This is a genomic window from Ralstonia psammae (genome assembly GCF_958405935.1).
Lineage (GTDB): Bacteria > Pseudomonadota > Gammaproteobacteria > Burkholderiales > Burkholderiaceae > Ralstonia > Ralstonia psammae.
Genome location: NZ_CATZBU010000019.1, coordinates 1 through 50,975, shown reverse-complemented (window position 1 = coordinate 50,975; position 50,975 = coordinate 1). Strand labels below are relative to the sequence as shown.

General features: G+C 58.5%; 31 protein-coding genes and 4 pseudogenes. 19 read left to right on the top strand and 16 right to left on the bottom strand.

Translation table 11 applies throughout. From position 1 onward, the window contains the following. Positions 1-678: 678 nt before the first annotated feature. Together R2N16_RS23590 and R2N16_RS23585 are read left to right on the top strand one after the other, a co-directional pair. The gene (locus R2N16_RS23590; protein ID WP_316669158.1) at positions 679-1,323 is read left to right on the top strand and encodes a lytic transglycosylase domain-containing protein; all 645 of its coding nucleotides are present in this window, start codon (positions 679-681) and stop codon (positions 1,321-1,323) included. A gap of 210 nt (positions 1,324-1,533) precedes the next feature. Next, positions 1,534-2,469 carry an NAD(P)/FAD-dependent oxidoreductase gene (locus tag R2N16_RS23585; RefSeq protein WP_316669156.1) on the top strand — a complete coding sequence of 312 codons (936 nt, stop codon included), beginning with the start codon at positions 1,534-1,536 and terminating at the stop codon, positions 2,467-2,469. Between the two features lie 118 nt (positions 2,470-2,587). Here the strand turns inward: R2N16_RS23585 and R2N16_RS25565 are convergent, their stop codons facing one another. Further along, positions 2,588-3,370, bottom strand: a complete 783-nt coding sequence (locus tag R2N16_RS25565; protein WP_428984158.1) for a TrbC/VirB2 family protein — start codon at positions 3,368-3,370, stop codon at positions 2,588-2,590. A 183-nt stretch (positions 3,371-3,553) separates the two neighbouring features. Beyond that, the gene (locus R2N16_RS23580) at positions 3,554-5,398 is read right to left on the bottom strand and encodes a type IV secretory system conjugative DNA transfer family protein (RefSeq protein ID WP_316669154.1); all 1,845 of its coding nucleotides are present in this window, start codon (positions 5,396-5,398) and stop codon (positions 3,554-3,556) included. A 249-nt stretch (positions 5,399-5,647) separates the two neighbouring features. Here R2N16_RS23580 and R2N16_RS23575 point away from each other — a divergent pair, with 249 nt between their 5' ends. From R2N16_RS23575 to R2N16_RS23565, 3 genes are all read left to right on the top strand, one after another. Continuing rightward, a complete protein-coding gene (locus tag R2N16_RS23575) occupies positions 5,648-6,919 on the top strand; it encodes a hypothetical protein (RefSeq protein WP_316669152.1) in 1,272 nt (423 codons plus the stop codon). Between the two features lie 511 nt (positions 6,920-7,430). Then, entirely contained in the window at positions 7,431-8,588 is a 1,158-nt protein-coding gene (locus tag R2N16_RS23570; protein WP_316669151.1) for an MFS transporter, read from the top strand. 174 nt (positions 8,589-8,762) lie between these two features. Further along, complete coding sequence (locus R2N16_RS23565; RefSeq protein WP_316669148.1) at positions 8,763-11,204, top strand: hypothetical protein; 2,442 nt, start codon at positions 8,763-8,765, stop codon at positions 11,202-11,204. 35 nt (positions 11,205-11,239) lie between these two features. Here R2N16_RS23565 and R2N16_RS23560 read toward each other — a convergent pair whose 3' ends face one another. Continuing rightward, on the bottom strand, positions 11,240-12,880 hold the full coding sequence (locus R2N16_RS23560; protein ID WP_316669146.1) for a hypothetical protein: 1,641 nt from the start codon (positions 12,878-12,880) through the stop codon (positions 11,240-11,242). Positions 12,881-13,480: 600 nt separating this feature from the next. On the opposite strand from R2N16_RS23560, the pseudogene R2N16_RS25560 reads away from it, so the two are divergent. Further along, a pseudogene (locus R2N16_RS25560) lies at positions 13,481-13,591 on the top strand (ATP-binding protein); the annotation flags it as partial. 179 nt (positions 13,592-13,770) lie between these two features. Here R2N16_RS25560 and R2N16_RS23550 read toward each other — a convergent pair. Next, complete coding sequence (locus tag R2N16_RS23550; RefSeq protein ID WP_316669144.1) at positions 13,771-14,364, bottom strand: helix-turn-helix domain-containing protein; 594 nt, start codon at positions 14,362-14,364, stop codon at positions 13,771-13,773. Between the two features lie 726 nt (positions 14,365-15,090). Between R2N16_RS23550 and R2N16_RS23545 the strand changes: the two genes are divergently transcribed. From R2N16_RS23545 to R2N16_RS23525, 5 genes are all read left to right on the top strand, one after another. Continuing rightward, on the top strand, positions 15,091-17,583 hold the full coding sequence (locus R2N16_RS23545) for a response regulator (RefSeq protein WP_316669143.1): 2,493 nt from the start codon (positions 15,091-15,093) through the stop codon (positions 17,581-17,583). A gap of 142 nt (positions 17,584-17,725) precedes the next feature. Beyond that, entirely contained in the window at positions 17,726-17,929 is a 204-nt protein-coding gene (locus tag R2N16_RS23540; RefSeq protein WP_316669141.1) for a hypothetical protein, read from the top strand. Beyond that, the gene (locus tag R2N16_RS23535; protein WP_428984159.1) at positions 17,896-18,366 is read left to right on the top strand and encodes an N-acyl amino acid synthase FeeM domain-containing protein; all 471 of its coding nucleotides are present in this window, start codon (positions 17,896-17,898) and stop codon (positions 18,364-18,366) included. Before R2N16_RS23540 ends, R2N16_RS23535 begins: the two co-directional genes overlap by 34 nt. 24 nt (positions 18,367-18,390) lie before the next feature. Then, positions 18,391-19,047 carry an iron-containing redox enzyme family protein gene (locus tag R2N16_RS23530; RefSeq protein WP_316669137.1) on the top strand — a complete coding sequence of 219 codons (657 nt, stop codon included), beginning with the start codon at positions 18,391-18,393 and terminating at the stop codon, positions 19,045-19,047. 241 nt (positions 19,048-19,288) lie between these two features. Further along, positions 19,289-20,011 carry an OmpW/AlkL family protein gene (locus tag R2N16_RS23525; protein ID WP_316669135.1) on the top strand — a complete coding sequence of 241 codons (723 nt, stop codon included), beginning with the start codon at positions 19,289-19,291 and terminating at the stop codon, positions 20,009-20,011. Positions 20,012-20,340: 329 nt separating this feature from the next. On the opposite strand, the gene R2N16_RS23520 is transcribed toward R2N16_RS23525, so the two are convergent. Together R2N16_RS23520 and R2N16_RS23515 are read right to left on the bottom strand one after the other, a co-directional pair. Then, positions 20,341-20,598, bottom strand: coding sequence for a DUF6429 family protein (locus R2N16_RS23520; protein ID WP_316669165.1), 258 nt, complete (start codon positions 20,596-20,598; stop codon positions 20,341-20,343). A 5-nt stretch (positions 20,599-20,603) separates the two neighbouring features. Continuing rightward, positions 20,604-21,689, bottom strand: coding sequence for an IS630 family transposase (locus tag R2N16_RS23515; protein WP_316669134.1), 1,086 nt, complete (start codon positions 21,687-21,689; stop codon positions 20,604-20,606). A gap of 93 nt (positions 21,690-21,782) precedes the next feature. Here R2N16_RS23515 and R2N16_RS23510 point away from each other — a divergent pair, with 93 nt between their 5' ends. Then, entirely contained in the window at positions 21,783-22,451 is a 669-nt protein-coding gene (locus R2N16_RS23510; protein ID WP_316669132.1) for a hypothetical protein, read from the top strand. A 1,991-nt stretch (positions 22,452-24,442) separates the two neighbouring features. Here the strand turns inward: R2N16_RS23510 and R2N16_RS23505 are convergent. Then, entirely contained in the window at positions 24,443-26,032 is a 1,590-nt protein-coding gene (locus R2N16_RS23505) for a hypothetical protein (RefSeq protein WP_316669130.1), read from the bottom strand. Between the two features lie 1,496 nt (positions 26,033-27,528). Here R2N16_RS23505 and R2N16_RS23500 point away from each other — a divergent pair. Together R2N16_RS23500 and R2N16_RS23495 are read left to right on the top strand one after the other, a co-directional pair. After that, positions 27,529-28,251: pseudogene (locus tag R2N16_RS23500) on the top strand (DUF2968 domain-containing protein); the annotation flags it as partial. A gap of 311 nt (positions 28,252-28,562) precedes the next feature. Continuing rightward, a protein-coding gene (locus R2N16_RS23495) for an IS3 family transposase (RefSeq protein ID WP_316669163.1) occupies positions 28,563-29,773 on the top strand; the annotation gives its coding sequence in 2 pieces (ribosomal slippage) (positions 28,563-28,887 and positions 28,887-29,773; 1,212 coding nt in all). Positions 29,774-30,727: 954 nt separating this feature from the next. Here R2N16_RS23495 and R2N16_RS23490 read toward each other — a convergent pair. Further along, a complete protein-coding gene (locus tag R2N16_RS23490) occupies positions 30,728-31,378 on the bottom strand; it encodes a transposase (RefSeq protein WP_316669128.1) in 651 nt (216 codons plus the stop codon). Positions 31,379-31,953: 575 nt separating this feature from the next. Then, a complete protein-coding gene (locus R2N16_RS23485; protein ID WP_316669126.1) occupies positions 31,954-33,543 on the bottom strand; it encodes a tetratricopeptide repeat protein in 1,590 nt (529 codons plus the stop codon). 600 nt (positions 33,544-34,143) lie between these two features. Between R2N16_RS23485 and R2N16_RS23480 the strand changes: the two genes are divergently transcribed. Beyond that, positions 34,144-34,464, top strand: a complete 321-nt coding sequence (locus R2N16_RS23480; RefSeq protein WP_316669125.1) for a TrbM/KikA/MpfK family conjugal transfer protein — start codon at positions 34,144-34,146, stop codon at positions 34,462-34,464. Between the two features lie 42 nt (positions 34,465-34,506). On the opposite strand, the pseudogene R2N16_RS23475 reads toward R2N16_RS23480, so the two are convergent. Beyond that, a pseudogene (locus R2N16_RS23475) lies at positions 34,507-34,560 on the bottom strand (hypothetical protein); the annotation flags it as partial. 345 nt (positions 34,561-34,905) lie between these two features. On the opposite strand from R2N16_RS23475, the gene R2N16_RS23470 reads away from it, so the two are divergent. Continuing rightward, positions 34,906-39,012 carry a hypothetical protein gene (locus R2N16_RS23470; protein WP_316669123.1) on the top strand — a complete coding sequence of 1,369 codons (4,107 nt, stop codon included), beginning with the start codon at positions 34,906-34,908 and terminating at the stop codon, positions 39,010-39,012. Positions 39,013-39,103: 91 nt separating this feature from the next. Continuing rightward, a complete protein-coding gene (locus R2N16_RS23465) occupies positions 39,104-39,331 on the top strand; it encodes a hypothetical protein (protein ID WP_316669121.1) in 228 nt (75 codons plus the stop codon). 179 nt (positions 39,332-39,510) lie between these two features. On the opposite strand, the gene R2N16_RS23460 is transcribed toward R2N16_RS23465, so the two are convergent. The 4 genes from R2N16_RS23460 to R2N16_RS23445 all read right to left on the bottom strand — a co-directional run bounded on the left by R2N16_RS23460 (position 39,511) and on the right by R2N16_RS23445 (position 43,669). Next, positions 39,511-40,329 carry a tetratricopeptide repeat protein gene (locus tag R2N16_RS23460; RefSeq protein WP_316669119.1) on the bottom strand — a complete coding sequence of 273 codons (819 nt, stop codon included), beginning with the start codon at positions 40,327-40,329 and terminating at the stop codon, positions 39,511-39,513. 250 nt (positions 40,330-40,579) lie between these two features. Next, complete coding sequence (locus R2N16_RS23455) at positions 40,580-41,770, bottom strand: ankyrin repeat domain-containing protein (RefSeq protein WP_316669117.1); 1,191 nt, start codon at positions 41,768-41,770, stop codon at positions 40,580-40,582. A gap of 188 nt (positions 41,771-41,958) precedes the next feature. Then, positions 41,959-42,240, bottom strand: a complete 282-nt coding sequence (locus R2N16_RS23450; protein ID WP_316669115.1) for a hypothetical protein — start codon at positions 42,238-42,240, stop codon at positions 41,959-41,961. A 151-nt stretch (positions 42,241-42,391) separates the two neighbouring features. Further along, on the bottom strand, positions 42,392-43,669 hold the full coding sequence (locus R2N16_RS23445) for an ankyrin repeat domain-containing protein (protein ID WP_316669114.1): 1,278 nt from the start codon (positions 43,667-43,669) through the stop codon (positions 42,392-42,394). 2,815 nt (positions 43,670-46,484) lie between these two features. On the opposite strand from R2N16_RS23445, the pseudogene R2N16_RS23440 reads away from it, so the two are divergent. Further along, positions 46,485-47,619 (top strand): annotated as a pseudogene (locus R2N16_RS23440) (IS110 family RNA-guided transposase). Positions 47,620-49,361: 1,742 nt separating this feature from the next. Here R2N16_RS23440 and R2N16_RS23435 read toward each other — a convergent pair. Both R2N16_RS23435 and R2N16_RS23430 read right to left on the bottom strand, forming a co-directional pair. Next, a complete protein-coding gene (locus R2N16_RS23435) occupies positions 49,362-50,351 on the bottom strand; it encodes an ankyrin repeat domain-containing protein (RefSeq protein ID WP_316669112.1) in 990 nt (329 codons plus the stop codon). A gap of 205 nt (positions 50,352-50,556) precedes the next feature. After that, positions 50,557-50,853, bottom strand: a complete 297-nt coding sequence (locus tag R2N16_RS23430) for a type II toxin-antitoxin system RelE/ParE family toxin (protein ID WP_316669162.1) — start codon at positions 50,851-50,853, stop codon at positions 50,557-50,559. A gap of 31 nt (positions 50,854-50,884) precedes the next feature. Here R2N16_RS23430 and R2N16_RS23425 point away from each other — a divergent pair. Then, positions 50,885-50,975, top strand: a 91-nt coding sequence (locus R2N16_RS23425) for a transposase (protein WP_240433225.1), incomplete at its 3' end; no start/stop codon positions are given.

The window sequence follows — 50,975 nt, the reverse complement described above, 5'->3', positions numbered from 1 at the left end:
TCCACGTAATGACTAGGCTTACTGATAGTCACAAGACTACTCGCTATTTAAGAGAGTCCTCGTGTCCGGAGATTCAGGGGGCTGCTCCACGAGCCGCACACTGCCGCAATACACGCGCCTTAACGCCAGAGCCGGGCAAATTCATAGTCATTGCACTGATCCGCGCAGCAACTACAGAGTCGCTCCCTTCTTCTTTTGGAAAATTCGCCCGCCATGGTCGACCGGCAGCAACGCTCACTGGCGTAACGGTTCTGTATGCTCAGCAGCGTAACAATCAAGCACGGAACACTTCTACTGTTACTACGAGACCCAGTATGAGTAGCACGACCAAAAAAGGCATTGCAGGCGCAGTGATAGGTGCTGTGGTCTGCAGCATCTTTTTGCCTGGAGTCGGTACTCTTGTGGGAGCCGGCATCGGCACCGCGTTGGCTTTAGGCATTTCGTCGCTTTCAAAGAAAGCACGAAAAGATTCATCCGCCGCGCCAAAGCAACATCCACCAAGCCCTGCCTCGCAGCAATCGCCACAAGCGACACCGGCAACCCCAATAAGGTCCGACGAGATGTCCTCGCAGGCGACTAGGCTTCCAGTCCGAGCGGATGCCAGCCAAGCTGGGCCTGTCCTCCACCAGCAGCAATAAACAATCTCCGCTCCCGCCGACAACAAGGTGGAGGATTGATATGTGGGACTTCATACAGCTTGCTCAACAATGCGCGCCAACGGTCGACAGGTATACGATGGCGGCGGTGGTCCGCGTGGAATCGAGCTTTAATCCCTGGGCCATCGGGGTAGTGAAAGGACGCCTTGCACGGCAGCCTCGGTCTCTTCCAGAGGCAATTGCCACGGCCCAGGCGCTGGAAGCACAAGGCTACCGCTATAGCGTGGGGCTCGCCCAGATCGAGCGATCCAATCTCGTCCGTTATGGACTTACGCTCGAGAATGCTTTTGACCCTTGCACCAACTTGGCGGTCGGTTCGCAGATCCTCACACATTGCTTCGAGCGAGCCAAACGTCGTGAGCCCGACACGCAAATCGCGCTTCGCGGCGCAATCTCCTGCTACTACAGCGGACAGCCCAACGAATCTTCCGCCCCCAACTATGTGCGCAAGGTGGCTGACGCTGCCGCACAAGCACGAGTTACTCCCATACCTGTTGTACCAGAGATTGCGCCAAGATCTGAGCGCCCGCCCGTCCCTGCTCGCCCTGAAGTTCATGAGGGCAATGTCACGCCGCCGGGGCGCGCCGCCAATGCGCCAGCGCCTTCCACTTCGCCAGCAACACAATCCCCCTCACCTAACGCCACCAATGACGCCCACGTCTTCTAGCGTCAAAGAAAAACGCGACCTTCAGCTTGTTGCTGTCGTGAGGTGCCACCAGGCGTGTAGCAAAGGGCGTTGAAACGCCTTACCGCACCGACGATTTGTTGCCTTGTAACACCTTTCCAGGCCAACGTCGGCAATACATCTCGTTGCCGCACTAACCGTTCCGATAAAGATTCATGACGCTCTTCGCCCGAAGCGTGCAGGAGGTAATCCGTGTCTACCTTTGATGCAGTCATCGTCGGCGGTGGTCCCGCCGGCGCGTCATGCGCATTGTGGCTCAAACTTCTCGGGTTCCAACCTTGCATTGTCGAACGCCGCGCGATCCTAGGTGGTCTTCAGAACGAAAGCCCATACCCCAACGTTTGGATTGCATCGTCCATCGGGTATCGTGGCCAGCAAGTGGCACGCGCCATACACGAAAATGTCCACTCTCACGATATAGCAAGCTGCCTGAACACAACGGTGCAATCCATCATTCCGCGTGATGGAGGCTTTCTTGTGAACACAGGCAGTGCAGCAACGCGCGAAGTTCTTTTCGCCCCGTATCTCGTAATCGCCTCCGGCGTACGCCCGGCTGATGGGGGGCTCCGTGCAGGCCCGAAGCTATTAATAGGTCCTGGCAAGCAAATCGACATGACGGACTGGCACAACAAATCCGTCGCCATATTGGGCGGCGGGGACAGCGCCTTCGAAAACTACGAATTCATCCGCGCCAAAGGTGCGTCGAATATTCGCATTTACGCAAGAACGATCAAAGCCCGACGTGAATTTCTCCAATGCGTCCCAGTGCAAAACGTGCGGGTCGGACCCTATGTAGTCGATCCTGACACAATGACAGTCGCCGGCCAGCGCTACGATGCCGTTGTTGCGCTATATGGTTGGACGCCGTCGTTGGAATTCATTGGCAATCTTGAATTCACCCGCACTTCCGGCGGGTTCATTGCCACCGATCACCGTACCGCCGAGACATCTATACAAAATGTATTCACTATTGGGGAGGTCGCTCATCGAATGCACCCATGTTGCGTAACATCGATGGCCGACGGCGTCGTTGCGGCCAAAGAAATTCAGAAGCGAATCGAAGCCGCAGGTAAAGGAGACTACTTGGCGCCTGCCGGCTCCGCGACCGGCCTCGCCGCAAGGCGGTGACCCTAACAGCAAGAAGGTGTTAGAGACGACCTCACCGTCTCCATTGGGGATGGGACGGCGGCGATCGCGCAGATCCCAACGGACTGGCTCGGAGGCGCAAAGAGTTCCGCCACGATCGTCAATCTGCGGCCCCGCAGGCATGCGCCCCAATCGCTACCGCCCTCACGCACGTGGTCACAGCTGCAAGACTGCGAGCCGATACTCGACCAACTATCTGCGGCTCGCGACTTAGCCAAGCCTCGGTTCGCATCTCGTCCACCAAGGCAAGTGTGGGAGCACTGCCGTCCGCGATACGTACCGTCAACGGCTGCCCCGGAGAATCGGTAGGAGCAGAAACAATGGGCACGAGAAGAACCCTTCCTCGACGATTCACCGTTGCACTTGATATGACGAGGGAGATCCGCGCTGCTTCAGCAGCATCGGATGCTTCGCGAAGACCTCTATCGAACCGCACGATATCGCCTCTCTCCAGCATCCTCGCGATATACGGCGTGGCTGGCACGGCAGGGGCGGCTGCCACACTCCGTCCGTCGCTTGTCCCGTACAAAAGCCATACCGCAAGACTCGGCGCCGCACCAACAAACAGAGCACCAATGACAAGCGTGGCAACATCGGCCCAGCGTGCGTGCTGAAATAGGATTCGGTAACCGGCCCAACTAATCGCTAAGGCCACCACGACCACGCCTGCAGTCTGCAGCACGTGAAATACTCTCTCTAAAGTCTCCGCAAACTGTGTAAACGCCTCGCCACCGCTCGCCCAACTCATGCTTGCTGTCATAGCGAGACTGCCCGCAACCTGTAGTCGCAGCAGTGCATCGACTTGTCGCCGCTTGCATGATTCACGCTTACCGCTACAACTTCCCGTATCCCGTACAAATGATCTGCCCACTTTACGCCTCATGCGAACTCGAATACGCCGCTGCGTGCCAATGTGCGATGGCAGAATCCTCTCACCACGCTTTGCGTACCAAAGCACCTTGCCTTTCCCCGCCAAGCGTCGGATCACGCCCGAGTAACACTCGGACGGCCCTACGGTTGCTTCAGAAGACCCTCAGTCGAACAATCCGGCACTCCGGCGTGATTATTAGAGACTCAAGCCGCCCCCTGCGGATGGAGTCTCGATGGATCTTTCCGCCGTTGTGGAGTTCACCGGCGCATCGCCCGATGCCTCCTGGGAGTCACCCGACTGTTTATCTGGAAGCTGGTATTGGCTCATAAGCCGACGGCCTACCTCGATGAGTGCAGCATGCTTTGCCAAGTCCAAGGAAGCAATCTGGGGCGGTTGCCTCAATCGGCGTCGAAAAACGGCATCCGCGTAGTAGCGAATTTTCGTGGCCAATACTGGTTTGCAGTTCTCGAGCAGCACAATCTCTTTATCCTGCCCAAGCTCCTTCAACTCCTGCGGAAGCATCAAAGCTCGTTTCTCGTCGGCCACGGTGTCGCTAGGCGACCCACCTTTCTGGAAGCCGAAGCCGACGGGACGGCTTAACGACCGCTTCTTCTCGGAAACATAGCCGAGCATCTCAGAATAATCGTTCGCGTCGCGTTGTTCTTTGGGGGTAAAAATGACCTGCAATGCGTGATTGGACAGGATCGTTCGCGCATCTTGCTCGCCATAAACTGCTGTCAGTTGAGCGACCGACTGAATGATTGGCATCAGGCGCAAGTTGTACCCAGCCATGAAGCCGACCGCCTTTGCAATAATGGTAACCTTCCCCATGGACGTAAATTCATCCATTACGAGCAGGCATTGGTGCCGCAATTCTGGGTTTCCTGCTGGCAATTCCCGCATGTTCAGGTTAAGCAACTGCGAAAAAAACATGTTCAGGATCATGGCGGCTTCCGGTAGATCGTCCGGGGTGACGCCGATGTAAATGCTCATGCGACGGCGACGTACGTCGGTCAGCAGAAAATCGCTCTCACTGGTTGCCGCATCGAAGATTGGGTTAGCCCAATTGGTCAACGCTGCATTGAATGTCGAGACAATACTCGCGTACGTAATCTCGGCATTGTCCAGTACCCGATACAACGCGTCCACACAGGTAGCGGACAACGGCCGACCCTCCGCCCAACGGCCCTGGATAACGGCATTCAAGTGAATGCTGAGCTTGCGGCCATAGCCTGAAGCCTGGCGCATAACCTCCCCCATTGTGCGCGGCAATTCGGGCGACTCGCAAACGAGTAGGGCAAGCCCCAAAAACAAGTTGCGTGCAGCCTCATACCAAAACGCATCCTTGCCAGAACCGTCCTTCCCTTCAGGTGGGAACAGAATCGTGCCAATGGCAAGAATATCGCGCACGCGTAGATGGGGATCATCGCTGATGTAAGTTAGTGGGTTGTAGCGATGGGTGCGTCCGTCACGAGCAAATGGATTGAACAAATAGACTTCCTGTCCGTGCTCGGCACGGAACCCTGCGGTTAGTTTGAAGTTTTCGTGCTTGATGTCCAGCACTACCACCGAGTCGGAAAAATTAAGCAAATTCGGCACGACGATACCCACCCCTTTCCCAGAACGGGTCGGGGCCGCCACGATTACGAATTGCTGCCCGTCAAACAAGAGGTAGCGACGTCCGTATCGTCCCACGATGATGCCGCGATGCGAAAATAGGCCTGCACGCGCAATTTCTCCCGCGCGCGCGAAGCGCGCATCCCCATACAGAGACCGCTGATTCCGCGCTGCCATGCTGAGGCCCAGCAATGCCACTACGAGCACCAATCCCGCCTGTGCTAGCGCACGTTCCAGGGGCCCGCCATACCGCGGATCATCGTGGTACCAATACCAGTGCCCAACAAACGTCTGTAGAGACAGCTCCTTGAGTGACGCGTGCTGCTCGACAAGATAGATGGCTCCCGCAAGGTATGCCAGCGCAACTAAACCGACGAGCACCATGCCGACGGCACCAACGGCAATCAACACAGCTCTGCCCATGGATCAATTCCCCTCGGCTCCCTCGTCAGCTCTCGAGCGCAGTTGCAGTCGAAACAATCGTGGGTCCCGAGAAAAAAAGAAGACTGGGCACCCATTCCCGCCTATTCAAATTCGACCAACTGGATTTTTTCCATACGGATCGCAACTCTGCCCAACTCGTCAAACTAGATGGCTCATCAATGTGCAGGGCTCTGATGCGTGGGCCTTTCATTCGATTGAAATACAGCGAAGACATGATCGCTGGTCAAGATGAAAAATTTTGCCCAGCCCGCACAAACGCTCAACGCCGCGATCGGTCGCCATGTTGGCGATTTGGACACAGTATTGCGTGCCCACTTGGATGAGCAGACCTATGCAGGTCTCACTGAAGAGCGGCGCAAACAGTTGCAGGGACAACTCGACAACGCCATTGCTGAAAGCACCAGCGCATTTGCTGACCTGGGTTATAACGCGGATACCATTGATCACCTTTCTCGCAAGGCGTGGCGCGCTGATCTCGGTACGGCAGCACTCAAAGCAACTTTTACGAATGCCGCATCTTCTGGTGTTGTCGGCTTACTTGTACTTGCGGCGACCATTCCGCTTGGCCTAGTTCTTCCGTCTCTGGCACTCATTGGTGTCGCGCTCGCGCTCACATTGGTCGGATCGTATCGATACGGAGTGCACGCATGGGCTGCTGGCCTCAAACTGGAATCCCAGTTCGACGAAACCACACGACCTGACGGTAGCAAACGTGAGCGGTTCTCCGCGTGTCCGACACCCGCAGCGCTTGCCACCAAGTTACGGCATGCTGGCAAGACAGAAGCCGTGCGCAGTGGCATACGGCTGGCGACTGCGTTACCCGGGCAAGTCGCTTCTGCCATGCTCAGCCTATTCGCCGCTGCGCCATTGCTAATGACCGGCGTGGGAGTGGCTACGGGATTCGCGTCCGTAGCTGTGGGGCCGTTTTCTAACGGGTTAGCCGCGGCCGTCAACCAGCATTTACGCGGCCGTCAGCGAAGTATGGCGCCGCTACTTGGTATCAGCGTGGACCGTAAGACAGGCCATATCCAGTTTGACCCTACGGTTGCCCAGATCAACGTCGAGCGGCTTGCTTGCCCCGCCACTCAACGCAGTTGGAGGTCAATTTCTCGTCTTGCCGGTTGCTATCGCAGCGGCTTCAAGGCAGCGCTTCGAGCAGAGAGGCAAGTAGGCCCGCAAACGCCGGAAAAGCGTACGGAGTTACTGATGGGCTCTCCTGTTGCGACCAAAGGAATCCAGTCCTCTCTCGACTCATTGAACGCGATGGCCCACACCACTGGCTTCGCTCTCCCTTTCTTCAATGTCTTCGCAGCGGTAACCGCCATCGTCGGAGGGGGGGTGCTCCATGCAGCCAAGCGCCCTATCTCCGATCACCTAGCTGCGCGCTCAAGAAAAAACGAGACGACTATTGATGGCATCGTTGCCCCGCGCTCAGCGACGGACAACAGCCCGCCATCGATCCGCATGCCAACTCCTACTGGACTACGGCGAACACCATAGCGCTCTTTCGCGACGCATTGAGCCGAGTCAACAAACTCTCGACTCGCCAGCGCTCCAAATCTCCCGCGGCCCATTCCGGTTCCTGTTCAGCACCCGTCAAGCATCCGTAGGTAGCACGTGGGTTGAATACGAGTATTCACGTAAGGCAGCTCGTATAGCGATCCGTTGCCGCGGAATCTGCCGATTCCCCGAAATACCGTAGTTGACCAACCACGAACTGGGCCACGCACACAGGGACAGATCATTTCCGCGGCGGGTGCCCATAACTGCTTCGGCGAATCACAGTGCTTGTCGGCATGTTCCCCACGCTGCCCACTGAGGTAGTCCATATGCAGAGCGACACGAATAGACATCGCTGGGCACGATGAAGCAGGTACACAAACCGAGAGCCGTTCCTTCCGTCTCACTGCCCCGCGAGGAGGAGCTGGTAACCGTCGACTTTTCAGGATCTGGTTCGGACTCCAGCATTCCGCTAGCGGCCTCTGGCAGCACACTGCATTCAACAGCGATCTTGCTGATCGGCTACGTGATTTTCACTACAGGCAACGGTCTCCTTTGCCTATTGATTTCACTGCGTCTTACGCAGCAACCAGCATCACAGATGTCACCGATGCTCGCTGGTGTTGTGCAATCCGCGTACTACGTTGGATTTGCATTGGGCGCACTCTCTGGTGGCTCATTGGTTACGCACATCGGTCATCAACGCGCATGCATCGCGTTCGCCGCCATCCCTGCATGCTGTGCACTCGCCTTCCCAATCTGGGATGCCGCCTGGCTCTGGGGCGCCCTGCGTGTGGTCACAGGTTTCTGCCTGATGGGTACATGCACGGCAGTCGAAAGTTGGCTACATCACGTAGCAAGCAACGCCCAGCGATGCCGCATGTTCTCAACCTACATGATACTCAACTATCTTGGGCTAGGGGCGGGCCAGTTTCTCGCTGTATTGGGGAACCCTTCAAGTTTCGAACTCTTCTGCATTGTCAGCATGCTTTTCACCGCGTCATTGCTGCCAGTCGCGCTGGCGAACGTCACATACGCACACCTCGGCACGCACGATGCCCACAACAGGGAATACCACTCACACTGCAGACGCGGGATCGCTGGGCTGGTGACCGTCTATCGCGGAGCTCCGCTTGGCCTGGTCGCCTGCCTCGCAGTTGGTCTGCTCAATGGTGCATTTTGCTCGATGCAGCCCGTGTTCATGCGGCATCTCAACTACTCTGTGGCAGATGTTTCCCGCTTCATGGGATTCTCACTGCTTGTCGCTCTGGTACCGCAATGGCCAGTGGCGCGGCTTGCTGACAAATACGACCGTCGCAAGGTCCTGCTATGCCTTGCTATGCTCGCGAGTTCCCTGGGCCTACTGCTGTCCCGCGTGCAAGGTAGCGCGTTAATTCAAGCGTGCGGCTATCTTTACGTCGCTTCGGCATTTTCGATGTACGGCGTGATTGTGTCGTACGTGAACGACCATACTCCCGCTAGTCAGCGCGTCGCGGTCAGCGCCGGTCTATTGCTGATTTTCTCACTTGGAGCAAGCGGTGGGTCAACACTTGCTTCCGCAGCAATGGCTATAGCAGGCCCTGGCAGTCTTTATTCTGTCTTAGCGTTGATTGCCGGCGGGCTCGCTACATGGACGCTTTGCTGCTTGATCTGGGAAAAGTACCGATAGAGCGACCTCTTCGCCGACCGGGCTTGTTTCCAAATGTAGTTGCCCTGCAAGACCGATGCAACGCCCCGACGACGTAGACCATCGGTATATCGCGCATCAATAGACTCAATAGCAGGTAGTGGAGTCACTAAGGCACTTCCCGAGCAATTCGCTTTCCGCAAGAAGGACGGGGCAATGCCGCGTAAAACGGATACGGTCTACCAAGAACCGATCACTGCAGCGCTGCTGAAGTCGCGCAAGCACAGCGACGTCGGTTTGTCGTTTCCGTACGGTGATAGCGGCTGGACAGTCACGTCAGACGATTCCGTCGACACGACCACTACTCCCCCCGTCAGATACAAAAGCGGCTTTTTAGCCAACAAACAGACCGGCAATCCAAACGTCGACGCGATCGCCAACGTCATTCGCAGCGAAGTCGGCAACATCGATGTTTTCTTGCGCTCGCAAGGCGAGAAGCCGGAGGAATACACGCAGGAGCAACTGCAAGAGTTAAACGGTCAGCTCGACAACGCGGTCCTTGACTGCGCGCGTGGCTTTGCAGAGGAAGGCTGGTCGGCCGACGACGTTAAGAAATACGCCGACAAGGCGTGGCGCGCAGACCTTGGCACCACATTCTTTCAGAAAACGTTCAGCAACGCGGTCGCTTATCTGCCGATGAGCAGCGCCATGTTGGGCGTTAGCTTTCTGCTCACCCCGATCCTCGGCCCTCTCCCGACCATGCTCGTCGGGCTGGGCGTTGGGTTGTATACGGCCTATAAGTGGTCCGTACACGCGCTCAACGCGGCCGGCAAGGTCGATGCGGAGGTCAACGATGAAAAGCAAGGCCGCGGGCGGTTTTGGAGCGTATGTCCATCCAAGGGGCTATGGCAAGCAATTGGCAAGGAGACCTTAGCTGATTTGGCCTTCCGTACCGTACCACGGGGGGGGGCGAAGGCGGTGGGCGGCGGCGTCAAGGTAGGGCTGCAAGCGGCCGGGGCAGCGCCCGGATTCACGGCGTTGTTTGGCGGCCTCATTCTTCCCGCAGTTTCTGCGTTTATCGGCCCACCTACCAATGGCGCGATGCAAGTTGCCAGCAAGATGCTGCACGGCCGGAACGGCGAGCGGTCCGCCGCACCGTTGTTTGGCATCAAGCTGGAAAAGAAGAAAGACGATAGCGGAAAGACAAAGGCGATAATCTACGTCGACCACGACGCGCGCAAGCGCAATGTTGGCCGGCTCGCGAAGTCGAGCGGACGTCGGTTTTTCAGTATGGCGAAGAAAATGCGGCGGGAATATCGGCGGTCGTTCGGCGATGCCTACCGTGCAGAAAAGAAAGCGGGAATGAAGGGTAAGTGGCGAGAGTGGATTTTCGGGTCCAACGTTCTTCCAGGAGGTACGCTCGGGGATGTCGTCTCCTTGGCCAGCGATGCAATCGGCGGTATCGCCAGCAATGCGGTAGGCACCTTTGGGAACGTCGCGACGAGCTTAGCCACAGGGCCGGGGAATGTGCTTACACGCAAGGAAGTCGCCGACCGCTACAAAGAACGCGTCAATAAATCAAAGCGCATCAAGGCGTCTAAGAAAGTCGCCAAGCAAGCCCCGGCGGCCACCGTCAATACTCCGCGCGATGCGACTGTGACGGCGCACCCTGAGCATGGCCTCAGTCCGAGCCCGGTGCGGATCGTGGCGGACCGGCCAATTTCACGGCCCGACCATCAAGAGCTCGGGGCGCGGCCCTCCCCAGCAATGCGACGACTGCAGGCAATTGCCGCGGCATCGATCAGCGATGCCGCACCGACACAACGGCATGTGCCCGCGGTTTACCCCAATGTGCCGTTGGCGCCGCCGCATTTAGTGTCCCCATCCACCGAACACGTCGTCGAGTCGCAGACGGTCATACCGCGACCGGCGGTTCAATCGGCTTCGGATCCTGCTACAAACCCGTCGGCTGTCGCCGCAACCGTGGCTTCGCCGTCGATTGTCGAGACAGGGTGGCGCACGCCAGTGGACCCACAGGATCGGCTGCCTTCGAATTCGAGTCTTGGCGCACTGCCGATCAGCACGCCGCGCGAGGTACCCGCACAATGGATCGAACCTGAAAACCAGATTTCGGCGTCACAGCCCGCGGCATCTACGGTCCGGTCTCGACATGCGTTTGAGGTTTCAGTCGCGAACGGAGTCGAGCAAGCCGTAACGGCGCCGACCGCAACAAATAATGCGGAGCTTGCTCAGAATAACGTTGCACCCGCCGCTGTGTCGGCAGCGTCGCAGGAGACCGCCCGTGAAAATCGCGACGCATTTCCATCACCGCGTGCGCTGGAGGCCCGTGCGCGCGCTGAAAACAAAAGCGACTTAAACGCCTCCGTCTCGAATCACGGAGAGGAGTCTCATGCCGTAGATACAACAACATCTGATACCGCTGGGAACGACGCGCTTCCCAAGCTACGACCAGATGAGCGCACGGGAAACTCTATCGCCAGGAGGCCGCGCTGCGAATCTCAAGGGCGCGCTCATAACGGAGCGCCTGCATCCGTGACTTCGCACACAACGGTGCAGTCAACGCCACCTAATACGCCTCGAGGCGAACATCGCATCGCCATGCCAGTGGCTGCGGGAATCTCGCTTTCAATGAACTAACTCCTGTGACCTTCGTCACCCCGGCCAAGGCGCCACTATCGGTACGGTGTACGGCTTACATTCGTCGGTGGCACCCGGCCGCTCGGGCGATAAAGTGACGGCGATGGCGTAGCGGTGACTTCCTTGATCGACCGCCCTTGCAACGCACTCACGACCGCCTTCTTGGTTACCCCTGCCTTGGCAAAAAAGGAAGGTGGATTTTCGACGATCGTTGTCGTCAAGCAATGACAAAACTGCCCGGTAACAATCTCGCGCTGGTCTCGAATGTCGTCGCAGATCCTTTTGAACTCGGCGTCGTTCAGCTGTTTGTCAATACGCTCGGTCATGTCGTCTGATATCTTCACGGCATCCGGCGTTCGCCGCTTTGCCACCTTTTCCAACAAGTCCCTCCTCGACTCGCCGGGCGCCGTCACCTGCAACGAGTCCCACTGTCGATCCACGCACGCCAATAGATGCTCCTGCCATATTGCGCGCACACCGCCTGCGCTCGCCAAGGCGTCTATGAGCAGGTCTGGTCGCTCCCCGCGAAGCACCCCAGCACAATCGACCGCCAAACAATTGATGAAGGAGTCGTGATCGTGCAGTGAGCAGGCTCGATGTGCGTGATTTCCGGAGGGCACCAGTGACTCGTTCGGTAGCACCGCGTACAGTCGGTTAGCCAATTCTCTCGGCAACAACGCGCCAACGGCAGCGGTGACCCGATGCAAATACTCCACTTGCGAGCCCCGCGAGACCGGAGTCTGCGCCGGTCCCATCTCTCGCTCGAACGTCCCGATACGCTCGTGAACCCTGCTGGCAAGCAAGTGCGCTGCAGAGAGGCTGCTCCCGGCAAGCGCAGCACGCTTCAGGTGTGAGAATTCGGTCGCCCCTCGTGCCAGGGCCTCGTAAAGCGGAACGGCGTTCAGCGCAATGAATGCGTTATAAGCGGCATTATTGCCGCATGTTCCTCGTTCCTGCGGGTCGACCGATTTCAATGTCATGTTAAGTGCTTCGGGCGACTCTTGGAGCTTCAAGACGACATCCGCCACGCTGCCCGGTCGACGTTGCGGCCCGCACCACTTCCACATAGCTAACCGTGCTTCGTTGGGGTCAGTGTAACGGTATGGCATTGAAAAGCCATTGAGCGCATTGGCGAGGAATTCCGCGCCAGGCTCGCCGTCAACGTTGTCCCATACGTCTATCATGTGTAACTCGACGCACTCAGCGAACGCAAGAACTCTCGCTGCGGCGCCCGCCAAGCACCCCGCTTGCGCACGATCTCCCCCAGGTCGCCCGACGTCGAAACAACTCGCACGCCAGCCATCGCCATATCGCGCGTGCTTCTTTATCAGCATTTCGATCGTTTCGAAAGCCGCGGGCACTGGATAAGCGAGATAGGCCTCGATAGCGAAATCAAGGGGACTGACTTTCAGACCGCCGCTATACGCCGCGGTCTTATTAGGGTCGGCCCCATTTTCTAATAACACGCTGATCAACGGGTTCGCAACATCAACTGGTTTCGGGATGGCAACGAATAACGGTGTCGCCGGGAAATCAAAGCCGTTGTGTACAGCCGTCGCGTTTAGGAGCGGGCGAACGTCTTGACCTGGGTGTGTGCGACGCCAGTCGTCGATCCAGCGGCACACCGCGTCTGCGTTCTGATCCGCCTCTTCGATGAGATCATGTAATCGTGGCATAGGCGGTCCTTTTGTGCGCACTCGCAGCGCTCTGGAAAAAACGATCAATTCTGTTACCCCGAGCCCCCTAACGCATAAGGTACGGATTCCAATACTCCGGCAGAATATCCGGGGCTATCCGCTTTACGGAATTTATCCGCTGGTCAACAGCTCGCGCTTTCTGCAAGGTAGGCGCAGAGGTAACTACGCCCCATTTCCCATCCCAGATCGTAAGACGTACCCCGCCTACGATCATAAAGTCCGAGCGCGCCGGGGAATTGGGTATCTTTCGTCAGGGCGAGGGGACGTACGCGGACGTTCAGCGTTATGCAACAACTTGGAGATAGCGCACAATCTCGGTGCAAGATCGCCAACCGCATCTTTATGTGCATACTTTTTAGTGCCGATGTAAAAATGACCCACAATGAACCGCGGTGCCCCATGCGTTTAATCGTCGATCACGTTCAGGCTTGTGGCACAACTCCACCGGCTTCTGGCCTGCGCCAGCTCCCTCCAGAACGTCAATAATTTTCTCTTCGGCGAATCGCTTCTTCATAACCGCCCCTCTCTTGGGAACGGTCTCTACATCGTCAGCAGCAGGCCAATCCCAGGGCAGGCTACACCAATCTCATTATCACCACAAACCTGAGCTTTAGCGAATGGTCTAGCGTCTTCGGAGATGTAAAGATGACCATTTCGCCATTGGACCGACTCAAGTACTACTGCCATATTTGTTGAAACCGTTTCAAGCGTAGGACCACCCGGCCGAAGAAGAAGAGACGCACCGCAAACAATCCATCAAAGGGATGCATAGAATGCTTTTTAGACTCATTCTTCGATGCGAATCCCGGATCATAATTCCATGCAAATCAATAACCGCCAAGTTCATTTACTTTATTTACAGCATATCGCTATAGAATCCGCTGCAGATTATCTGAAATGCGATTAAATCTTGTAAACTTATTTTTCATTAAGAGAACCGCCCAGAACAGGCCCAGCCTCAGCCGGTCGCTGATCTTTCTCGGCTCAATCCAACCAGGAGGCTCTACGAGCTCGACTTCAACAACGCGATTCCATGGAAATTCATCGGCGGAGTTTATTCTGAATGTCACAGCGGCGCCTAGCCCAAAGGCACAAGCGATAGCGTCAACCACCTCCATCGGTTGAGGTAACAGACGTTCAGCCTCGATTTCCCTTACGTCAGCTTCAACGCAGCCTGCGTGCAGGGCTAGTTCATTCGGCGTCCACCCGCGCTGCTCTCGCAGAGTACGGACCTGCGAAGCGAAACGGGCGTAGGCCTCTCCTTCCAGATAGGCACTGCGATGACCTCCGTTCTTCATCGGTTGGGTCAACCAAGTGTCATCAAGATCGAACTCGTCCTCTCTCTGCCTCTTGTCTCTAATTTCTTGGGCACGCAATGTGGCCTTGCCCTGCCACCGACTATGATTTGCAGTTGGTGAAAACCTCAGCGAATCGCGATCGCTGAATGCAACGTTCAGTGCCAAACGGTGATTTAGTGAGGAACCATCGCCAATATTTTTTTCGGCGAGGACATGTGGCTCTCAATTTGAGATTCAATGGGCGCGCGGTCAAAGGTAAACCACCCGCTTGGTCAAGGCATATCTAGCACTGCTGCTCTAACGGATTCTGTACAAAATCAGCTCATCGACTAAACGGACAACCTTGTCACACACTCAACCAATGCGCCGCCGCGATGCCACACCAAATCCAAAGGCCGTTGCGGAATCCCGAGTTGGTCATTGCAGCGACAGACGCCGCACCAAAATCGATCTTCTGTCGATTGCCACAACTGCCGACGGCACTAACACATACCGTGCGCAAACGTTCTGATCCTGAAAGGGCTGACGCACACCCGAAAACCTTTCAGATTATTTTCATATTTCGATTTATTTGCGCAACTATCAATCCCAATGAGCATAATGGGAATTTTCCAACGGAATTGTGTAGGGGAATTGCGCGACGGCCATACAGATCTACGAATTCACCCGATGAGATGATGGCGCAATTTCGTCTATTTCTCGCCTTTTTGTTTTTCGGCCAATTGCAATCGCGCGCCAATCAGCACGCATCAATCGTGATCGACTAACTAACGGTTTTGTGCCGAAGGTGAGGTCTCGCACCTTGAGTTGCTAAGCAGCGCATGGAATGCCAACGCATTTCGTGAAGTCGAGGGAAACCCACTACCGAAAGGTTCTCCTATCTCAAGCGCCATGAACTACCTGCAACTGCTCAGTAGTCACTACCGCGATTACCACAGCCATGGCCGCAATACACTCAAGTACGCAGGCGTGGTAGGCGCGATCGGCTATCCGTTGTTCTATCTGGTCTATACGGAAATTCTGCCGCAGCGCTATGAGAGCCTCCCGGTCCGCTTGGTTGCGACCGTTTTATGTGTGCTATTGGCCTTGCGGGACCGCTGGCCAAGCCACCTCCAGCGCTGGTACTTGACGTACTCCTACTGCGTGCTGCTCTACTGCCTGCCGTTCTTCCACGTCTTCATGTCCCTGAAGAATCACGGCAACCTCGTCCTTATAGCCGACAGCTTCATGGCTGTGTTCCTACTGGTACTACTGACGGACTGGCGCAACACGGTGGTGATGCTGCTCATCGGTGCAGGACTTGGGGTGCTGCTGTACATCTGCACCACTAGACAACCTGCCCTGCCGCGGGACTATGTGGCGCGCTTGCCCACCTTTGTGCTGATCGTGGTCGGCGGGAGCCTGTTCAAATTCTCTGAGAAGCAACTACAAACCGAGAAGCTGCGCGTCGCGACCTCCTTGGCTGGCTCGATCGCACACGAAATGCGCAATCCACTCAACCAGGTTCAGCTTGGGTTGGACGCGATGTGCAACGTGTTGCCAACTGCGACGGCGACGCATACGGAACAGACTTTGAGCACAGAACAGATCGATCGTCTCCACTTTCACCTGACTAGAGGCCAGACAGCGATCCATAGCGGCCTTCAAGTAATCTCGATGATCCTGAACGAGGTCCACTCCAAGGTGCCCGATGCCAACCGTGCCGCGTACCTCTGGGCGGCGAGCATCGTGGAAAAGGCGCTGGCGGACTATAGCTATGAGAACGCCCAGGAGCGCCAGAAGATCGGCGTGGAGATCATCAACGACTTTGTATTCAAGGGCGAAGAGACGCTGGTCGTCTTCGTGCTGTTCAACCTGATCAAGAATGCCCTCTACTATTTCAAAACGCATCCAGAGGCCAGGCTGACACTGACCGTAGACCAGTCCCTGATTCGGGTCAGGGACACCGGCCCAGGCATTCCCAAGGCGATGCTGGCTCGGGTGTTTGAGCCATTTCTGAGCATCGGGAAGATCGGTGGTACGGGCTTGGGTCTAGCGTACTGCCGACGCACGATGCGAGCACTTGGAGGCGAGATTCGCTGTCACTCTGCTTACGGCGAATACACCGAATTCATTTTGTCGTTTCCCTCGGTTTCCCAGGCTGAACTCGACGTACATCGTCAAACCATCTGGCAGCGGGCCATGCTCGCCATGGTCGACAAGCGCATCCTGGTTGCCGATGACCTTCCCGTTGAACGTCGCATGTTGCGTCAAAAGCTCAACGGGCTGCCGGCGCACGTGGATGAGGCAGAAAGCGGCCTGCAGGTTCTGGACAAGATGCGGCAGCATCAATATGACCTGATTCTGATGGATTTGAACATGCCGGTGCTCGACGGATATGCCACGAGCGTGAAGATTCGCTGTGGCGAGGTGCCGGGCCAACAATCCTTGCCGATCATCGCCAGCACAAACGAATCGCCGAACATCGCAAAACTCAAGGCCACCAAAGCCGGTATGTCGGGCTTTGTCGCCAAGACTTGTAGTCGGTTTGACCTCGTCCAGGCGTTAATGCAGGCACTTGAGCGCCCCATACAGACCGGGTGCGATCCAGCGATGCTCGCCGGCAAAGCCGTCCTCTTGGCTGATGATGACCCCTACGGGCGGCTCATGGTTCGGACCTGGCTACAAAAAAGAGGCGTACAGGTTGCTGAAGCCGCGCACGGACAAGCCGTTCTCGATCACCTCGCTGCGGGCGCGCGTTGCGACGCACTGATTCTGGATCTCAATATGCCCGGCCTGGATGGCTTGCAAACAGCGCGCGCCATTCGGACACGGCCATCGGGGTACCAACAGCTACCCATCATCGCGCTTACCGGGCATACCGACACCGCCACCATTGAGTCTGCCCTCACCGCTGGCATGGATGACTTCATCAGCAAGCCAATCGAAGCGGCCGCACTGGTCCAGACGCTCGTTCGCAGGCTGACGGTTACAGCTCAGACGGCAGAAAAACTGAACGCCGAAGCTACGCACGCCCGGCCGAATCATCCACTGCCAACCCCTTCCGATACCCCCTTGCTGAACTGCCGCCGCCTTCAGGATTTGCGCCAAGACGGCATGCTGGATGAATTCGTTGAGGACTACCTCGAGCTCGTCGACCCTCTGCTTGTGCGGCTTGAGCAAGGCCAGGCAACGCGAGACTTGAAGTCTGTGGAACTGGCGATGCATTCGTTACTAGGCGTCAGCGGCAACCTTGGTGGAATGGCTTTGCACCGTCTGATCCGACGAATCTATGAACCAGTGGTCGCTGGACGCTGGCCTGACGATGACGACTGGCTTCCGCAAATCCAAGGCTTGACCAAGCAAACGGTGCACGCGCTACGCGCCATGTTGGCTAGCCCATAGCTCCGCGGTGGTTTCCCGTTCACTAGTCCATCACCCAACGGCGTTTTTAACAAGTAACGATCCAGGTTCCTGCGTCGCACATACCGGCAATCTGACGGTCCCGCCTTCGAGGGCATTTCCAAATTTCAACGAGGAGCTTGCAATGCATATCCACTCCAACCTTGCGCAGTCGAGCGCCCCCAACCCTGCTTGGTCGACGTTGCCCGATAGCGGCATCCATCTGCGCCGTCCGCGGGGAATGGCCGACGCACAAGCCATCGCTTGCCTGCGCCAAGAGATCAATCTCGCCGTGCACACTGAGCTCGACCCGCAATTCCTGGAGCACGAAAAAAAAGAGATGAGCTAGGCATCGTCGCACTCATTGAACAGCACGATCACATCATCGGCACGATCCGATTTGTGCCAATGCTGCACAACCTCACCCTCACCGAAACACTCCATGCCCAATTCCCGGTGGACGCCGCTTTGCTGACCCACGGATGGGAAGTCGGGAGGCTGGTGATGGCCCCAGAGTTCCGCAGCGGACCGGAATTTCTCAAGCAGTGCCTGTCTCTCGCACTCATTTTTCTATGCGACAACGCACAGGTGGAAAACCTCCACGCGTCGTGTTCGCACGTACTCAGTCGCTTGTACCGCAGATTCGGCTTTTCCGTGTTGGCCAAAGAGATCCCGTTGCCGGGCACAGAAAAGACCTACACGGTAATCCACGGGCATATCAGCCAGGTGTCAAATGCCTTGGCACCTCAAAGCCCCATTGGGCAACCCATCTCTTATCGCGCGTGAAGTTCCAACCCTATGGAGAAAACCTTGAACAACGAATTCATCGACTCGCTCAGCGCCACGGTCAACCAAGGTTGGGAGGCCATCAAACAAGGACAGTTCTGGCAGCAGGTGCTGCACCGCCCTGTCTCGCGTGACTTCTATCACGACCTAATGGTTGAGATTTACCACTACACGCGACACAACTCCATGAACCAGGCCGCCACCGCCTTTGTGGCGGCCCCTGAAGGCATGCTCAAGTTCGCCTATCACCATGCTTCCGACGAATTGGGGCATGAGCGTATGGTGACGCACGACTTGGAGAGCATCGGCCTTCTGGATCGGCAAACCTTGAATCGGCCTCCATTGCCCGCCACCGAAGCCCTGATCGGCTATCTCTATTTCGTGGCGCTCAAGTATGGTCCCATTGCGCGGCTCGGCTACAGCTTCTGGGCAGAGGACGCCTACGAGCACATCGACGACCTCCTGCGCAAAATCAAGGGCGATCTGTCGCTCACGGATAAAAACATGTCGTTCTTCGTCGCCCACGCCAGCATCGACGAAAAGCACAGCGCGCAAGTCCGGGCATGCATCGAGCGGTATGCCACCACACCTAGCGACCAGGCACTCGTTCGCACGACAGCTCAAACGACGCTCTTTTTAACCGGACAGATGCTGGAACAGGTCGCTCAGTTGCATCGGTGAATCTGCACTAACTACCATGCCAGACGTCGTGTGGTGCCCTTCTTGAAGGAAGCCACTTATCAGTCTGTTATCCGATAGCCGAGATTACATATTGTGCATATGGGCCAACTGACTGATGCCAATTGACATCACTCTCGAGGGGCCTGCTGTGTCTCCCTGTTTTTGTGCGGCGCCTCCTCAGGGCGCCGTCTCTTTTTTGGCGTTCTCTACGAGGCGCAACAACCGTACCGGAGCACCGTCTGTGAATCATATGAAAGCACTGGCCGTCGCAGGGATGCTTCTTTCCACTCACGCCCACGCGCAAAGCGCTGGCAGCAGCATCATCAGTCTCGGCTGGCTTCGCGTGATGCCGAACAGTTCGAGCGACCCATTGTTTATCGACAGTATTGGCGGTGTACCGGTCAACCAATCGGTACCCAACACGGGCGCCAGAATCAAAGATGCCGATACAGTCGGCCTGGCATTCACGCACTTCATCACCGACAACCTTGCCGTCGAACTGGCGGGCGGGGTCCCGCCACGCCACAAGATTACCGGAGCCAATGCGTTCGCCCCCTACGGCGAGATCGGCTCGGCCAAGCAGTGGAGCCCGGCCATGCTGTTCAAGTGGTACTTCGGCGGCGCGGAAAGCAGGTTCCGTCCGTATGTCGGAGCCGGTCTGAACTACACGTGGTTCGGCGACGAGAAAATCACCAACAGTGCGCTCCAGACCCAGGTACTCGGTAGCGGCTTCCCCAATGCCAGTAGCGTGTCTACAGACAGCTCCATCAATCCGGTACTCAACGTGGGTGCGAGCTACGCCGTCACAAAGGATTGGTTTGTCAGCCTGTCGATGTCCTACTTGCCGCTCAAGACCACTGCGAAGATCGACACCACGCTGGCCAGCGGCGCACACGCGATCACCGAAGCCAAGATCAGAATCAATCCGATCGTGGCCTTTCTATCGATCGGTTACGGCTTTTAGCCCCGCATCGATGAAACCGCGCTTACACCTTTTGTGGGCCGTGTGGCTGATCCCCGGGTCGCGGTAGGAACGATGGTTGCCTGTCGCTGTCGCCTTCTGCGCAGATCAGTACATGCCGCATTGCTACATACAGATCCGAACCCCAACGTCTTACCACTGCTGTCGCATTGATACGCATTCGTCAGAAATCTCGTGTCTCCCTTCTCACGGTTCTTTTCGCAACGTGCGCCGTGCTTTGTGGTTGCGCCGCACTTGGTTGCGCTGGACAGGGCGGCCATGGCGGGTTCATTGCTGGCTGCGGCGCCGGTACCCGCTTCTAGTGTCGTGAGTTAGAAATTCGTTTCATCATTGTTTTTGCTGCCAGAGGTGACGAAATGCTGTTGGAAGAGGCGTTTGGATTCCCGCAGCCCCTCTTCAGTGAGGATCACGGATTTCGCTCTATTGATGGGATCGCCGATGAGGCCGCGTTCGTGAAGTCGGTTAAGCGCATCCCAATCGAGACTTTTCCAGGCACGGTTATGGTCATGCAGGGTCAAGTAGAGAAGCGCGAGGACGGCATCGTCAATGGCAGCAGTGTCGATGTTCATGGTGTTCATTCTGAAACTCTTTGGACCCGCGCACAAAACCGTACGAGGCTCGCGAGAATTTCATCAGCCGATTTGCTCCAGACGAACGGCCGAGGATTCGCGTTATAGACATCGAGGTAATGCCGGATCGCTTCTTCAAGTTGTCGTGTCGAGCGATGCGTGCCGCGTCGAATGTACTTCTCGGTGAGCGTAGCGAACCAACGTTCGACCTGGTTGAGCCACGACGCGGAAGTTGGCGTGAAGTGAACATGGAAGCGCGGATGACGAGCGAACCAGTTCTTGATCGAGGGCGTCTTGTGCGTACCGTAGTTGTCCATCACCAGATGCACGTCCATTTCGGCGGGCACGCTGGCGTCGATCGTGCGCAGGAACCGTAGGAATTCGCTGCTGCGATGGCGCCGATGCAATTCACCGATGACTTCGCCTGTGGCAATGTCCAGCGCAGCGAACAGCGTGGTTGTGCCATGGCGCATGTAGTCGTGAGTGCGGCGCTCGGGAATGCCGGGGGCCAATGGCAGTATGGGCTGCGTGCGATCCAACGCTTGGATCTGGCTCTTCTCATCCACGCACAACACCATTGCCTTGAGGGGCGGATCCAAGTACAGGCCGACGATGTCGCGAACTTTGTCGACGAACAGCGGATCGCTCGAGAGCTTGAAGGTCTCCTGCCGATGCGGTTGCAAACCAAAGGCTCGCCAGATTCGCGACACCGCTGTCTGCGAGAGCTCCATCTCTCGAGCCATCGTGCGCGTACTCCAGTGCGTCGCTCCCGTAGGTACCGATTCGAGCGTTTTTGCAATAACGGCATCGACACGCGCATCGTCAATCGTTCTGGGCGCACCGGGACGCGGCGCATCGAGCAGACCATCGAGTCGATGCACCACATAGCGCGCACGCCACTTCGATACCGTTTGCTGAGTGACCCGCAGTTTTGCCGCGACCGTCTTGTTGTCAATGCCATCGGCGCAGGTCAGCACAATCCGCGCGCGCAATGCTACCGCCTGCGCTGTCTTACGGCGCATCATCAGCGCCGTGAGTTGCTCGCGTTCCGCCTCGCTCAACACGAGCTCCGCCTTGGGTCTTCCACTCATCGCCGCCCCTTCGTCTCCGTGGCATTCACTACACGGTACTACAGGCGGCACATTATTCAATGAATTTCTAACTCATGACACTAGGATTGCACAATGATGCTCAGCTACCGAAAGGTTTCAGCCCTGCTCTCGACCTTTGTCACGTGCTATGCATTGGCTGCACCGGTGCCAGCTCCCGATACAGTCGGTGAATCGACGGTGGGGCAAACCAGGCCAAACCTGCCACCGATCGCCAAGGAAAAGCCAAACCGATGGCCTCACATTGTCTTCCTCCAGCAAAAGCCTGCTGGAGGACTAATTTGGTGGCGACCAAACGAGCGCTTGGCGCAGGCCGGCTTCCCTGTGGCCTTCGAAGCCTTAGCCGATCGCGTAGACAATCAGATGAGAGACTTGCAACCGGACGGCAAGTATCGAATCGAGGTCATATTACCGTCGGACAGCGTCTTCAGCGCCAGACGAGAAACCAGTCACATCACTCGTTACAGTCATCGCATTGGTGAAGGCCCCTGGGGAAGTACATCGGACTCCAGTTCCGCTGCTGTCGATTTGCGCCTGCATTTCGATGTGCATCTCATCTACTCGAAGAACGGCCAACGAGGCGAAGCCAGGCACCATCTGAGTCAGGCTTCTCGGCCTGCCCCCAACCTAGATAGCAATCTACAGACCGTCGTGGATGCAGCGCTACCCGGGTTGATCGCAAAAACTGCTGACGAAATCGTGATCTGGCTGCAAGTCGAATACGGTTCGCATGCTGTGCAGTAAAACGACCGTGCTTTATATGCAAGGGGATGGATGCCACACCCTATGGCCCCTCATGCCACAACGATTTGCTCGCGATGAGACCCAATTAGTGTTGATTCTCGTCGGGGTTGCCGGACATCGCAGCTCGAACAGAGGTACGTAGTCGGTATGAATCTGTGCACTGTCGCGCATACATTTGCATCTTTACCGCCCCACAAACCAGCTAGCTCGCCAATGCCATGCAACGCAGATCCCGACAACAGCATCCGTTCCGTAAGCCGCTAGGGTTCATGCTGATCACATTGAACCAGCGGTAGCGATGCTGAGATGCTCGATTTGGCTACTTTTCCAGATGATCTTGCTGAGCCGCACGGATACATGCCCCAAGATCGGAAGGAGGGTTACGGTCGGGAATCGATCTCCATCATCCGGCGATCAGAATGATGGAACTCACGGTGCGGGGGCAACGTGATTGAGCGTGGCCACCGAAGTCAAAATTTGTTGGAGACCCGGTCATGCGTATCAACGGCAATCACATATCCGAGCAGAAAATTCAATCATCAGTTGCACCAGGCACTGATACTCAACACCAGACTCTCACGCGAAGACTCGTGAATATCGGCTCAAAGGTCTGGGACAGTTTCGCAGCTTTGGGTGGGGGCAGTACATCACATCTGACGGCCCAATCTCCGGGAGTTGGAGATGACGCACTTCAGCGCGGAGGGCATGCAACAGCCGCCACAAGGACCCTAGAGGAATCCGTTGGGATCAACAGTGAGCGACCCGCTGTTCCCAACCGACTGTTCCCGCGCAAGCCATTGGTTACCAAAGCTGCCCCCAACACTGCAAATGCCGCTGGAATCGATAGCCCTCAAGGGGAACCCCAACGCTTGAACAAGCTGTTTCCCGATTGGCTATACCGTGGGGGATCCGCGCCCCCAACTCTTACCGGCTCTTCTCCCTCCGCTCCAAGTGCCGACAAAACATATAGCTACAATGGGGCACGGGATGCGGACCCGTTCCGGAAAAACCTACTGTTCGGCCAATTTGTCGAGCTGGCGTGGGACAGTGGGTTGAGTGTACCGGTGCCCCCTTCACCAGGGATCGGAAATGCCGCTTCTCAACGCGAACTGCACAAAACAGCCGCCACTGGGGCACTAGCGGAATTCGTGGAAAACCGAGAAGGGGCGGCGCATGCTGCGCCCAACCGCCTTTTCCCACACAAGGCATTGGTTCCCAAAGCTGCGCTCAACGCTGCAAATGTCGCCGGCATCGATAACCCCCTAGTTGCACCCCAGCGCTTGAACAAGCTGTTTCCTGATTGGCAATATCACGGCGGGACAGCGGGGCCCAGTCCCATCGATTCCGTTCCCCCCGCTCCGAGCGTTGGCAGAACACATGATTTCAATGGAACACGGAACGCTGACCAACTTCGGAAGAACCTCCTCTTTGGTCAATTTGTCGAGCAGGCACAGGACGGTGGGCTGAGTGTACCGGTGCCCCGGTCGCTAGGAACGGGAAACACCGCACCTCCACGCGGGCGGCACCCAACACCCACTGCTGGAGCGCTAGCGGAATCCATTGGAAGCCAAGAGCGTGCAGCGTATGCCGCGCCAAATCGCCTTTTTCCACACAAAGAATTGCTTGCCAAAACTGCGCCTTTGGATAGCCCGGTAAGCCCGGTTCTTAACCACGATGTGACGCAGGATGCGGCCCGCCGCCATGAAAAAGTAAGTCGATTGTTCCGGGAATACACGACGCCGACTCCAGCTTCGCATGCGCTGTCCGAGGGCTCAATGGGGCAAGACGGAAAGGCATACTCCGCAGAGAAGTCGGTGAGCCCCCCAATGAGAGCCGGGGCAGCACAAACGGAACACGGCGCGCCACCCAATAAGCTTTTCCCCTCGACCAACTCACAGCAACTCGGACGTTGAGGACGGCAATGACCAAAGACAACACGGCAACGTCCATCGCGACGTCTTGCTGTCCCCTTAACCGACACCCACCGAGCGTCAAGCCCTTCCTGGCGATGCCGAGCGAGCCGACACAGGCATCACCAGTGACGAGGTATGTTTCTCAAGTGCGCTGGATTCTGCCTCACGCCGTTGTGCCACAAGATTTCTGCCCGCGTCCAACTGTGCGGTGGTTGCGTATTTGGAGGATGTCGTTGAAGCTGTTTGCTCCGCCTGACTCTCAAGGTTCGCAAGCCTTCTAGTGTATATGGCTCCGATCTGCCCGTTTACACCGAGATCGAACCGCGCCGCTGGACTGTGCCGCATCGCCTGTTCTTTCCACCAGTCGGCGTGGGGACCACGGCACAGCATTCGCACTGGGTCGATCTCTAAGCCTACCGAGGCGCTAGGTGGCAGCATTGCGGCCTCTACCGCAGCCAGTCCCCGAGGGAGACACGTATCAACAAACTCCTCAAGCACATCGGATAGATAGGCGACACGCCGCGGTACACCAGGAAGTGGGCTCTCGCCTCTTGCTTGGCGATGCGCGTCAATCCGCATCGCCATGCGATTAGGAATCTCTGGCTCGTAATCGACCAATAGGTCTGCCGCGCACTGGCGATCGCCTTCTCCTGTTTGCTCGATCACCTCAGCCCGCACCCGTCGCGCTTCACCGATTGCCAGCAACGCGGCTTCATCAATCGCCATATGGGCAAGTAAGGGGCGTGCGGCCAAAAATACAGCAGACAGATCATTAGCCGACGCGGCCGCTTCGTGCGCAACAGCCAATGCCGACACGTGCCGCCATGTCGCCACGGGTTGATTGACGCACCCAGGCTCCATGCGTGCCACTACTGCAACTGCGTACTCCACCAATTCGGGGTGGCGAGCAATGACTGCTAGCGTACCCACCATATCCCGTGCGATGCTTCGCACCCCACCTCGTTCCGAGGCCTCCTCAGTCGCCATGCGAAAGAATAGAGTGCACAGCGGCTCTGCCATTGCGCCCTTTGCATCGGCCACATGGGCCCAGACTTCCGCTTCGAGTTCGGGCATGCTCATGCCTGCAAACTCATATACGCGACGAGCGGCCTGATCTAGGTCTGGCGAGCACAGGTTCTCACACACTCCTCCTGAACCGGCAAAGCCGCGCACCATGAAGCCGGGCTGGAAGCGCTTCTGCCTCCACCGCAAAGCATCGACGAAATCGACCTGTTCCGAATTCAACTCGAGGTACGGGCATGCCTCAAAACGAACGTCTCGCAGTGTCGGGCTCAGAGGTGGCAAACGCGTCAGGCGTGGCAACTCGACGAGGGCAAGTCGTTCGAGTCCGACTGGTAGTGCCGGCACCGCTTCAAGCGCTTCGCAAACGATGAGCGCCAGCTCACGCAATTGCTCTGGAAGAGCCGGGAGAGTACGCAGTTGACTAGCGCCCCCCAACTGCAGCGTCTCCAATGTAGCCGGCCATGGTGGCACAGAAAGAAGATTTGGCACGTCTTCGAGAGACAGCGTGCGCAACTTTCTCGGCCAGGCTGGCACCCCTGTAAACCATGTCGCCCCTTCGCTCGAGATCACTTCGATGTCATCCCAGAAGGCCGGAAGAGGCGCAAGTGCCATTCGCTGATCTTCACGGAGTACTAGCTCCCGCATCGATTCTCCCCTGTAACGGAGAACATGACATTGCCCTCGAACATGTGAATGCCGCAGATAACGACTACAACACACGCATCTCCTTCGCCCACGGCAATCAAGCCGTGCATAAGCCCGTTGAAACACTTAAACCAGCTCAACCCATCAATGGGACGTCAATCCGAGCCGAAGCTTGTTATGCGAGTCCGAATTCAACTCAACGGTGTGCTCGTCCTGAAGAGTGACAGGAATATCTGCGACCGACAGCCCCCCGATGTCGACCTGCTGCGACCGGCAGTCTACGAAGAACACCGGAGACCGTTACATGCACAACGGTTCAGCGAGAAGTGTGTCCATGTGCCCAGAGGCACCGCGGATTCCAGCCAAGTGCCGAGCGGATAGTCCGCCGCCACGACATAGTCCGGTGACACACCCGCGCCGTACAACCGCCCGTGCACGCACGCGCATGCACGCGCATGCTTCATGCGGCAGCACGGTGCGCACGTCCGTGCGTACTCACTGTTTGAATGCTTCGATGTTCTTCATGCTGAGGGCGTTTGCTCGGCACGTCTCCAGACTGAGCCCCTCTATCAGCGCTGCGCTATCTAAAGTTGGCGACAACGAATTCCCCTGCTATTTCGTACTTTGACCGCGCTGGCTGTCTCAATCGCAATTGGTCCAACGTTCGTTGCACGAGCATGCCGTAGCCGCCTTGTGGCTTTAGACAGAGCCAGATCGATTCCTCACAAAGAATGCGCAAGGCTCATCACGCAAGGGGCGGTCGAAGAAACGCCTTCCGTTGAGAGTCTCCTCAGTATGAAATGCCTGTGGATGATCGCGGTGAAGCCTGTCAATAACTTCGCCGAGACTAGCTTTGGCTGCCGCTCGTAGCAGCCCTTGGGCTTCTTCTGTAAGCATCAAGGTCTCCTCCTTAGGGGGTCGCGCATTGCGGGAACGCGTACCGTGACGCGCTTGTACTTTCATCACTCGCGAGAACATCGCAACGATGCCCGTGCACACATTTCACATTGCCTACCAATTGCGAAAGCATTGGCGATTTGACTATCAGGCCTCAAGGCTTCCCGCTTAAATTAAAATTTAATCTGTAATTAGAAATTTGAATATCAATGGGCGACCGCCCACCCCACGCGGCCCAGAGCGGCTAGGTATGGTCGACCAAGCGTTGGTGCCGATACGCAGCAACCGACAGAGCCGAATGCCCTGCACCGCGTGGCCGAGAGACGGTTGTAGCGTTGGTCCACCGGATAGTGGAGGCTGCTGCCGACCCAAATGCAGTCAACCTGACAGAAGACTCCATCCCACACTGGGCCGTTAGAGATGGGAATGCGAAGGTTGCGTAAGGTATGGGACCTGTTGGCGGAGGTGGCGCGAAAGGGACTCAGTTATGTCTGCCGACAAGTCTCTCGTGGCTTCCGAGATCACGCTACCACGCTTCTGAATATCTATATCTGCGGGGAACCACCTGCGTACACGGACCATTTTTCAAATCAAGCTACATGGACGCACAGTGGATGTTAAGAAAGATTGCCCTAGTCGCACTCGTCACACTAAGTACTACCCAAATCGCGCATGCTCAGGCCCTTCAAAATAGTGGCGCAAGTACTGGCGCCCAATGGGGCACATTCGTACAACCCGGTACAAACGCGGCACCACCCCCCTCTTCGCAAACAGAGCAGTCACAAACGACTGCAATGATGCCAAACGATAAGCAATCCACCGCCGGCAATGTGGTCGAATTGCAGCAGATGCTCCACGGGCCCGACCTGAACGAACTGCGCACGACATACAACGGCACCTATGGCGCGAGCTTGCTCTTTTATAGCAAGAACATGACTTACTACATCGCGCTGTTCCAGCAAAAAAACTTCTGGCGTGTCATCAAGTCGCAGGATGCAACGCGCGCCGAAACGATATACAAGGATTTCGTTCGCCAGACAGTCCAACTCTCGGACGTTGAGATTCGCCGCACGCAGCTTGCGGCACAGAAAGCGTTCACAGAGCGGCTGACCGCGTTTTCGCACGACCAAGCCAATCGTTTGCAGGCTGACCTCGATGTCGAGCGTCAGCAGCAAACCATTGTGGCAAGCCAACAGCAACAGTCTCGCGGAGAAGCCATGGCGCTAGCGCAACAAAAGGCGGCTGCACAAGACCGGTTGCGCAGTGCACAGCGGCAAGTTAGCGAGTTGCAGCGCCAAATGGAAATCGGCCTGCCTTCGCACTGTTCATGTAAGCCGAAGATTTCCGCTCATTGGCGAACCGTGCCCCCCCATTATCGCAACCTAATGCGCGACATCTACGCTGCATCCGCGGCAGTACTCGATTCGTCTCACCACTGTTCACGCGCGCTGACGAATCAAGTGTCATAGCGAGCGATGCATTGCGGCTTCCTATGCCTGTGCATCTTGCCCCTGGTGGTATGACCATAGACGGTGAATGCTGGAGCAGCCCCCTGAATCCCCGGACACAGTCACCCACTTAAACTACGGGTAGGCATACGACTGTGTTTATGACTAGCAGCAACCAAGAAGTGATGGAAGTGTTGACGGGCCCGGAGCGCCGCCGGCGATGGTCGGTGGACGAGAAGCTTGCGATGGTCAGGGAAAGCTTCGAGCCGGGCAAGACGGTTTCGATGGTGGCACGCCAGCACGGCGTGAATCCGAATCAGGTGTTCCACTGGCGCAAGCTGTACCAGGATGGGAGCCTGTCTGCGGTGAGTGCAGGCGAGGAAGTGGTGCCGGCCTCGGAGCTTGCCGAAGCCCTCAAGCAAGTTCGCGAGCTGCAACGCATGCTCGGCAAGAAGACGATGGAGAACGAGATTCTGCGCGAAGCTGTGGAATACGGTCGGGCAAAAAAGTGGATTGCGCGCTCGCCATCGTTGCCAGGGGACGACCAGTGAAACAGGTTTGCGAGGTCCTCGGCGTAGCGCGCTCAAACGTGGCGGCAAAGCGTGCTCGTCCTGCTGATTGGTGCGACGGGCGCACAGCTCGGCAAACCGACGATGCTGGCTTGGTGGACGAAATCCGGCACGCCATCGCCAACTTACCGAGCTATGGCTACCGGCGCGTCTGGGGCCGATTGCGGCGCGAACGTGAGCGTCGATGCGAGGGGCCGGTCAATGCCAAGCGGGTCTATCGGGTCATGCGCGTGCACGGCCTGCTGCTTGAGCGCAGGCCGGCGCCGCCGCGACCACAGCGCCGGCATGACGGCAAGGTCGCTGTAGCCAAGAGCAACCAGCGCTGGTGCTCCGATGGCTTCGAGTTCCGCTGCGACAACGGCGAGCCGCTGCGCGTGACGTTCGCGCTGGATTGCTGCGACCGCGAGGCAATGAGCTGGGTAGCGACAACTGGCGGCTACAGTGGCGACGTCGTACGCGACGTGATGCTGGCGGCTGTCGAGCAGCGCTTCGGCAACGTCCCCAAAGCGCCAGCGGAAATCGAATGGCTGACGGACAACGGCTCAGGCTACATTGCCGGGAAGACCCGTGAGTTCGCCACGGACATTGGCTTGAAGCCGTTGACGACACCAGTTTGCAGCCCGCAGAGTAACGGCATGGCAGAGAGCTTCGTAAAGACGATGAAGCGCGACTACGTCGCCTTCATGCCCAAGCCGGATGCGGCGACGGCCGTGCGCAACCTTGCCATCGCGTTCGAGCACTACAACGAGCAGCATCCCCATAGCGCACTGAAATATCGCTCGCCGCGCGAGTTCAGGCGCAGGACGGAATCATCAACTCAAGTGTGAGGCGGTGTCCGGAGATGCGGGGGCAAATCCAAATGCACTCATTCGGGGGCTACCTTGAATGTCGTGTGAAACCGTCGCAGCACCACCCGCGCCGTCTTCGCACGCCGCCTGTCGTACGACATCCGTACACAGGTTGTATTGCAGATTTCACTAGGCCCAACATCAGATGAGCTAGAGCCGCTTGCGATTGAAAGTGTTGCCGTCTTGTTCTTGTGGCAGGAAATACGGATGGTCTGGACACCATCAACCCGACAACCGGCTATGTGTAGGTTATCTGATGGGTCTAAGTAGATATCCTCACACTGTTCCACGTCGCCTTCGCTGGCGCGAACCCCGGACGTGGAACGTGCACCTTCTTGCAAGGCGCCTCCCCCCGGAGCGCCTTGTTTTTTATAGCTTGGTTGTTTCAAGGACCAAGTGCAACGGCGGTGCCAATCACAATACCCTGCTTCGCACTATTCTCGATAAAGGCCGCTGCTGGCGTGCACATCAGGACGCAATGCGGAAGTACCTCACCGCCTGCCCGGCACCGACTTCGCGCTGCAGCCAGTCCGGCACCTCGCCATGTCCATTCCCCATAGATCTATTTCACACATGGGTGCCGCCCCTCCGGCCCCTTACGGACCGCTAGTCTGCTTAAATCTCGCGATGATCTCGACCGCGCCCAGAAGGCAACGAGAGCATCAAGACTTGATGGCGGCCTCAAAGAAGTTCTTCGACGACATTACGTGCTATTGGATGGAAAGAAAGAACAGCGGGCTTGCAGCGATAAGGTTTGCGGACAGCGTGGCTATCTCAGCCAGTTCATGTGCGCCCGAGCTTGACTCCTTTGATGCCGACCTTGCTAAGGCACCCCGCGTCGTATTTGCTGCGGACCTCGCGACCCCTCTGGCGAGTCCCGAAAAGCCCCACCTGTACTACAAGTGCAGCGCATTGGACAACTGCTACCAGTTCCTACCTGTCAACGCCGACTGAATCCTGCCCCACCTTTGGGCAATACGCCGAAGTAAATCTGACCCACCCGGACTCCGTGTCACGCGGCTGCTTTCGCGCTTGCCCGCGTGGTTTGTCCTTCAGCCGGTAGCTCTCGCCAGCTATCTGTACGATGTGCGCATGGTGCAGAAGCCGGTCGAGCATCACCTCGTCGGTGACCGAGCTGATGAAATCGGGCGAGACCTCGGTGCCGTATTGCTCTTGCAGGATGCCTTGAATCTCCCGCACGGTCATGCCCCGCGCATACAGGGCGACGATCTTGTCGTCGAAGCCGGTGAAGCGTCGCTCGTGCTTGGGGATGAGCAGCGGTTTGAAGCTGCCGTCCCGGTCGCGTGGCACCTCGTTGCGGATCGGGCCGTCTTCGGTCACCACCGTCTTGGCGCCCGTGCCGTTGCGCTGGTTGCTGAAGGCGGCCGGTTTGGCGGCGCCAGGCGGGTAGCCAAGATGATGCCTCATCTCGCCGCCGAGCGCCCGCTCAATGAGCGCTTTCTTGAGCGCCAGTGTGGCGCGATTGATGGCTTCGGCCGTCATCGGGCCATCGCCGAATTGCTCAAGCAACTCAGCGGGGATCGCCGGCAACTCCACCGGCTTGGTCTTCGGTTTGCGAGGCATACATTCTCCTTGGGAGCATGTTATGCCTTGAACACGAAATTTCTGACAGGCCCGCTTGGTATCGACGTTGACCATGCGCCCTCCCTTGGACAGACAGCTTGGACAGCGCAATGGGCGGCGTAGCTACCGCAATAGCCCAGTGCGATACGACAACTGCGCAATCACTATGTAACTGCCCAATGTACGGATCGAGCACAAAACGCAAGGTCGATTGATCCGCTAGCTGAGAACCAAGTCGGGGGGGCTCGCAACTGCAGCTTTTTTCAATTTAGGGTGGCCCTACCCTGCGGCACAATTGCCTAGTCAGATGGATTGGAGATGCTCGTTCAAGCCGAGTAGGAGGCTGTCATCAGTTGCCGTAGCTAGTTGAGTTGCGCAGAAGTGCCATTGGCTTGTTTTACGGGCCGGGGAAAAGCCAGGCACCATCATCCGAATCTTGGCGTCTCGCCCACCCCGAATCCTGATGTCGATGCACAAGCCATGATGGATACCGCATCACTAAGCTGATCGAAAACCGCGAATGAAATTGCTATCCAGCAGCAGGTCGAATGCGGTTCGCATGCTATGCAATGAAATCAGCCATAAGACTGGAGCAGGCTTCCGCGCTCCAACTCAAGAGCTACACGAACTGCCTCAGTGACACTCCGCCACCCGCCGCGCTCCATCTGGCGGAAGATGCGGACGTGCGGGTACCAGGGGCTATGGTCCCCTTGCCGTCCCCAACGCCATTCAGGCGCCCCAACCATGACCCAAGCAGGCAAGCCTAGCGCTCCAGCCAAATGTATAGGCGCCGAACATATCGAAATGGTCAGATCTAGCGTCGATGCGAAAACGGCAGCGTCATAGAAGTCCGTCCAGTCATGGGAATGATCCACAATCGACAACCCGCTACGGGCCGTGAAGTCGGGTACGACGGGGCGTTTCTGGAGAGCGAACCAGTCTACATTTGCGATCTCCGCCAAAGGTTGAAGATCTTCAGGCGCAAGGCTGCGAGCTCGCCCAGTGAAATGGGTCGGTGCAGTGTCCCAGCACAGGCCGATCCGCAACCGATCGCGGTGCGAATGAGAAGCGGTGGGCAGCTCCGTACCAACTCGGGACCTCAGTTTGATATATCCATCGAGCCGCGCTGGCACGTTTCCTTCGCTCGCACCGAATCTCGGCGGCAGCAAATTATCGAAAATCCAATAGTCATATTCGCTCCAATTCTCGACGGGCCATGCAGTGAGCAAGTTATCGACGCCTTCAAGCTCATTGAAAAGACGCTTCAGTTCCGGCCTGACGCAGAACGTGACATGAGCGCCTGCCGCCTTCAAGCTGCGCGCATAACGCGCATACATCAGGCTATCGCCGAGCCCCAAATAGCTTAGTACGAGAATGCGTTTGTTCTCGAGGCTTTGCCCGCGCCATAAACGATCGTGATAAGTGGTCAGGACCGGAGGAGCACTCTTAGTAAGCAACCCCTTATCAACGAGCATCTCATAGTGACGCCAACCAGCTTTCGTGTCGCCCAGCAACAAGAGAATATTGGCCAAAGGGAAAATAACGTCACCCCTATGCGGTTCATGCTCGGCGGCCCGGTACAAATAACTCGCGCCCTCTTCCAAGCGCCCCAACATGAAAAGCGAGATGCCACACTGCGTAAGTGCCTCGACGTCTGTCGGGCGAGCCGCCAGGATGCCAAACGCGACCTCCACTGCGCCTTCATGATCGTCAAGGAAACGATGTCGTGCCCGTAGGACGACGCGCGAATCTCCGATCTCAGCAGCTCTCGAGCCGTGATGCCGCGCGGCATCAAAATCGAGGGTCTGGAAGCTCAAGTCGGCGAGCATCAGATGTGATTCGGCGTCGGAGGGATACACCTCCAGTCCCGCTTTTAGACTGGCCTCAGCAGCGGCAGGATTATTGAGAAAATTGAACTGGACAACGGCCCGCTTGCGCCAGGGGTAACTGGACGTAGGCATCATAGCAATGGCACGATCACAAGCGTCCAACGCCTTATCCGCTTTGCCTAGTCTTAACAGCGCCTCGACATAGCCCGCAAGCACGTCATCGTTCTGCGGATGGCTCTCAAAAATAAGCTTCCGAAGGTCCGCCGCTAAATCAAATCGCCCCGCCGCCTCGGCATCGCGAATTTGCGCGTCCATATGATCGAAATCCTTATCCATACCAGCGGTCCCTCAAGCTATATAACAGGGAAGATCGCAACCGCAGGCCACCGAGGTAAAAGCCCGTACATCGCGTGAACTTTATGTATCCCGCGAACCGAATCGAGCACCATCCCCACCGCCCCCGGCGGCGCAGGAGCGGATGCTGAGTTGATTTCCGTACAGGCATGGCTACCCCTTCGTGCCGCCCCTTCTGTCCGGCATCAGCTATGTGATCGCGCACGGAACTTCTCGTGAGGTTTGTCACGTTGCCGCCTCAACCTCGCACACTGGCGCAGGCAGGCGCAGAAAAGGAGTATCAGCACCGCAATCTTTCCGATCGCGTACCAAACAGGCTGCAAATACGCCGCAATGCGCTTTGCCAATGCAATCGTTCCGCCTTTGGGATTCCGGCACGGCAGATTTGCAAGGCATCGGTGAGCCTACTGCCGCTAAGCTAATCTCAGCCACCGCCGCTGAAACACCGGATATGTAAGCGAGGCCCGGGCAGGCAGAGCCGAGCATCTTTGCGCCCCCCAGGGTGACCCCGGTTGGCCGGACAGTCATCATATGCCGACGACAGCGATTTAACTCTTACTTCTTGCAGCCATGAAGACCGTAATGCAGTTCATCTTCACGATGATGGTGACGCTCATCTTCAGCATGGCCGCCGCCATCGAACCGGCACCGGCAGCGAATCTTCCTTGCGAAGCATTGGTGTGCCTCACGGGTGCAGTTCATATGCAATCCGGTGGCACGGGTTGCATGGGGCCGATGCAGGCATTTTTTAGCATCCGGATTTTTGATCCGGTCACCGGCTATAACGAGGCCGCTACGGCGGCGGCTCGCGCTACGTTTCTGAACAGCTGTATCAGCCCCCCAAACGAATGGGCAGACATCGACGTGATGAAGACGTATGGCACTGCGTTCGATGGGCCGTAGCGGCTCGGCCCTTCCTTTCAGTCCGCCAGAGGAATAGCCACCGTACAATGCCTCGTAGTACAGGTAGTTCTGTCCGCTGTCCTTGCGGTGCGAGGCGACGGCGTCGACTTAGCGCGTGAGCTCCTCCCAGAGTGGCCACGATTGCTTCTCGAGCCGTTTTCCCCAGGCCGATGCCAATCGGTGTATCACGCCTCCCCTAATGCGTCACATGTCGTGGGAGCCGGCGGCAATGCGGGCGAATTCGCGAGCATCTGGCAGGCGCAGATGCAGTCCTACGCAACCAGGACCGAGCTTTTCCTTAAGGTTCGAGCGACTTCCTGGGTCTGCAGTGCTGCGTTGTGCGCAAACTCCTACCGCGGAACTCGAAATATGGATTCGCGAAGAGCCCAGAGACTGGTCTAACGGGCCTACGCCTTTCCCTGATTGCGAAAGATCATATCCATGTCCTGGACAATATTTGAAGAAAGTCAGTATCAACATGCGAGTTTGCGCGGATTCGCGGACGCTTTCCAGCAGCACTTCCGGAATTGGCGAGACCCAAAAACACGATCAAGCTGGCAGCCGCCGCCCCCGGGTAGCCTGATCAAGCTGGCGGGAGACTTTGATGCCATTGTCCGCGACAGTCCACCGTTCGAAACGGGGGTGGAGAATCTACCTATCAATTTGTCGCGGATTCTGTATTCGATGCCGCAATTCGGCGATCGCCAATGGGCCGAGGAATCCAGACGGCTATTTAACGCGATGGCGCTGCATCTCGGGAACGCAGCACAGCGGGAGTGTTGGCTAGGCCCGCAGCAGATTGGCAACGGGCTGTACGGCCTGCAGCGGCACGCGGACAGCGCCGCCAGCCGGGCGGTGCTCGCGGCGATGGCACCGCATATCGTAAACGCGGCGCAGCAAAAGCAGTGGCTGAGCCCGCAGGCGATCGGCAACGGGTTGTACGGCCTGCAGCGGCAGGCGGACAACGCCGCCAGCCGGGCGGTGCTCGCGGCGATGGCACCGCATATCGTGAACGCGGCGCAATCGGGGCGCTGGCTGGATACGCAAGCGATCGGCAACGGGCTGTACGGCCTGCAGGGGCACGCGGACAGCGCCGCTAGCCAGGCGGTGCTCGCGGCGATGGCACCGCATATCGTGAACGCGGCGCAGCAGAAGCAGTGGCTGAGCCCGCAGGAGATCGGCAACGGGCTATACGGCTTGCAGCGGCACCCGGATAGCGCCGCCACCCACGCGGTGCTCGCAGCGATGGCACCGCATATTGTGAACGCGGTGCAGCAGAAGCAGTGGCTGAGCCCGCAGGAGATCGGCAACGGGCTGTACGGCCTGCAGCGGCACGCGGACAACGCCGCCAGTCAGGCGGTACTCGCGGCGATGGCACCGCATATCGTGAACGCGGCGCAATCGGGGCGCTGGCTAGATACGCAGGCAATCGGCAACGGGCTGTACGGCCTGCAGGGGCACGCGGACAGCGCCGCCAGCCAGGCGCTGCTCGCGGCGATGGCACCGCATATCGTGAACGCGGCGCAGCAGAAGCAGTGGCTGAGCCCGCAGCAGATTGGCAACGGGCTGTACGGCCTGCAGCGGCACGCGGATAGCGCCGCCAGTCAGGCGGTACTCGCGGCGATGGCACCGCATATCGTGAACGCGGCGCAACCGGGGCGCTGGCTGGATACGCAGGCGATCGGCAACGGGCTGTACGGCCTGCAGCGGCACGCGGACAGCGCCGCCAGTCAAGCGGTGCTCGCGGCGATGGCACCGCATATCGTGAACGCGGCGCAGCAGAAGCAGTGGCTGAGCCCGCAGGCGATCGGCAACGGGCTGTACGGCCTGCAGCGGCACGCGGACAGCGCCGCCAGCCAGGCGGTGCTCGCGGCGATGGCACCGCATATCGTGAACGCGGCGCAGCAAAAGCAGTGGCTGAGGCCGCAGGAGATCGGCAACGGGCTGTACGGGTTAAAGGAACACTCGCGCAGTGAAGCGAGCCAAGCCGTGCTCAAAGCAATGGTGCTGCATCTCGAGAGTGCTGCGCAGCGCGCGGATTGGCTGGATACGCAGGCGATCGGCAACGGGCTGTACGGTCTGCAGCGGCACGCGGACAGCGCCGCCAGCCAGGCGCTGCTCGCGGCGATGGCACTGCATATCGTGAACGCGGCGCGGCAAAAGCAGTGGCTGAGCCCGCAGCAGATTGGCAACGGGCTGTACGGTCTGCAGCGGCACGCGGACAGCGCCGCCAGCCAGGCGCTGCTCACGGCGATGGCACCGCATATCGTGAACGCGGCACAGCAAAAGCAGTGGCTGGGACCGCAGGAGATCGGCAACGGGCTGTACGGCCTGCAGCGGCACGCGGACAGCGCCGCCAGTCAAGCGGTGCTCAAAGCGATCGTGCTGCATCTCGAGAGCGCTGCGCAACGCAAGGTTTGGCTGGATACGCAGGCGATCGGCAACGGGCTGTACGGTCTGCAGCGGCAGGCGGACAGCACCGCCAGCCAGGCGGTGCTCGCGGCGATGGCACCGCATATCGTGAACGCGGCACAGCAAAAGCAGTGGCTGAGCCCGCAGGCGATCGGCAACGGGCTGTACGGCCTGCAGCGGCACGCGGACAGCGCCGCCAGCCAGGCGCTGCTCGCGGCGATGGCACCGCATATCGTGAACGCGGCGCGGCAAAAGCAGTGGCTGAGCCCGCAGCAGATTGGCAACGGGCTGTACGGTCTGCAGGGGCAGGCGGATAGCGCCGCCAGCCAGGCGGTGCTCGCGGCAATGGCACCGCATATCGTGAACGCGGCGCAGCAGAAGCAGTGGCTGAGCCCGCAGGAGATCGGCAACGGGCTGTACGGCCTGCAGCGGCACGCGGACAGCGCCGCCAGTCAGGCGGTGCTCAAAGCGATCGCGCTGCATCTCGAGAGCGCTGCGCAGCGCAAGGTTTGGCTGGATACGCAGGCGATCGGCAACGGGCTGTACGGGTTAAAGGAACACTCGCGCAGTGAAGCGAGCCAGGCGGTGCTCAACGCCATGGCGCTGCATCTCGAGAGTGCTGCGCAGCGCGCGGATTGGCTGGATACGCAGGCGATCGGCAACGGGCTGGATGGATTGCAACAGCACACGAGCAGCGCGGCGACCGAGAAGATCCTCAAGGCGATAAGAATCCACGTGGAGGGGCATGCCAAGCCATTCCTGCAAGGGGCGGTCCCTGAAAACATCTTGCGCCATCAACCGGCCGAGTTCATCAATGCCCTCTGGGACCGGCAAGAACTGCAGGCACGACCGTTACTGGTGGCCCTGCTCAAAGGATTTGCGCCGCAATCACACGAAGCCCTTCTGGCATCACCGTCCAGAGACGCTGCGCTGCGTGCAGCGCTGCCGCTGACGAGCAACGGTGTGGTCGATCTTCACGGCATGACACATGCCCTGGCAAATTCATATCTGGGCGCATTGAGAGACGATCCAACCTCACGTGCTCGCGTGAGCAAGGTCGTTCCTGGACGAGGTTCGCACAGCAAGGCTGCGCACCAGCACAGGATGGAAGCTATCGCGAAGGCCCATTTCCCGGGAAAAGTTGACGTTGCGCAATCCCCAGGCGCCGCAGTGTTGCAGCCTGAGAAAGGGCGACAGGCGCCGCTGGCCGCACGTGATTCCCGTGCCTTTGAACAAACCGCAGTAAAGCAAGCCAGTACGCCGGCCAATCTCGACAGTCGGGCGCCGGCCTCATCGCAGGGCGGCGAAACCGTCCATCCTGAACCGAACGCCGGCCGGAGTCAGCAGACCGGTGTCAAGGGCGCGGGAAAGCAGGCAACGATCCGGACCGGAGGGGGCGCTCCCGCTTCGCGATCGGAAAACAAATCCGGTGGGTCTCATGAGAAGCCGCCGCCGCGGCACAAGGCTGTCGAACCGGTTCCTGCGCAATCGCTGCCAGCCCCTCAGGGTTCGCCACGCGTGCCATCCCAGGTTTCACCACTCAGACCATCGGCGCCGACGCGTACCAAGCCTAAGCAACATGGTCAGCAACGGGCGCCTCAGGATGAGGTTAAAAAAGACCCGAACGGCGGCGGGAAGAAAGCCCAGCAACCTAAGACCATCCGGGCTGACACGGGTAAGAACGACGTCGCTGGCAATGCTGCCAGGCACTCTGGTCAATCTGACCAATCGGGGAGCGGCGGACCGGATCAGGGTGGGGGTATCGCACGGCGTTGGGTTGCAATACCAGCGGCCGCAGCCGCTGTGGGAGCGGTCATCGGGATGCTGCTGCCGGAAGTCGGGGGATTGGGCGGTGCTTTCCTCGGAGGCGCGGTGGCAGCGGTAGGCGTCGCGCTGCCCCTTGCAGGATTCAGTGAATTCGCACAGGACAAAGTTGCGGCGTCCGTGACGACAGGGTCGCAACACCCCGTGAAAAACCGATCGTCAATGCAGGAACCGGTTTGCGCTCTGACGAGTGTGAACGTTGGTGCGTATCTACCGCTAGATAGCGACGCTGGCCAGCCGCGTCAGAATAACCAATCGCGCCCTCGCCAGTCACGGCCGACCCAGCGGCATGAAGCGGGGCGGAACAGGTAATGGAGTTGTCACGCGACACGGATGAAGCCGGTGCGTAGAGGGAGTTTCGGGCGCCCGTTGTAGCGGCACAAACCTTCAAAGGAGTAGCATCATGTTGATCAAGAAATGCTTAACTGGTCTGGCCGTGATCGTCGAAGTGTGCGTTGGGCTTTTTGCGTTCAATGCGCACAGCGGCAGAGATTTTGGTCATCGGTTCTTTACGGTCTCAGGCCTCGTCGTCTCCGCACTTTCGGTTGGCCTCGTGGTCGCAACCAATGCGTATTCTGCTCGAAGGCAGTCAAGTCCAGGCCTCTCAGAGCCGCTCTTCGCGACGACTTGACAGAATAAGTGCCAGCGGCAATGCACAAACATCGGCGGTAAGCTCAGGCTTGATGCGGCCAAGCTCGACATTCAATGGTCGGACTGCGATGTAGGCGAGATGTGCCCGTCCTCGCTACGGCGTTTCTTGCCGATGGAGAACAGCCTCCCCTCACACGACACGTTCAGTCATGTATTCCCTCATCGCCGCCCCAACCCAGCTCCAGAGACAACAGGCACGCGCGAATCAGCGGCCGCCGCCGCGTGTCGCTGGAGCCGATCGGCTTGGTGTAATGCATAGGCGTGTCCGGCAAAGGCTCTATTTCGCAAGAACGGGGAGAGCTCCTGGTACCCGGGATGGCGGAAGCATTCCGAATAAGCAGCTATCGCCGCCTGATAGTCACCGACGCGCCCTAACGCACGGCCGAGGCCGACATATGCACCAGCTTGTCCGTCTGGGGATACCGTCTTGAACCCAGAGTGTTCCATACCGGCAAGATAGGCGGTTATGGCCGCCCGAGACTGGCCAGCACGATCTAATGCATGGCCCAGGCCGATATGCACGCGGGCCTGCCAGTCCAGGGGAAGCTCTTGGAACCCGGGGTGACCAATGCCGACGCGATAGTTGGTTATCGCCCGCCGATCCTGGAGGTTGCCCCTGAATGCACGACCGAGGCCGACATATGCGCCAGCTTGCCTGCCCTGAGGAAGCTCCTGAAACCCGGAGTGGGCGAAGCTCTCGTGATAGGCATCGATCGCCTGCCGATAGTCGCGATGGGTAGCCCCTAACGCATGGCCTAGGCCGACATACGCGCTAGCCTGTAGAGCCGGCGAAAGCGTCTGGAACCCGTCGTGACCGATACCATCCCGATAGACATGGATCGCCCGCTGATACACGTGAGCGCTCTCCAACACGTGGCCGAGACCGACATACGCGCTGGCTTGAACGACCGGGGAAAGCCCTTTGAACCCGGGGTGGTAGATAGCAGCCTCATAGACGGCTATCGCCTGCGGATACATGCGGGCGCGCCCTAACTCATCGCCTCGTTCGACATGCGCACCGGCGTCCCGAACTGCCCGATCACGCCTATCAGTGGTTTGTAACAAAGCACGAAACATCTTAAATAATCCCCACCTCGCATTAGTTTCCTCAAGGTACTACTCGGCAGCTAAAGGAAAGCTTACATATGCGGGCTGACCCAGCACGTACACACGGCCATCGCATTTGGCCAAGCCAAGCGGGGCAAGGGTTAGCGGCTTTGGTGCGGCCTCACATCACCCGACACCCTAAGCAGGAAATCGGATTGCGCGGTGTTGGGGGTCTTTGCATCGCCAGCTGATTGGCAAGCGCTTCATGTCCCCCTGCCCTGGCATATTGAGCCGGTCTGCGGCCGCCCCTGCCGAACCGGCTTCTGACGGTCCGAGCAGTCAGATCGACACCCGCTGCACGCAGCACGACGATCACGCTGGCATGACCATGCTGGGCCGCTATATGTGCAGCACCTAGTCCTTCCGCGTTGCGTACGGTGAGATCCACGCCGATCACGCGCAGTTCCTCCACGACGTCGGCATGACCATGACGTGCCGCAATATGTAGCGCAGCCATTTCTTCACCATTGCGAGTGGTCACATCAACGCCGGCCGTGTAGAGAGCCCTCACCACGGCTGCATGACCGCGCGCCGCAGCAATATGCACGGCCGCGCCACCGAACGAATTGCGGGCCGCCAGGTCCGCGCCGGCAACTCGCAACGCCTCGATCACATCGACGTTGCCATACCGTGCTGCCACGTGTATAGCGGCAAAACCATGGTCGTTTCGGGCGTTCAGATCGGCGCCCGCCGCCCGCAGCTCCCTAAGCACGTTGACATGGCCATACCGTGCAGCAATATGAACTGCGGCGAACCCTTGACGATTTTTTGCGTTCAGATCCGCGCCGACAGCGTGCAGCTCAGCGATGACATCCGCATGCCCCTCCCGAGCCGCAAAATGCACAGCAGCCAAGCCCTGAGCACACTGGGCGTCTGGGTCAACGCCGGCCGCCCTCAACGGTCCAATCAAGTTGGCGTGGCCCTCCCGTGCGGCGATATGCAACGGGGCGACGCCATAACGATTGCGGGCAGCCAGATCGACGCCAGCCGCGGACAGGGCGTTGATCACACCTTCATCGCCATACTGCGCAGCGATATGTGCAGGTGCGAACCCATGAAGATCGCGAGCCGCCAAGTCGACTTCGGCGACACGCAATGCCCTTATCACATTGGCATGGCCGCGCCCCGCAGCGACATGCGCTGGCGAGCCTCCATAAGCATTGCGTGCCGACAAATCAACGCCAATCGCATGCAGTGCTGTGATGACGTTGTCATGACCGAACGCCGCAGCATAGTCCGCCGGTCTATAGCCAAGAAAATTGGGAGCCGCCAAATTGAAGCCCGCCGCGTACATGGCCTGGAAGGCTGCCACATCGCCTTGGTGCGCGGCCAGCCAGGGATTCGGCCAAGGGTTCGGCGGCTGTTGAACCGCAGGCTCCTCTGCCGGAAACCCGGCAGGTAATGGGACGCGGATAGGTCCTGACAATCTGACACCTCAATGCGGGCAAATTCCGGCGGCAGGCGCTCGTGATCGCAAACGCCAAAGCGACGGCATATGTGTTACGACGATTCCATCGGATCGTGCTGTTCCAAGCCACGCGCCCCTTCCGTGCCCTCCAGACGCTTCGCGACTTGGTTGGCATGCTCGGCTCGCAAGGACAAAATGAACCCCAGCAGAATCAACGCAATCGCCCATCCGGCGCCCACCCAATACCATGCGCAGAGTGCAGCGGCTGACGCCGCAATTCTCGCCATCTTGAGCCGCTTCATCACCTTGCGGTGATCCGCGGCGGTCTCCCCATTTGCCGCGGCGCTCGCGGCAATGTCCTCGTAGTAACCCATCGCCTTTCCTATCAAGTTGCACGATGGAACGCTTCGCACGTTGTGCCCTCGCCCCAGAAATCGACTATATAGGGGTGCGCGCACAACTCATCGGCAAGCGCTTCGAAACATTACTCGTTGAGCTTGGCGCTCGACACATCCTGGACAGCGACTAACTTCCCATTGTCTGTGTCGGTGGTGTAGACGATGGGAACCTGGTGTCTTGCCGCTGCCCTATCTGCACCGCTGCGCCTGCGAAGAAGCTCAACCGCGCTGTCAAGTAGGCGTCGGTCTTGGTCGGACGCAGCGGAGGTCTGGTACTGGCACCCGCATCGCACAACATGACCTCGATTGTCCCGTTCGGCTGCTGCCGATAAATTGCGTTGTTGGCGATATTCCAAGCAGTTTCACCGAAGCTGTTTCGCGCATCGATAACATCGCGACCGGGCTGACTCGCGAGAAGCATCCTCATGGCGCCGACCGCCCCATAGCGAGCGGCCTCATGCAACGGGGTCTCTCCATCATGAGACCGTGAACCGGGGCTTATGCCTTCTGCAAGAAGGTATTCGACAAGATGCTCCGCTCCAACAGCTGCCGCGCGATGCAAGAACGTACGTCCAGCGGCGTCAACCTCGTCAAGATTTACGTTGTCCAGACACACTAGCCGGCGGAAGACATAGACGTTCCCTTCACGAATCGCATCGTCAATCTTTACACCGCCCTGCACCGCCTGCTGAGCTGTCTCCCAAGCTAGCAGCTCTTGCTGGAAAGACACGTCTAATTGCTGAAAATCTGCCGTTGTTCTCAGTGGGATATGGGCGCCCTGCTCCGCCAGTGCCTGCATCTCGTCAAAATTCCCTACGCATGCTGCAATGTACAGAGGCGTTGTCCCGGATTCGTCTGCTGCGTTCAGATCGGCTCTCAACCGGCCCGCAAGCAACTTAACGACGTCGACGTGACCCATCCTCGCCGAGATGTACAAGGGCGTCGCACCTGTATTGTCGGACGCATCCACATTGGCGCCCAGCGCCGCCAATACGTGGCACACACCGGTGTGCCCATTCTTTGCAGCGGCCCACAGCGGGGTTTCGCCATAGTGATTGGGGGCGCTAACGTCGGCATCAAACTCTTTGGCCAGCACCTGAACTACATCACCGTGCCCGTTCTTCGCGGCAAAATATACCGGAGATTCCCCGAAGAAACTGCGCGCGTCCACGTTGGCGGAAAACTCGCCTACCAGAACTCGGATCGCCTCGAGACGACCGTGTTCTGCAGCCGTCGCAAGTGGTGTCGCGCCATCCCACCTCAGTGCGTTCACATCGACGCCGGGCGTACTCATGAGCTCCCTGAGTTTGCGGCAGTCTCCGCTTGCAGCGGCAGGAAAGAGCATCATCTCGCGAACCGGGGCCAAGCGCGCGGCGCCCTGATCGACCTGATTGTCTTCCAGCATGCCCCTCCCTGTTGTTGTGGTCTGCACCCCTGCGGCGAACGGCAGATGTGCTCCTTCTATCGGAATGAATCAACACAACCGAACTGCAAGGAAATTGTTTGAGGCGGATTCCGAGCCCTCGCACAGGTTCATGGGCAAAACGTCTGCAGCTCTCCGCGTTCGCGCGTGACCCCATTGGCGCGGGCAAACGCCTCCGCCAAACAGGATGCAGTGGCGCAACTGACGCGCGCAATGATGCAGCTGTCGCCGACCGATTCAGCTGCCGCGCCGGAACCGCTGAGACCGGCAAGTCCTTTATGCAGCGTGAGTCCACATCAGCCCTGTAAATGACGGCGTGGAACCCAGCGCCGCTAACGGGTTTCGTGATCATGGCTAGCGGAATTTGTGACTCTCAACACTAGCCGCACACAGCCGCCCCCATGCGAGGACCAGTTGCTGGATACCTCGCGTCCAGTACAAGAGCCGGCCACCGAATCGGAAGTGCCGCAGCGGTAGTGGTTGTCGGCGGTGCGGGTGGGGCTCCAGGTCGTGCTGATTCCTCAACTCTATGGGAAACCGGTGTCGGAGCAACCGGCGCACGTTGTCGTCCTCGGCCCCAGCCTGCTAGCATTACCGCTTGGCCTACGCCTTGATTGACTTGCGGCGCAAGAATTCTGGCATGAGGCGATGTTTCATACGCCATGGGAATGGCGCACGCGGCGCCCGCGGCATCGCCAACAAGCAGCGCGCCCAGGTTTCGTGCGACTTGAGTCGGTTGCTCTTTAACGGCTTGGCGAATGTGTCGGACAGGATGGTGAACGATTTCCCCCATACCAGCTGCGACGCGCCGGCCGAGCATCGCGTGTACCGGCGTCTTCCCTAGTTCGCCAACGAGATCTTGATACCGGCTCGTATCGAGCTTAAGCGTGCCATCTTCCGCGCGATTAACCGCTCCAGTCCATACGCGTTCGCTACAGTATTTTTCTTTGATAGCGCTATAAGCGCCCCCGCCCACCGCCGAAACAATGGGGGATATGGGAGCGGCGCAAGCTGACGCGATCGTGGCTCCGGCAGTCGCAGCGGTTCCAAGCACGCATTTGGAAATGAACGGTCCAGCTTGAACGATCGCCTGCCCAGGAATAAACGCTTGGTAGGCAATGGGGTCCACAACGCGCTGTTCAACTTTGGGACCCCATCGTGGAACGCGAGCGGTCGTCGCGGGTACGACTTTTCCTTGCTTTGCTGCCTCCGCTCTTCCCGTGGCGATCGCATGCGGTACGGCCACATTAAGAGCCGCTGTTACCGGTGCCATAACCGCGGCCATAGCGGCAACCACTGGAACGCTGACCATTGGGCCACCTGCTAGGCCGACCGCCCCCATCGCAGCCGTCGGGATTGCCGGCAATCCAAATGCAATCGCGGCATTTGTCGCACCATCGGCAATGGCAGTCAGGCGATCAACTCGGTGTCCGCGCTGCATGGCGGCACGTGCGACTTGCGGAAGATCGCTGGGTGGCACACCTTGTTCCTCGAGCGCATACGCCATGTCGAGTGCCAGCTTACCGCGACGGGCAGCAGCTTCTGCTTCGCTGGGAAGGTTCCAGTAATACCGCATCGCACGCGTAGAGCCTAGCGATTCCTCAATGGGTTTCACCGCCGCAAATACACCACGTGCCGCTTCCTGCGCCGTGAGTAGTTGTTGATAGCGACGCCCGATATTGGGATGCGACGGAGGAATAAGGCGCGTCAGGTTCGGATGGTGTGCCAAGGCTTGGTCAGACATCGGTAGTCCGACACGCTGAGCGATACGACCGGCTTCTTGAGCGCGTGTTGGCGCCAAGCGTGGTCCAGTTTGCTGGGGCACAGCGCGGCGGGAACCAGTCCCGTATGCTTGCTCAGTAGCACGCTGCGCTTGATTGGCGTGTGGCAAGCGCCTCCCATTTGGAGGAGCCCCCCAATCTACGCGAGCAGCCGCTGGGGCTACTGCCATGGGAGCTCGTTCGTAAAGTGCGACGAATTCCGGATACGAGATACCTTCGCTGAACCGTACTATAGGACGAACATTCGCATTCCCCGTCGCCGGTAAAGCATTAGGCCGTGCCTCTGGAGCGGTTCGCAATTGCGGACCCTGTTTATTCGGCAACTGCGGTTTGATGTGAGGGTGATCGTTCGTGTCGTTATGTGCCATCTTCGCACCTTCTCCTTGATAAACAGCGAAGGCACTGCAAAGAGTCTCTAGGCCCGGGTGCCTCCCTGGACAACAGATGTGCAAGAGACCATACGAAGGGGTGTCTTGCAGACGGCATACCGATGTGCAACCGTGCCTAGTTGGCTACGGCCGTCGCATTTAGTGAAGCCACGCTGGGCAAGGGTTTCTGGATTTAGGTGGCGCGTACGCTGGATGCGACTGCATACCTACACTTGGCCCCCGCAAACCGCGCACCCTTGAAAGAGTTGACGTCGTTGATCGCTAGCGAGTTTCCAATCTGGTAGCCTGCGGCTTCGTAGCTCTCCAGCGTGACGAACGTCACCAAGGGGCTGTGGCTTGCATCTACCTCGCATTGCGTGATGGCTTCACGCAGACGTTCTGGCTTTCGGGTCCAAGCGTCGGGAGCATCAAACCACAAGCGATCCTGAATGCCGTGGTCCCCGAGCAAAGGGCGACGGACTCAGGGGAATGCCACTGCCAACCGCTCACCGCTGACAAACGCCGCGCGGCGAACGCCTACACGCGGGCCTGGGCCCGCGTCTGGCTAGATCCTATGTAGGGTGAGCCCCAGGTGCTTGGACTAAGCTTGGCGATTCAGGTCCAGGTTTGGCTTGCAAGGAGGACATCATGGACACGAACGACGTGAGCGAGTCCCATGCCATGGCAATGGTGCTTGCGGTATCCCTTGAACTATCGGCCGCGCAATGGAAAGTCGCGTTGCATGACGGGCAACGTGAGAAGCCTTCGATCCATGCGGTAGGCATCGCCGACGCACAGATGCGGTTTCAAGCCGTATGCGATCTGATCGAGCAGCACAAGTGCAAGTGGTCGCTGCCTGCGCACGTCCGTGTTGTCGTCAGCTACGAGGCCGGCCAAGACGGATTCTGGATCCAGCGCGCCTTCTGCGCACGCCATATCGAATGCCATGTGATCGATGCCGCGAGCATTCCCGTGGAGCGCCAGAAACGGCGGGCCAAGCCCGACCGGCTTGACGCCATCAAGCTGGTGACGAATCTGCGCGCTTGGCTACATGGCGAGCGTGATCGCATGCGCGTGGTACGCGTGCCGTCCGAGCAAGACGAAGCCCTACGACATTTGATTCGCGATCGCGGGCAATTACAAAAGGAAGTCCTGCAGCACCGTGAACGCATGCACAAATTGCTCGTGACGGTTGGTTGCTGGCAGAAGATCGACCACCGGCCGTTTGCCAAACGCCTGGCTAACAATACGTTGACTCGCCACGACGGTACGCCACTGCCACAGGACTTGCGCGAACGTCTGCTGCGCGAGACCGAGCGCCTGATTCTGGTCGAACAACAATTGGCCAGCGTCGAGACCTTACTCTTACTGCAAGAACGGCTGCCCGCGCCAGTGCGCGAACGAGTCACCTACCTGACCCGCCTGCAGCGCGGCACGCCTGATGCTTGAGTTGTTCTGGCGTCAAACCGCAATCGCCGCCAACTCGGCGCCTGCATCGGACTGACGCCTCAACCCTACGACAAGCCATGTCGACCAGGGAATCAGTAAGCAGGGGAATCGGCGCGTGCGTGTCGCGCAAATTGAGATGGCTTGGTGTTGGCTACGCTATCAACCCAACAGTGCGTTGACGCAATGGTTCAATGACCGGACACAAGGCAGCGGGACGAATCGCCGCGCCCGCCGTATTGCCATCGTCGCCCTGGCTAGACGCCTGGTGATTGCACTATGGCGCTACCTGCGCGATGGCATCGTTCCGGATGGGACCCAGTTCAAAACCTCATGATGTGCGGCCGAGTTTGCTTAATGAGGACGTGTATGGCAATGGAGTGAGAGGTGCCCGTGCAACTGACGGGTTGCACTACGCAACCGATTTCTAGATGGGGCACCTCTCCCGGCTCGTCAAGACCGGCGTAACGCGCATGCAGGATGAGGCCGACACAGGTGTTCGGCGGATAGAAGTTGGTGAGACGCCACTGTCTCACGTGCGCAATTGACCGGCTCCAGCACCGTAACACGTGCGTGCCATTGAATTGACGTTCGAGGCTTCGCCTATGATCCAGAACTCTTGGCTGTGACCCTTGACAACTCACTCCTCATAGAAGTCAGTTGGCAAGCGAAGCGCGCAGCGCCCTGCAGGGGCGCGAAGTCGCAATGGGATATGGAGGGCTGCGCAGCAGTCCCCGCAGGGGATGAGCGCGAAGGCGCGAACCCGGAGGAGCCCGGTCCCCGCGACGCGGGGATGCGCACATCAAGATGGGGAGCTGATTCGGCGTTGCCGTCGATGAAGACTGAATACCGCCGCAAGGAAATTGACCCGCAGCCACGACGGCCTACAACGTGACTGCCTCGACGTTTTTGAGAGAGGCGGCCAAAAATCCGATTCTTTCGTCATGCAGATCGTGCTGCGATCCGGCAACTGACACTCCGGAGCACCGGTTCTCCGTTTTGGCTGGGAGGGGGCACAGCCTAAAAACGACTGCTGGGAAAATGGAAGGACCGTCGGCGTCACCGACCCGGTATCTTTGCCTGTCCCTGTTTCATTGGTTCCACTGTTTCACGACGTGGCCCCACCGGTCGCCGCGAAGGCTCCGAATCCGGAGCATAGGGCCGCCCCTTCTGTATGACGGACGGAGACGCTCCCACTGCAGAGCGAGGAGAAACCTGATTGCTATCGTCATACGGCGTCTTGCCCTTATGAAAGTTGGGTGGGTCCGGACGTTTCATTGCAAACAAGTCTCCAGGCGTCACCTGATAGGGCGTGAATTCGCAGATTAGACTGAATAGATTCAGCGCCCTCTCCCGGATTTCCGATTGATCCGATTGGTTCATTCTCCGCACTTGAGGCATCGCGTATGTTGCCTCCTTGGAACTAACCTTTCCCTTGCCCAGGCGCTCAATGAACTTCTGTCGCTGCTTGGCGTCGTCCAGATCTGGTGGCTCACTCTTGTCTAGTCGACTCCGGACAACTGTCAAGTGCGTCGCTCACTTTATGTTGCGCCTTTCTGAGCATGGTCACGACCAAAGAAGATGAGCCGATACGGCTGCGGAGAGATGAGGTGATGACGGTGCCGGGCAGAACAGTGCAACGCTGTCGTGATGGACTCCTCCACCTGCAGCCGCCGTCATCACGCATAGGCTAGCGCTCAGTCCCTTACAGAATGCATTCCAGCTCGCCAACGCCATTCATGGCTCGATGAGTACATCAACTGAGAACCCGCTTTGCTTAAGATGACGTTGTCGCCGTGGTCGACTCCCTCGGCGATGTTTTGTCTCTGTTGTACGTGTGTAGGGGCTCGCAGTGCCTGCCGGTAATTTCGGCACGCATCTCTCAGGATGAGGCAGCAGGAAGGACGAATAAGGGCCGCTCGCTCCCAGGGCGGCCCTTATTTTTTATTCAGCAGGCTGCGGCGCGAGGGCCGAGAAGTTTGGTACAGCATGGACGCGCCGCATCGGATGATTGAGCGCCATGCGCCGACGTTGCAGCCCGCCGACCCAATCTCCTTGCCACGCTGCTTACGAGTCACCTCAAAGCGAGCCTGGGCTCTGCGCCGGCGAGGAGGGTGGAGGGAGTCGCAGCGCTGGTGTCCCCAACCTACGCATATTCGCGATGCTTAATGGAGTGCGCCCCTGCAGGTTCGACGCTCGCGGATCGGCGCCGGCCATCAGTAGACGATTGACCACAGCGTCATGTCCACTCCCGATCGCCAAGTGCAGTGCGGTATTCCCATCCTGGTTAGCTGCATGCGGATCAGCACCGGCATTCAGCAGACGATCAACTATCGCAACATACCCACCCCTGGCCGCCCAGTGCAGCGCGGTGCTCCCGTTCTGGTTAGCCGCTTTCGGATCGGCACCGGCCGTCAGTAAGCGATCGACTATCGCAACACGTCCGCTCCCGACCGCCCAGTGCAGGGCAGTATCCCCATCCTGGTTAGCTGCACGCGGATCAGCATCGGCCTTCAGCAGGCGATCGACCATCTCCACATACCCACCGTTCGCCGCCCAGTGCAGCGCGGTGCTCCCGTGCTGGGTAGCTGCACGCAGGTCGGCGCCAGCGGCAATCAACCAGTCAACCACTCCCACTTGCCCATCCTCGGCAGCGTAGTGCAGGGCGGAGTTTCCATCTGGGTTGGCTTCACGGACAGCGCCCCTCAACCAGCCCGCGCGTGAAGTGGCTTCGGTGGGATCGCCCTTCATCCTGAGCGGTAAGTCACCCAGTATTTCGGCCAGTCTGGCCAACACTTTTGCTCTTGGTAGCTCTTCCAGATCAGAAACTTCGGCGCGAATCGCATCGAAGCGCTTTGCTCTGCGCTCCGCCAACTCTTCTGCAACAGCGCCCCGAACCCCGCGGGATGCGACGGCGAAATTTGCCAAGTCCTCTGTGGAAACAAATCCGGCGATCAAACCGAGAATGTCACGCCCTCCACGCAATAAGGGGGCGACAGCGGGGGCAGCGCCCGCTGCTCGGTCAGGCTGGACGGGCAGATCCTGTTGACGATCTGGAGAGACGAGCATCGTGCGGCTCCGCGAACGAAAGATCGGCCCATTCTGTGGCTCGACAAACGCCGATGGCATACGGAAGGTGCAAGCACCTCACCGGGTCAATTTTGCTTCGGCGGACGACCATCGCGCGACTGCTCGGCACACACCTCAGTAGCATCAAACGTGCAATTTAGCGCCAACAAGACGCATGCAGTCGTGCCTGCTGAACGCCGCGTGACTAACGACCTTCGCGCGTGTGCCAAAAGCGCAAGATGTAGAGCACGCCCTCACGGACCTCATATCGCATCTCGTACTGCCCAACGATAATGCGGCGAACCTCGTGCGACTCAAACTCATCTAGTTGCTCGCCAATGCGCGGGCTCGCCAGCACCGCTCCCGGCGCACGCGCCAAGTCCTGAACAACGTACGCCGCCGCTGACCCTACACCGGAATTAGTACCGTCCAGAAGTGGAGATTTCCGGCGTCTGACCCTACACCAAGAAACAGTACCGCTGAGAAGTAGAGAATCCGGCATGATTTTCACGATTTGAAACGGAAGACATGCCATGAAGACGAGCAAGTTCACCGAGGCGCAGATAGCGTTCGCGCTTAAGCAAGCGGAACTGGGTACGAAGGTCGAGGAGGTGTGCCGCAAGC

Excerpts from the sequence above, each read along its gene's own strand:
- R2N16_RS23510 (WP_316669132.1), top strand. The coding sequence starts at position 21,783 with ATGATGCTCAGCTACCGAAAGGTTTCAGCCCTGCTCTCGACCTTTGTC.
- R2N16_RS23560 (WP_316669146.1), bottom strand. The coding sequence starts at position 12,880 with ATGCCACGATTACATGATCTCATCGAAGAGGCGGATCAGAACGCAGAC.
- R2N16_RS23450 (WP_316669115.1), bottom strand. The coding sequence starts at position 42,240 with ATGGGTTACTACGAGGACATTGCCGCGAGCGCCGCGGCAAATGGGGAG.
- R2N16_RS25565 (WP_428984158.1), bottom strand. The coding sequence starts at position 3,370 with ATGAGGCGTAAAGTGGGCAGATCATTTGTACGGGATACGGGAAGTTGT.
- R2N16_RS23460 (WP_316669119.1), bottom strand. The coding sequence starts at position 40,329 with ATGTATCCGCAGGCGATAGCCGTCTATGAGGCTGCTATCTACCACCCC.
- R2N16_RS23580 (WP_316669154.1), bottom strand. The coding sequence starts at position 5,398 with ATGGGCAGAGCTGTGTTGATTGCCGTTGGTGCCGTCGGCATGGTGCTC.
- R2N16_RS23485 (WP_316669126.1), bottom strand. The coding sequence starts at position 33,543 with ATGGATAAGGATTTCGATCATATGGACGCGCAAATTCGCGATGCCGAG.
- R2N16_RS23480 (WP_316669125.1), top strand. The coding sequence starts at position 34,144 with ATGCAGTTCATCTTCACGATGATGGTGACGCTCATCTTCAGCATGGCC.
- R2N16_RS23465 (WP_316669121.1), top strand. The coding sequence starts at position 39,104 with ATGTTGATCAAGAAATGCTTAACTGGTCTGGCCGTGATCGTCGAAGTG.
- R2N16_RS23565 (WP_316669148.1), top strand. The coding sequence starts at position 8,763 with ATGCCGCGTAAAACGGATACGGTCTACCAAGAACCGATCACTGCAGCG.
- R2N16_RS23590 (WP_316669158.1), top strand. The coding sequence starts at position 679 with ATGTGGGACTTCATACAGCTTGCTCAACAATGCGCGCCAACGGTCGAC.
- R2N16_RS23430 (WP_316669162.1), bottom strand. The coding sequence starts at position 50,853 with ATGCCGGATTCTCTACTTCTCAGCGGTACTGTTTCTTGGTGTAGGGTC.
- R2N16_RS23545 (WP_316669143.1), top strand. The coding sequence starts at position 15,091 with ATGAACTACCTGCAACTGCTCAGTAGTCACTACCGCGATTACCACAGC.
- R2N16_RS23435 (WP_316669112.1), bottom strand. The coding sequence starts at position 50,351 with ATGCTCGTCTCTCCAGATCGTCAACAGGATCTGCCCGTCCAGCCTGAC.
- R2N16_RS23490 (WP_316669128.1), bottom strand. The coding sequence starts at position 31,378 with ATGCCTCGCAAACCGAAGACCAAGCCGGTGGAGTTGCCGGCGATCCCC.
- R2N16_RS23505 (WP_316669130.1), bottom strand. The coding sequence starts at position 26,032 with ATGCGGGAGCTAGTACTCCGTGAAGATCAGCGAATGGCACTTGCGCCT.
- R2N16_RS23445 (WP_316669114.1), bottom strand. The coding sequence starts at position 43,669 with ATGCTGGAAGACAATCAGGTCGATCAGGGCGCCGCGCGCTTGGCCCCG.
- R2N16_RS23520 (WP_316669165.1), bottom strand. The coding sequence starts at position 20,598 with ATGAACATCGACACTGCTGCCATTGACGATGCCGTCCTCGCGCTTCTC.
- R2N16_RS23540 (WP_316669141.1), top strand. The coding sequence starts at position 17,726 with ATGCATATCCACTCCAACCTTGCGCAGTCGAGCGCCCCCAACCCTGCT.
- R2N16_RS23470 (WP_316669123.1), top strand. The coding sequence starts at position 34,906 with ATGTCCTGGACAATATTTGAAGAAAGTCAGTATCAACATGCGAGTTTG.
- R2N16_RS23515 (WP_316669134.1), bottom strand. The coding sequence starts at position 21,689 with ATGAGTGGAAGACCCAAGGCGGAGCTCGTGTTGAGCGAGGCGGAACGC.
- R2N16_RS23575 (WP_316669152.1), top strand. The coding sequence starts at position 5,648 with ATGAAAAATTTTGCCCAGCCCGCACAAACGCTCAACGCCGCGATCGGT.